The sequence below is a fragment of the Bradyrhizobium sp. T-12 genome, assembly GCF_058314695.1.
In genome coordinates, this window is the sequence record NZ_CM177756.1 from 7,087,117 (window position 1) to 7,144,787 (window position 57,671).

Below are 57,671 nucleotides of genomic sequence, written 5' to 3' on the forward strand. Positions count from 1 at the left end.
CGGCGAGCAATTAGGCTGGCTGGAATCCAATGAGATCCTCGCGGAGTTCATCGTCTCGGCCGTCGCCTTCTACTTCTTCCTGGCGCACTCCTTCACGACCTCGACACCGTTCATCCGCTTCGCGCTGTTCCGGGATCGCAACTTCGTCACCGGCTGCATGTTCATGGTCGTGATGGGGCTCGTGCTGTTCTCGACCATGGCGCTGGCCTCGCCCTACATGCAGAACGTGATCGGCTATCCCATCATCACCGCCGGCCTCTTGCTGGCGAGCCGCGGCTTCGGCACCTTCTTCGCCATGATGCTGGTCGGCCGCATGATGCGCTATTTCGAGGCGCGCACGCTGATCATCTCCGGCCTGACGCTGACCGCGGGCTCGCTGTACCAGATGACGGGCTGGACCGACCTGACCCAGGTGCCGGAGATCGTCACCGTCAGCGTCATCCAGGGTTTTGGCTTCGGCCTCGTCTTCGTGCCGCTCTCGACCGTGGCGTTCCTGACGCTCTCGAACGAGCTGCGCACCGACGGCACCGCGATGCTGACCCTGATGCGCAACGTCGCGAGCTCGGTCGGCATCTCCGTCGTCATCGCGCAGCTGACGCAGGGAACGCGGCGGACCTACGCAATCCTGTCGGAGCACATCAACCCGTTCAACCACGCGCTGCAGATGCCCGACGTCCGTGGCCTGATCAATCTGTCCACCGACGCCGGCCGCGCCATGGCGGACCGGATGGTCAGCGTGCAGGCGCAGATCATCGCCTTCGCGCATGACTACCAGCTGGTGATGCTTTTCATCCTCTGCACCATCCCGCTCGCTCTGCTGATCGGATCGACCAAGGCCACGCTGCGCAAGCAGGCGGCCGGGCCGGAACATGCGGTGATAGAGTAGGCACAGTTTCACGCGATCTCGTGTCCCGGGCGCGGTACAGCGCGGAGCGATGCGCCGCAGAACCGGGACCATTCTGCTGTCGGATCTGGGCCCGGCTCAGCAGCGCATCACACCGGACGATGCTTCGCATCGCCGGGAGTGCTGCGCTGCGTCCGGGGCACGAGAGATCACCCTAGCAACTCCTCGCAGCCCAGATCATCCACCGCCGCGAATATCCGCTCCAGATTATTCCACCAGATCACCGGCGGGATGTTGAAGCTCCACTGCCAGACCGGCCGCGTGATCTGCCAGAGCACCGCCCAGCGGTAGTCGCGATCGAGCGCGCCGCGCGTGTAGCCCGTGATGCCGCTGTCGATCAGCGTGTCGTGATAGAGGTTGAGCAGCGCGCGTTCCAGCGCTTGCCGGCGCTCCGGATACCAATGCATCGCCATCATATAGGCGAGGTCGTGGCTTGGAACGTTGATGCTCCACAGGTCGAAATCGAAGATGCGCGCGGTATCGGCAACGCCTGAGCGCGGCAGCAGGAAATTCCAGACATGGGCATCGCCATGGGTGATGCTGAGGTGACGGCGCGAGTGGTAGCGCTGGGACAGCCGGTCCGACTGATCGATCAGGCGGCGATAGAGGATACGCCGTTCCTCACTGAGGCGGTCACCGAGAGAATCTGCAAAGCGGTCGTAATGGCCCGCGAAGGTCTCGATGCGCTCCGCACTGTCCTCGGGGCTCGCGAAGGTGCCGACGGTGTCGCCGAGGCCCGGATGGTCCCACCAGGCTGCATGCCAACGTGCGAGCGTGGTGATGATGGCGATCGTCTGCTCGCGCGATGGCGGCAGCGGCCAGGCCGCCGCGACGTCGTGGCTGTCGGTGAGGTCCTCGAGCAGAAGATGCCAGGCGAGACTGTCCTCGTCGAAATGTCCGTCGAAGCAGAGTGGCACGAGTCCCGGCGGCATATTCGGCACCAGCTGCGTGTAGTACTCCACCTCGCGCCGGCCGCCATTGGCAAGCTTCTCGGCGAACGCGGAATTCGCGGTCTTCAGGATCAGCGATTGCGGGGCACCCGTGGATTCGCCGACATAGCGCAGGCCAAGCCGGACGATATGGGACACGACGGTGTCGCGCTGGTGCAGCACCTTTACCTCGCGCACCGCGCCGGCATCCAGCACGCCGCCCCGGCGTAGCGCGGCCGTCAGCCGAGCCGGCTCAATGATGTCAGGCAATTGTGGAGGTGTCATAACCACGATGCCCCCGTGCCGCTCCATACTGCACGATCACAACCGCCGGCACCAGCGGCAGGCATCGCGCCCGGCTCAAGCCGCGGCGGTCGATTCGCGCACGGTCCTGACCACGACCGACCGGAGCTGTTCGAGATTGGCCGCCATGCCGGCGATCGCCCGCCTGACCTCCTCGGCGCGCTCGTTCACGGAAGCGGCGTCGCGGCTGACATTTCCGATCTTGGCCGAGACCTCCTTGGCGGCCGACGCCGATTCGGAAATCGAGCGCGTGATCTCCCGCGTCGCGGCGTCCTGCTCTTCCATCGCGGCGGCAACAGAGGTGGCGACGCCGTCGATCTCGACGATGTGCCCTCCCATCGTCTCGACGGCATCGACCGCGGCCTGCGTCGAGGCCTGGATCTCGGCAATCAGCCGCGCGATCTCCTCGGTGGATTTGGCGGTCTGGTCCGACAGGGACTTCACCTCGGCGGCGACCACGGCGAAGCCACGACCGGCCTCGCCGGCGCGCGCCGCCTCGATCGTCGCGTTGAGTGCCAGGAGGTTGGTCTGGCCCGCGATGCCGCCGATCAGGTCGGAGACCTCGGCGATCTTCTTCACCGATCCGGCCAGCGCCTGGATGGTCGAGCGCGCCTGCTCGCGGCCGGCGACCGCCGATTTCGTCACCGTGCTGGTCCGCGCGACCTGGCTTGCGATCTCGCGGATCGAGGCGCTGAGCTCTTCGGCCGCGGCCGAGACGGTCTGCGAGCTGCCGAGGGCCTGGGTGGAGGCCGCCGCGACGGCCTGCGACTGCGCGGAGAGCGAACTTGCGATCTCTGACAGGCTGGACGCAGCCCGCTCCACGCCATGGCTCGCCGCGCTCGCGGTGTCGACCGAACGGCCGGTCTCGCGCTCGACGGTCTCCGCCATCTGATGCAGGGCGCCGCGCTTGGCGAGCGCCGCCTCCTGTTCCTGGCGCAATTGTTCCTCGCGCAGGCGGGAATTCTCGCCCGCCGCCTGCTTGAACACCAGAAGCGCACCCGCCATCGAGCCGACCTCGTCCTGGCGGTGGGCGAACGGAATGTCGGCGGTGAGATCGCCGGTCGCGAGCTTCTGCATCGTCTCCGTCATGCGCACGATCGGGCGCACCACGCCGACGGCGACGCCGAGCAGGCCCGCGGCAACGAAAGCGAGGACGGCGGCGGAGACTCCGAGGAGGATCCAAAGCATCGAGCTGTCGCGCCCCGCGGCCAGCGTTTCCATGGCGGAATTCTGCTTGTTGGCGCTCTCGACGATGCTGTCGATGACGGCGCGATGTGCGGTGTAGGCATCCTTGAGCTGCGCGTAGATGCGCTCGGACGCAGCTGCGTCCTTGGCCTTGAGCGCCGGCAGGAGCTGGTCGGACGCCTTCCAGAATTTCTGCACTTCGGCGTCGGATTTCGACACCAGCGCCGTCTTCAGGTCGGCCGATAGGCTGGAGGAGACCCAGAATGCCTTGCGCTCGTCATAGTCCTTGCGGAGCTGAACCAGGCGTTCGCCGTGGGCCGCCAGCTGATCCGGCTCGCGCATGGCGAGGGTCGCCTCGAGATAGGCCTCGATGACATATTCCGGCGGCGGCAGAATGTCCGCGATGAGGTCGTTGCCCAGCTTGATGTCCGAGTAGAGCGGACCGCCGACCTTGAGCTCTTTCAGGGCGTACAGACTGGTCGAGACCACGGCGGCGAAGCCGATGGCGAGAACGATCCCAAACGCAATGATCGCAGAGGACAACGACAGACGAAATTTCATGAAAACAATCCGGGGCGGCGTCCAAACTGCAGCCACCCTAACCGGATACGGTAAATACGGGATTGCTTCGCGCGGGAATTGCATCGCGCGATCCCCGCATAAGTACGGGAATTTGGCGTCAAGCTATCGGTATTTGAGTCAGTAGAGCTGACGCACAGATCCAAAAGACAGTCGTTCCGGCACGGCGCGACCCGAGGTCGGCTTCGATGCGCTCAATGAGACCTGCGTGCCGAGGAGCGCCCCTCCGCGGCACGCCAAGCCTTCACACGTCGAAGAACACCGTCTCGTTGTCGCCCTGCAGCCGCAGATCGAGCCGATACACGGGCTTGCCGGCCTCCCGCACGGCGGTGATCGTGGCGCGCCGATCGGCGGGCACCAGCGCCAGCACGGGATCGGCGGCATTGCCGGCCTCGTCGCTGAAATAGATGCGGGTGTAGAGATGCCGCAGCATGCCGCGACCGAACACCGCAAGCAGAATGTGCGGCGCCTGCGGCTTGCCGTCGGGATTCGGCACCGCGCCCGGCTTGACGGTCTCGAATGCGTAATTGCCGTCCTTGTCGGTGCCGCAACGGGCAAAGCCGCGGAAGCTCGCATTCGGCAGCGCACGCTTGTCCTGCGGATCGGCAAAGCGGCCCTGCGCGTCCGCCTGCCAGATCTCCAGCATGCAATCCGGCACAGCGACGCCATCGCCGTCGAACACCCGGCCTTCGATACGAATGCGATCGCCCGTGACGTCGGGGGTCAGCGTCGAGTTGATGAACGCGTCGTTCCAGGCGTACTCGCCGGTCGGCGTCAGGCCGTATTTGAAGAACGGGCCGACGGTCTGCGATGGCGTGATCCCATCAGGCTTCCCAGACTCTTGCACTTAATGGTTCTCCATGGGGGTGGCGTTCTTGCCGCGCAGCACGATGTCAAAGCGGTAGCACAGCGCCCATTCGGGCTGGGTATTCTCGAGGTCGAAGGACGAGACCATGCGCGCCCGCGCCTTCTCGTCCGGCACCGAGTTGAAGATCGGGTCGAACGGAAACAGCGGATCGGCCGGGAAGTACATCTGCGTCACCAGGCGCGTGACGAAGGAATGGCCGAACACCGACAGATGGATGTGCGCGGGACGCCAGGCATTGTGGTGATTGCCCCAGGGATAGGCGCCGGGCTTGATCGTCACGAAACGATAATAGCCGGAGGCGTCGCTCACCGTGCGGCCCGCGCCGGTGAAATTCGGATCGAGCGGCGCCGGATGCTGGTCGCGGACATGGACGTAACGCCCGCAGGAATTGGCCTGCCAGATCTCGACCAATGAGCTCGGTACCCCGCGGCCGTCCTCGTCGCGCACATGGCCGTGAACGATGATGCGCTCGCCGATCGGCTCACCGGCATGCTGCGTAGTCAGATCACTGTCGCCCTCGCGCACGGTCTCATGGCCGTAGACCGGTCCGGTCAGCTCCGACAGCGTATGACGCATCGGGATCAAGGGCTTGTTCGGCGCGCGCTTGATCGAGCTCTTGTAGTCGGGCGACAGCGGCAGCGGATGCGCCTTGTTGCTGTCGGTCGGATAGATGAATGTCATTGGCGGACTCCTCCCCGGCCATTCTCGGTCCGGCCGGTCAACACTTCCGCCAATCATTATATGACATAACTAATTTGGGGAAGCCGGTTTCGCGGCCCGCCCGCGCGCCGGATTTGGCCTGGGGTGCCCTATTTGATCGGCGGCCGCGGCAGCGTGGCCTCGCCGGCTTCGAGCCGATAGGTGTGGTCGAGCGAATACCAGGGCGCGGCGACATCAGGCACTGCCGGATGCGGCGATTCATGGCGCTGGAACTTGCCGATCAGGGCCCGCGTCACGCCGAACTGCACGTCACTGTCGATATGCGGGTCGGCGGGGTCGTAGACCTGCGAGATCAGCGTCTTGAATCCGGGCTTGAAGATCAGGGCGTGCAGATGCGCGGGTCGATAGGGATGCCGGCCCTGCGCGGCCAGCAAGCCGCCGACCACGCCATTGGTCGGGATGGGATAGCCGACCATCATCACCGAGCGGAAGGAGAAGCGCCCGTCCTGGTCGGTCGTGAACTTGCCGCGCAGGTTCATGTCGGCCTGCTCAGGATCCTGGTTCTCGTAGAGGCCGACGGGCGAGGCGTGCCAGACATCGACCTCGGCACCGGCAACGGGACGGCCGTCCTTGTCGACGACACGGCCGTTCACGAACAGCCGCGCGCCGGGGGTCTCGGAGCGCACGATCGATCCGCCGTTCTCGACCCGCGGCGAGTTCAGCCGCCAGAACGGCCCGAGCAGCGATTGATCGGTTTCCGTGTTGCCCTGATCGCCATTGTTGAGCAGGCACACCAGGGATGAAACGCCGAGCGAGCCTGCCATCAGCACGACTTCATTGTGCGTGTCGGTCGAGAGCTTGCCGAGCTCGGCGATAACGGCCGTGGCGTCGCGAAACTCCTTCTCGGTCAGGCGGACGTCGCGGACGAAGGCATGCAGATGCTTGACCAGAGAGAGCATGATCTGGCGCATACGCGGATCGGAGGTCCGCTCCATCACCGCCAGTGCAGCAGCCGTGACGTCCTGCTCGCGCTCGATGATCATGGCGCCAATCTCTCCCAGCCATTCCGGGGTGGTCCGAAGGACCAAACCCCAGGTGCGCAATTGCGCACCGGGGAATCTCGAGATCCCGGACTCCGCCTCATCGGGCGGCTCCGGGATGACCGAACGCAAAGCGTTCGGTCAGTTCAGCTTCTCGATCGCGACCGCGACGCCCTGGCCGACGCCGACGCACATGGTGGCGAGCGCCAGCCTGCCGCCGCGCTTTTCCATGCCGTGCACCGCGGTGAGCGCGAGGCGCGCGCCGCTCATGCCGAGGGGGTGGCCGAGCGCGATGGCGCCGCCATGCGGATTGACGAAATCGGCGTCATCGGCGACGCCGAGCTGGCGCATGCAGGCGATGCCTTGCGAGGCGAACGCTTCGTTGAGCTCGATCAGGTCGAAATCGCTGATCTTCTTGCCGAGGCGCTCCATCAGCTTGCGGGTCGCGGGCACCGGGCCGATGCCCATGATGCGCGGCGGCACGCCGGCCGAGGCCAGGCCGAGGATGCGCGCGCGCGGCGTCAGGCCGTGCTTCTTCACCGCAGCCTCTGAGGCCAGGATCATCGCAGCAGCGCCGTCATTGACGCCCGAGGCATTGCCGGCGGTCACCGTGCCGGGATTGCGCACGATCGGCTTCAGTTTTGCCAGACCTTCCAGCGTGGTCTCGGGACGCGGATGCTCGTCCTTGTCGACCGTAACAGGACCGGCTTTGCCGCCAGGAATCGTGATGGGCGTGATTTCCTCCGCGAAATAACCCGCCGCGATCGCCTTGCCGGCGCGCTGCTGCGAGCGGATGGCGAAGGCGTCCTGGTCGGCGCGCGAAACCTGGAATTCCTCGGCGACGTTCTCGCCGGTCTCCGGCATGGCATCGACGCCGTACTGCGCCTTCAGCAGCGGATTGATGAAGCGCCAGCCGATCGTGGTGTCGAAGATCTCGGCCGAGCGCGAGAAGGCCTCCTGCGCCTTGCCCATCACGAAGGGTGCGCGGGTCATCGACTCGACGCCGCCGGCAATGGCGAACTCGATCTCGCCGGAGCGGATGGCGCGGCCCGCGGCGCCGACCGCATCGAGGCCGGAGGCACAGAGGCGGTTCAGGGTCTGGCCGGGAACCGAATCCGGCAGACCCGCGAGCAGCAGCGCCATGCGCGCGACGTTGCGGTTGTCCTCGCCGGCCTGGTTGGCGCAGCCGAAGAAGACTTCGTCCACCTGCGCCCAGTCGAGATTGGGATGCTTGGCCATCAGCGCCTTGATCGGGGCGGCGGCGAGATCGTCGGCGCGCACCTTGGCGAGCGAGCCGCCGAAGCGGCCGATCGGGGTCCGCACGGCATCGCAAATAAAGACGTCACGCATCGTTGTTCTCCCTGAATGCCGCGGTTCGGCCCAATTTCTTCAATGTCGGCGGAGTTTTAGGAGGGTGCCCCCGGCAGGTCAATTGACTGATACACGCGTGTTCCGAGGGGGCTGCACGCCGGCCACGCATGCCGCAATGCGGACAACGTGGAAAACCCGCTCCTAGCGGCCAAAGCGATAGGAGCAGGTGCCGAAATTTTGTAGGTTGCGCCGCCCATGACAGTGCAACAGCCGATACCCCTCCCGCCCGCCGACGAAGCGCCCGCAGCGCCGGTGGAAGCCGCCGCGCGCGTCACGCCGATGATGGAACAGTACCTGGAGATCAAGGCGGCGCACCAGGGCCTCTTGCTGTTCTACCGGATGGGCGATTTCTACGAATTGTTCTTCGAAGACGCCGAGATCGCCTCCCGGACGCTCGGCATCGTCTTGACCAAGCGCGGCAAGCACCAGGGCGCCGACATCCCGATGTGCGGCGTGCCGGTCGAGCGCTCCGAGGATTATCTGCACCGCCTGATCTCGGCCGGCCACCGCGTCGCGGTCTGCGAGCAGACCGAGGATCCCGCCGCTGCGAAAGCGCGCGGCAACAAGAGCGTGGTTCGCCGCGGCGTGGTCCGGCTGGTCACGCCGGGCACGTTGACCGAGGACAATCTGCTCGACGCGCGTGCCAACAATTACCTGCTCGCGATCGCTCGCGCCCGCGCCTCCGGCGGCGGCGATCGCTTCGGCCTTGCCTGGATCGACATCTCGACCGCCGAATTCATGGTCACGGAATGTTCGGGCGGCGAGCTCGCCGCGACGCTGGCGCGCATCAATCCGAACGAGGCGATCGTCACCGACGCACTCTATAACGACAGCGAGCTCGGACAGACCCTGCGCGAATTGCCGGCCGTGACGCCGCTGACCCGCGACGTCTTCGACGGCGCCACCGCCGAGAAGCGCCTGTGCGATTATTTTGCGGTCGCGACCATGGACGGGTTGGCGCAACTGACGCGGCTCGAAGCCACGGCGGCAGCAGCAGCCGTCACCTATGTCGACCGCACCCAGGTCGGCAAGCATCCGCCGCTGTCGCCGCCCGCGCGTGAAGCGTCGGGCGCGACCATGGCGATCGATCCCGCCACCCGCGCCAATCTCGAGCTGACGCGGACGCTTGCCGGCGAACGCCGCGGCTCGCTGCTCGACGCGATCGACTGCACCGTGACCTCGGCCGGCTCGCGCCTGCTGGCGCAGCGGCTGGCGGCACCGCTGACCGACGCGCCCGCGATCGCGCGGCGGTTGGATGCGGTCAGCGCCTTCGTTACAGACCCGGCGGCGCGCGAAGACATCCGCAGCATCTTGCGCGGCGCGCCCGACATGTCGCGATCGCTGGCCCGTCTCTCGGTCGGCCGCGGCGGACCGCGCGATCTCGCCGGCATCCGCGACGGCATCATCGCCGCGGACCAGGTGCTGGCGCGGCTCGGTGAGCTCGACCAGCCGCCGCAGGAGATCGCCGCGGTGATGGCGGCGCTGCAAAGACCGTCGCGCGATCTGGCGGCCGAATTTGCCAGCGCGCTCGACGAGCAGCTACCGCTGATCAAGCGCGACGGCGGCTTCGTCCGACAGGGCTATGAGCCCGCCCTCGACGAGGCACGAAACCTGCGCGACGCCTCGCGCCTGGTGGTGGCCTCGATGCAGGCCCGCTACGCCGACGCGACCGCCGTCAAAGGCCTCAAGATTCGCCACAACAACGTGCTCGGCTATTTCGTCGAGGTCACCGCACAGCACGGCGACAAGCTGATGTCGGCGCCGCTGAACGCGACCTTCATCCACCGCCAGACGCTGGCGGGGCAGGTGCGCTTCACCACGTCGGAACTAGGGGAGATCGAGGCCAAGATCGCCAATGCCGGCGATCGTGCCCTTGGACTGGAGCTCGAGATTTTCGAGCGCCTGTCCGCGAAGGCCATGGCGATCAGCGACGATCTGCGCGCCGCCGCCCATGCGTTCGCCTTGCTCGACGTCGCAACGTCGCTCGCCAAACTCGCGGTCGACGATCACTATGTGCGACCCGACGTCGACGACTCCCTCGGCTTTGCGATCGAAGCCGGCCGCCACCCCGTGGTCGAGCAAGCCCTGAAACGCAATGGCGAGCCGTTCATCGCCAATGCGTGCGATCTGTCACCGGCGCCTGGCCAGAAGTCCGGCCAGCTCTGGCTGCTCACCGGTCCCAACATGGCCGGCAAATCGACGTTCTTGCGCCAGAATGCGCTCATTGCCCTTCTTGCTCAAATCGGCAGCTTCGTGCCGGCGGCGCGCGCGCGGATCGGCATCATCGACCGCCTGTTCTCGCGCGTCGGCGCCGCCGACGATCTCGCGCGCGGCCGCTCCACCTTCATGGTGGAGATGGTCGAGACCGCGGCGATCCTGAACCAGGCCGGCGAGCGTTCGCTCGTGATCCTCGACGAGATCGGTCGCGGCACCGCGACGTTCGACGGCCTCTCGATCGCCTGGGCCGCGATCGAGCATCTGCACGAGAGCAACCGATGCCGCACGCTGTTCGCGACGCATTATCACGAGCTGACCGCGCTCTCGGCCAAGCTGCCGCGGATGTTCAACGCCACCGTGCGGGTGAAGGAGTGGCAGGGCAATGTCGTGTTCCTGCACGAGGTGCTGCCGGGCTCGGCCGACCGCTCCTACGGCATCCAGGTGGCAAAACTCGCCGGCCTGCCGCCCGCGGTGATCACGCGCGCGAAATCCGTGCTCTCCAAGCTGGAGGCGCAGGACCGCGGCCAGACCGCACGCGCGCTGGTGGACGATCTGCCGCTGTTCGCCGTGCCCTCGCGCGCCGCGGCGGAAGCCGCGCCGCCGAGCGAGGCCGAGCTGCTGATGGAAGCGGTGAAGGCGCTGCACCCGGACGAGATGTCGCCGCGCGAGGCGCTCGATGCGCTCTATGCGCTGAAGGCCAGGCTGCCGAAGCAGTGAAGGGAACGGTCATTCCGGGATGGTCCGAAGGACCAGACCCCAGGTGCGCAATTGCGCACCGGGGAATCTCGAGTTTCTTAGGTGCGCAATTGCGCACCATAGTTCGATGCTGCGCATCGCCCCGGAATGACTCGAGGGAAACTACGCCCTCGCCGCGATCGCGGCCGCTTCGGCCGCGGCGCGCTGCATGCTGGTCGACATCTCGTTCGTCACCGTGCTCTGCTCCTCGACGGCGGCCGCGGTCGATGTCACGTATTCGCTGACATTGTTGATCGCCTGCTTGATCGAGCCGAGCGCGCTGACGACATCGCCGGAGATGCCGTTGAGGCTGCCGATCTCCTGGCCGATCTTGTCGGTCGCCTGCTTGGCCTGGTTGGCGAGGCTCTTCACTTCGGAGGCGACCACGGCAAAGCCGCGGCCGGCTTCACCGGCCCGGGCGGATTCGATCGTGGCGTTGAGCGCGAGCAGGTTGATCTGGCCGGTGATGCTGTTGATCATCTCGACGATGCCGCTCATCGACTGCGCAGCTTCGGTGAGGCGCTGCGCCTGCGCGTCGGCGGAGGCGACCTGGTCCACCGCGCTCATCGCGGTCTCGCGGGATTTGGTCATCGCCTCGGAAATCTCGCGCACCGAGGCGTTCAGCTCCTCCGAACCCGCCGCGACGGATTCCATCATGCCGCGCACGCGCTCGTTGCCCATCCGGACCAGCACCTGCTTGGTGACGTCGGTGGCATATTTGACGACCTTGAACGGCTTGGCATTGAGGTCGAGGATCGGATTGTAGGACGCCTGGATGTAGACCTCCTTGCCGACCTTGCCGATGCGCTTGTATTCGGCCGCCTGGTACTGACCGCGGTTGAGCGCGGCCCAGAACTCGCGATAGGCAGAGCCGTCGCGCTCGCTGGGCTCGACGAACATGCTGTGATGCTTGCCCTTGATCTCGGCCAGCGAGTAACCCAGCGCACCGAGGAAATTGCCGTTCGCCGTGATGATCGTGCCGTCCATGTTGAACTCGATCACGGCCTGCGCCTTGTCGATCGCCGCGATCTGACCGGCTAGATCCGCGTTCTTCAGCTTCTCCGCAGTCACGTCGGTCGCGAACTTGACGACGCCGTAGGGCTTGCCCGCCTCGTCGAGCAGCGGATTGTAGGACGCGAGAATCCACACCTCCTTGCCGCCCTTGCCGATGCGCTTGAACTCGCCGGCCTGGTAGTCGCCGCGGTTGAGCGCGGCCCAGAATTCGCGATAGGCCGCGCTGTTGCGGTCGGTCTCGGCCACGAACAGGCTGTGATGCTTGCCCTCGATCTCGGACAACGAATAGCCGAGCGCCTTGCAGAAATTCTCGTTGGCGGTGACGATGGTACCGTCGAGCCTGAACTCGATCACGGCCTGGGCGCGGCCGATGGCGGCGATCTTCGAAGCATCGGTCATGCTCCGCATTTTCTTCGCGGTGATGTCGGTCGCGATCTTGGCGACCATCACCGTCTTGCCATTGCCGTCGAGTACCGGATTGTAGGCTGCTTCGATCCAGACTTCGCGGCCGCCTTTCGCGATCCGCTTGAACTCGCGCGCCTGACTCTCGCCACGGTTCAACGCGGCCCAGAACGCCTTGTACTCGGCGCTGTCGCGCTGGTCGGCCGGCACGAACATGGAGTGATGCTTGCCCTGGATCTCGCCAAGCTGATAGCCGAGGGCGTCGAGGAAGTTCTTGTTGGCCGTGATGATCGTGCCATCCAGATTGAATTCGATGATGGCCTGGGAGCGGCCGATCGCATCGAGCCGCGCTTGCGCATCAATCTGGGACTTGCGACCGAACATCAAAGAATCTCCATCTCGAAATGACGTGGACTGCTCTTGGGGGAAGCGACTCTCGCGGCGAAACAGCCGCACTCAAATTGCAATTAGCGCGAGTCCCTGCACTCGGATGCAGCTCGGGCACGTCCGCGCCGATCACGCCGGAAGCGGGTACGCATTATTGTTCGTAAGGGAAAAGCTCGAACAAAGTTCTAATAGAAGTGTCGGAAATCAGCGGAAGTGGAACGGCCCCCGCCCGTGTAGCAGTCAGTCCCGGCCGGCGTCACGACTTGAAATGACGCATCTCATTCAATGGCTTGCGAAGATGCGGCATCGCCAATCGGGCACGCCGGAACGACTTTTCGCGACGGGGTGTCGCGCATGTCCGTAGTCTCACGGCTGTCGTCGCGCCATGTGCATTGCTCGCCGGCCGATCGCCCACAGCGTCAGGTTCCAGGCGATACAGGTGCCGAGCGCGAGACACAGGCCGACGGCCGAGCCGAATAACACGACCGCAACGTGTAGAACGGCGATCGCCGTGCCGAATCCGAGCAGGCCCCAGGCGGAGTTGGCGAGCACCGCGGCGGTCGGCGGGCCACCGATCCGCGGATGCAGGATCACCATGATGCTGGAGAACACCACGGGATACAGCGCGATGATGCCGCTGATGCGGGGACCGACCCAGCCCGAGGTCGAGACCACGATGGCGACGAGGGTCGCCACCAGCGCAGCTCGCATCGGCACGTCGTACCAGCGGCGCGTCACCAGCGGCATCTTCACGTGGCGGTAGCCGGCCAGCAGGGGAATGCAGATGCCGAAGGCGATCAGGTTCGCGGCGAGCCCCGCGGTGAGCGACCAGTCGAACTGACGGATGATGGAAGCCAGCACGATCCAGACCGCGACCGCACTGCCGCAACTCACCAGAAGGCTGTGCCGCTGCGCCAGCACGACGTAAGTGAGGCACATGAAGATCGTCGCCGCATTGATCGGAAGACTCGCGAGCGAGCCTTGCGCGATGAAGGCGGCGTCGTGGTCGAGCGCGAGAAAGACGTAGGAAGGACCGGCCGAGATCGGCAGGGTCGCGACCAGCGCGCCGATCACCGGCCCCGACCGCTCGGTGATGATCGACGCCGTCACGACGAAGGTCGCCGCGATCGCCATGCGCAGGACAAGGAGGAGGATGAAGTGGAGGTCGGGGGACATTCTATCTGTCATTCCGGGGCGCGCGAAGCGCGCGCCCGGAATCCATAGCCACAGGCCGGCGTAATTTAAGAGCTAAGGCAAACAACCGTCTGAAATCGCGACGGCCTGGGATTATGGGTCCCGGGCTCACGCCAGGCGGCGCGCCCCAGGACGACACCAATGATCGGGTTACGACCCTCGCCTCACATCCGCTGCATCGACACCGAGACCTTCGGGCCGTTCTTGATGGTCTGATAGACCACGCAATAGCGCTCGGTGAGCTTGAGCAGGAGATCGAGCTTGTCCTGCGGCGCGTCGGTGTCCACCTCGAAGCGCAAGCGGATCTCGGCGAAGCCGACAGGCGTCTCCTTGTCGATGCCGAGCGTGCCGCGGAAATCGAGATCGCCCTCGGCATAGACATTTCCGGTCTTCAAGGGCACCTCGATCGCGGTCGCCACCGATTTCAGGGTGACACCGGCACAGGCGACCAGGGCTTCGAGCAGCATGTCGCCGGAGCAGAGCTCGAGGCCGGAGCCGCCAGTGGCCGGATGCAGGCCCGCAAGCGCGATGGCGCGGCCGGTCTCGACCTTGCAGGCGATGCCCTCGCTGTCGGTCGAGCCCTTGGCCTTCAGTGTGATCAGCGCGGTCTTGGGATCGGTCTTGTAGCGCTCCTTGATCGGGGCCTGCATCTGGCGCAGCTCTGCGGCATCCATCTCGTTCTCTCCCGGGAAAAATTGCTCTTCGATGTACCGGCTTAGAGAGAAATTGTCACCACCACATGGCCTGACCGGGACCCTGGGTTGCGTCACGGTCGGGCACGTTGCGGTCGAGCGACCGGTCGAGTGACGTCAGCACACTTCGCTTGAAAGTCTCGAACAGCGGCGAATTGCGGTCGCGCGGGCGGCCGAGATTGATCTCGATCTGGTCGAACAGCCGGCCCGGCCGCGGCCGCATCACCAGCACGCGGTCAGCCAGCACCACGGCCTCGTCGACGTCATGCGTGACGAGGATCAGCGTCGGTCGCGTGTCGGCCCAGAGGTCGAGCAGATGATCCTGAAGGTCGCGGCGGGTGAAGGCGTCGAGCGCCGAGAACGGCTCGTCGAGCAGGAGCACCTCCGGCTGTGGCACCAGCGCGCGTGCGATCGCGACGCGTTGGGCCTGCCCGCCCGACAGCTCGCGCGGCCAGGCCTGCGCCTTCTCGGCGAGGCCGACGCGCTCGAGCGCGCGCGCGACCTTCTGGCGCCGCTCGACCGCAGGCAGGTCGGCAAGGCCAAACCCGATATTGTCGGCCACGCTGAGCCAAGGCAGCAGCCGCGGCTCCTGGAAGATGATGCCGATCTTGGCATGCGGCGAAGAGATCGCCTCGTTGTCGAGGCTCACCGTGCCCGAGCTGGCGCGGTCGAGACCGGCAATGGCGCGGAGCAAAGTGGACTTGCCGCAGCCGGAGCCGCCGATGATGGCGATGATCTCGCCCTGCTTGATCTCTGCGGAGAAGCGCGCCAGCGCATGCACGCCGTTGGGATAGGTCTTGCTGACCCGGTCGAGCGCCAGCATCGCGTTACGCCCCCTTGTCAAGTTTCTTTGGCACGCCCGAAGGCGTCCTGCCAGCGCAGGAACGGCGCTGCGGCAATCTCGATCAGCCAATCCGTGAGCTTGCCGAGGATGGCGAAGATCACGATCGCGGCGAGGATCTGCGCGGGCTTGCCGAGCTGCTGGCCGTCGAGCAGGAGATAGCCGAGGCCCTCGGAGGCGCCGATCAGCTCGGCGGCCACCACGAACATCCAGCCGAGGCCGAGACCGACGCGCAAGGACACGACATAGGCCGGCAGCACCGCAGGCAGCAGGATGCGGCGGATCATGGCCGGCCCGGACAGGCGGAACGTGCGGCCGACCTCGACGATCTTGCGGTCCACCGAGAGGATCGCGCCCATCACGCCGAGATAGACCGGGAAGAACACGCCGACCGCGATCAGCGCGATCTTCGAGGTCTCGAAAATGCCAAGCCAGAGAATGAACAGCGGCACCCAGGCCAGCGACGGGATCGCGCGCAAGGCTTGTACGGTGGGATCAAGAAGCCGCCGCGCCAGCGACCAATAGCCGGAGATGGCGCCGAGCACCGTGCCTGCGACCACGCCGAAGGCGAAGCCTAGCGCGACGCGCCACAGCGTCGCGGTGATGTGGCGGACCAGCTCGCCGGAACGGGCAAGCTCGGTAATGGTGGCAAACACGCGCGAGGGCGGCGGCACCAGCCGGCCGTTGGACCAGCCGAGCCAGACTAGGAGTTCCCAGCCGAGCGCGAGGATCAATGGCAGCAGCAGCCCCAACATCGGCCGCGCATAGCGCGACAGGCGCGAAGGCAAGGCAGCGCTTTCCGCTGGTTCCGAGGTCTGTTGCAGCACTGGCGCGTCGGAGATCATGGCCATTAGCAAGCGCGTCTGGTCGGGGAATGCAACACTACTCTTGCCGCGGCCACCGCTGCCCTTCCTTCTCCCCTTGTGGGAGAAGGTGGCGCGAAGCGCCGGATGAGGGGTTCTCTCCACTCGCAACACTGATCGTGAGGATAGATACCCCTCACCCGGCTTCGCTTTGCGAAGCCACCCTCCCCCACAAGGGGGGAGGGTAAAAGAAGATCAATTCGTCGGCAACGGCACCTAATCGTCGATCAAGGCATCCAGCGTCGCCTTCACGTCGACCTTGGCATCGACGACGCCGGCCTGCTGCAGGGCGAGGCCGGCGGCGAGGATCGACTCGCGCTGGGGTGCGCCGATGCGGCTATGGGTGAGCTCGGTGCGCTCCTTGAGCTGCTTGTCGACGACGGCCTCGGGAAGCTTGGTCACGGCGATGAAGGTCTTCTTCAGATCGTCGTAATTGGCCAGCGAGTACTTTCGCGCCTCCTCGTAAACCGCAAGCACGCGGCGGGCGGCGTCCGGATGATCCTTCAAGAACTGCTCGCGCACATTGAGGATGCCCCAGGTGTTGGCGTCCGCCTTGCGATAGAACAGCTTTGCGCCTTCCTCGACCTCGGCCTGCGCCATCATCGGATCGAGGCCGGCCCAGGCATCGACGTCGCCGCGGATCAGCGCGGTCTTGCCGTCGGCGTGCTGCAGCAGCACCGGCGTGATGTCCTTTTCGGTGAGGCCGGCGCTGAGCAGCGCGCGGACCAGGAAGATGTGCGGATCGGTGCCGCGCGTCACCGCGACGCGCTTGCCCTTGAGATCGGCAACGCCAGCGATCTTGGAATCCTTGCCCGTCACGAGCGCGGTCCACTCAGGGCGCGAATAGACGTAGATCGACTTGATCGGGTTGCCGTTGATCTTGGCCACCAGCGCCGCCGACCCCGCGGTCGAGCCGAAATCGATCGAGCCGGCATTGAGGAATTCGAGTGCCTTGTTGGAGCCGGCCGACTGCACCCAGGTGATGGTGATACCGTCCTTGGCGAACTCCTTCTCCAAGAGGCCCTTCTGCTTCAGGACCATCGATACCGGGTTGTAGGTCGCCCAGTCGATGCGGATTTCCTTGAGCGGATCCGCCGCCTTTGCCGCAGGCGCCACCGCGAGCGCAATCGCGCCTGCCAGCAGAATGCGCCGTGTCATCCCAGTCATGCCCAGCCTCCTCCAAAACTTCATTGTTTTTCAATGAGTTAAATCTAGAAATCAACGAGAAAATCCGCCCCTTGAAAGCCCGCCGGCCGAGAACAGATTTGCCCGAAGCCGCCGCTTTCCAGCATGGAACGACTATTGCCAGAGAATGGCGGGTGACAGCGCCTGTCACCTCTTATATCCGGTGAGGCATGGACAGCGTCGCGACTGAGCACAAGGCCGAGGTGGACGAGCGTTTCGATACTGCGCGGATCACCGCCGCCGTCGATGCGCTTGTCGAAAAGCATGGGGGACGCGAAGACGCGTTCCGCACGGCCATGGCGCAATTGCTCAAGGCCGAGCTGGTCGCGGCGCGCGCCGCGGCGCAGGACATCCTCCTGAAGGACCGCCACGGCCGCCGCTGCGCCGAGCGGCTCTGTCACGTCCAGGACGAGATCATCCGCATCCTGTATTCGGCGGCGACCCGTCATCTCTACCGTTCGCCGATCCCGAGCGGCGCCGAGCGCATGGCGGTGGTCGCGACCGGCGGCTACGGCCGCGGCCTGATGGCGCCCGAATCCGACATCGATCTCTTGTTCATCCTGCCCTACAAGCAGACCGCCTGGGGCGAGCAGGTCGCCGAAGCCATCCTCTACTGCCTGTGGGACATGGGGCTGAAGGTCGGCCACGCCACGCGCTCGGTGGACGAATCGATCCGGCAGGCACGCGGCGACATGACGATCCGCACCGCCATCCTGGAGACCCGCTTCCTGACCGGCGACAAGCCGCTCTACGACGAGTTGGTCGCGCGCTTCGACAAGGAGGTGGTGCAGGGCACCGCGTCGGAATTCGTCACCGCGAAGCTCGCCGAGCGCGAGGAGCGCCATCGGCGCGGCGGCCAGTCGCGCTATCTGGTCGAGCCCAACGTCAAGGACGGCAAGGGCGCCTTGCGCGACCTGCACACGCTGTTCTGGATCGCCAAATACGTCTACCGCGTGCGCGACACCGACGAGTTGGTCGAGCGCGGGGTGTTCGACGCGCAGGAATATCGCAGCTTCCGCCGCTGCGCCGACTTCCTGTGGTCGGTGCGCTGCAATCTGCATTTCTATTCTGGTCGCGCCGAAGAACGCCTCTCCTTCGACCTCCAGCGCGAGATCGCGGTACGGCTCGGCTACACCTCGCATCCCGGCATGCAGGACGTCGAGCGCTTCATGAAGCACTATTTCCTTGTCGCCAAGGAGGTCGGCAACCTCACCGCCATCCTCTGCGCCAAGCTCGAGGACCAGCAGGCCAAGCCCGCGCCGGTGCTGAGCCGGATGATGGCGCGGCTGCGGCCGACCGCGGCGAAGCGGCGCGTCCCCGACAGCGACGACTTCATCGTCGACAACAACCGCATCAACGTCGCAGCCCCGGATGTCTTCAAACACGATCCGGTCAATCTGATCCGGATCTTCCGGCTCGCGCAGAAGAACAACCTCGCCTTCCATCCGGATGCGATGCGCGACGTCACACGCTCGCTCGGCCTGATCAATGCGCAAATGCGCGAAAATCCCGAGGCCAACCGGCTGTTCATGGAGATCCTGACCTCCGACAACGCCGAGATCGTGCTGCGGCGGATGAACGAGACCGGTGTGCTCGGCCACTTCATCCGCGCCTTCGGCAAGATCGTCTCGATGATGCAGTTCAACATGTATCATCACTACACCGTTGACGAGCATCTGATCCGCTGCATCGGCTTCCTCCAGGACATCGAGCGCGGCGGCGTCGAGGAGTTCACGCTCGCCAGCGACCTCATGCGCAAGACGCGGCCCGAGCACCGCGCGGTGATCTATATCGCCACGTTGCTGCATGACGTCGCAAAGGGCCGGCCGGAGGACCACTCGATCGCCGGCGCCAAGGTCGCGCGCCGGCTCTGCCCGCGGCTCGGCTTCAGCCCGGCCGACACCGAGCTCATCGCCTGGCTGATCGAGGAGCATCTGACGATGTCCACGGTCGCGCAGTCGCGCGACCTCTCGGATCGCAAGACCATCGAGAATTTCGCAGCAGTGGTGCAGTCGGTCGAGCAGATGAAGCTCCTGACGATCCTGACCACCGCGGACATTCGCGGCGTCGGTCCGGGCGTGTGGAACGGCTGGAAGGCGCAGCTGCTGCGCTCGCTGTATTATGAGACCGAGCCGGTGCTCACAGGCGGCTTCTCGGAGGTCGACCGGGGCAAACGTCTTGCGTCCGCCCACGCAGAATTCCGCATGGCCTTCGCAGAATGGCCGGCGGAGGAGCTTGACGCCTATATCGGCCGGCACTATCCGGCCTATTGGCTCAAGGTCGAGCTGCCGCGAAAAATCCGCCACGCGCGCTTCGTCCGCTCCAGCGAGCAGGCCGGCCACAAGCTCGCGATCAATGTCGGCTTCGACGAGGTGCGCGGCGTCACCGAGCTCACGATCTTCGCGGCCGACCATCCTTGGCTGCTGTCGATCATCGCGGGCGCCTGCGCCTCGGCCGGCGCCAACATCGTCGACGCCCAGATCTACACCACGACCGACGGCCGCGCGCTCGACACGATCTCGATCTCCCGGGAATACGACCGCGACGAGGACGAGGGACGGCGCGCCACCCGCATCGGCGAGATGATCGAGGACGTGCTGGAAGGCAAGCTGCGCCTGCCCGAGGTGGTGGCCCGCCGCACCGTGCGCAGCAAGGCAAAACCCTTCGTGATCGAGCCGGAAGTGACCATCAACAACCAATGGTCCGACCGCTACACCGTGATCGAGGTCTCGGGCCTCGACCGGCCCGGCCTGCTCTACGAGCTGACCACCGCGATCTCCAAGCTCAACCTCAACATTGCGTCAGCTCACGTCGCGACCTTCGGCGAGCGCGCGCGCGACGTGTTCTACGTCACCGACCTCCTCGGCGCCCAGATCAGCGCACCGACACGCCAGGCCGCGATCAAGAGCGCGCTGACCCATGTGATGGCCGGCGACAAGGCGGTTGCGGCGCCGGCGGCGTGAGTTTTCCTCATGTCCGGACTGGCCGCGGTGCGGCGCCCGGATTGAGAAGGGAAGAGGCCGGCAGGCCACGCCTTCCCCCTCTCCTGATCATCGCACCGACCTTTGTCCGGAAAGTCGTAGAGCGTTCACTAGCGCAGGCAACGCAGCCGGTTGATGCTGACGACTGGGATAGTACATGAAGAAGCCGGGGATTGGCGGCGTCCAGTCCTCCAGCACCCTGATAAGACGGCGCTGCGCAACATACCCGGCGACCTGCTCCTCATAGGCGAGTCCGACACCAACCCCGGCGAGCGCCGCCTGGATCACCAGGTGAGTATCGTCAATGATCAGCGGGCCGTTCACGTTGATCGTGACCGACTTTCGACCCTGCTCGAACTCCCACCGATATGGACCGCTCGCAAGACGCAAGGTAATGCACCGATGATCGTTAAGGTCCTTTGGATTTTCGGGAATGCGTCGTGAAGCGAAATATCGCGGCGAACCTACGACCGCCAGCCGCAGATCGGGCGTGAGACGAACCGCGATCATGTCCTTTTGGATGTACTCGCCAAGCTGAATACCGGCATCGAACTCGCCCGCCACAAGATCCACGGGACCAGTGACGGTGACAATGTCCAGAACGATGTCAGGGTAGGCCTCAGCGAAAGCTCTCAGCCGCGGCAATAAGACCATCACGGCGGCCGATCGTGACATCACGATTCGAAGGCGGCCTTGGGGCCGACGCCGAACGCTTCGGGCCTTGTCGAGGGCCTGACGAATTTGCTCGAGGGCCGGAGACAAGTCTTCCAAAAGGGCTGCCCCGGCGGCGGTCGGCGCAACGCTCTTAGTCGTTCGGGCGAGCAGCTTCAACTCTAGCCGCTGCTCCAGTCTCCGGATTGTATGGCTCAAGGCAGATTGGGATACACCGAGCTTTATCGCAGCGCGTGTAAAGCTTCGTTCGTTGGCTACGACCGCAAACGCGGCGAGTTCGTTCATTTCGTTGGTCATCGTTCATGAATATTGCTCACGAGCCTATGCCAAGCAAGGTATCTAGTTTCATGAGGCACTTTGCCGTAGGTCTTTGCGGGCAACGAGACGACTTGCAGCAGCTTTCCTGAACGCAGGGCAGGTCGAGGCTCAGCACAGCCGACCGAGCCGCATGAATGAGTCCGGCACGACAACTCGAGGAAGACCATGGACACGGACGTTTCTGCCTTGCGCTCCCTGGCGCAGACCTATTTCGATGCTGCCTATGAAATGGATGCCGAGAAATTTGCGTCCATATTCCACCCATCGAGTTCCGTGACGAAGGTCGCCGAGGACGGCAATGTCGGCGTGACGCCGATTGCGGCCTGGCTGGCAATGGTCCGCAACATGAAGGCTCCGAAGCAACAGGGCTGCGAGCGCGATGATCAGATCGTGTCGATAGATGTCGAGAGAGAGCTCGCGCTCTTGAAGGTGAAACTGCAAATTCCGCCGCGTTCCTTCACGGACCTGTTGTCGTGCTTAAAGGTGAATGGAACCTGGAAGATCGTGCAGAAGGTGATGACGTCGGAAATCTGACGAGTTCGGCATAGAGGGAGAACATCCAAGAGATCGCCCGACGATCGCTCGTTCTCAAAGGGACTCCCGGATCTTTACCCCCTCGTGCCGCAGCAGCCAGCGTTTGCGTTCGAGCCCGCCGCCATACTTCACCAGCGAACCATCCACCCCGATCAGCCGATGACATGGCAGCACCACGCTGATCGGATTGGAGCCGTTGGCATGGCCGACGGCGCGAATGGCTTTGGGCAGGTCGATCTTCGCGGCGAGTGCGCCATAGCTCATCGTGGTGCCCGCAGGGATTTGCGCGAGCGCGGTCCAGACCTTCTGCTGGAACGGGGTGCCGGCGATGCGCCATGCGATGCCCGAGAGCTGGCCGAGATCGCCGTCGAAATAGCCTGACAGCGCCGTCCGCATGGAAACGGGCGCAGGCCGGTCACGCAGCTCCACCACGCCGTAGTGCAGGCGCAGGAGCTCTCGCATCCGGTGCTCGTAATCATCCCAATCCAGCGCGCGCAGCGCGCCTTCCGCGTCGGTGACGAGCAGCGCGGTGCCGATCGGCGTCGTCAGGCGATCGAGGCCGAAGCTGACTGAGGATTTGGTTGACCGACTGGCCATTGCGGCACCATTGCATCGAAACACGCCCATCGCACTTGCCATGCCGGCCATGGTAACGTCCACCCGAAAGCTGACGCTTTGGGGGAGCTCACCTTGATTCTGATCGCCAATGTCCTGGTGGCGCTGGTCGCCGCGCTGCACGTCTTCTTCCTGATCCTGGAGATGTTTCTCTGGGACAAGCCACAGGGCCTGAAGGTGTTTCGCAACACGCCTGAGAAGGCCGAGATCACGAAGGTGCTGGCCGCCAATCAAGGTCTCTATAACGGCTTCCTCGCGGCCGGACTGATCTGGGGTCTCGTCCACGGCAACCCGGCCTTCGCGTTCCAGATCAAGGCGTTCTTCCTGCTTTGCGTGATCGTGGCCGGCGGCTATGGCGCCGCGACCGTCAGCAGCCGCATCCTGATGGTGCAGGCGCTGCCGGCGGCGATCGCGCTGGCGGCGCTGTTCCTGGCTTAGCTTCTGGCCTGAGACGCTACGGCGCAGCGCCGCGATCCTTGCGCGGCGGCGAACCTTCCTCCACAATCTTCGGCAGCGATGGCGGCCGTTGCAATCAGCGGAAAAAGACCATCGGCGGAAAATTCCGTCTGGAGGAACACCCACATGAACAATCGCAGAGCCTTTCTAGCTGCCACGGCGGCGCTCGCCGTCGCGTTCGCCGCGAACCAAGCCTTTGTAAGCCAGGCCTTCGCGCAGAAGAAATACGACATCGGGGCGAGCGACACCGAGATCAAGATCGGCCAGACCGTGCCGTTCTCCGGCCCCTATTCCGTCTACGCCAATATCGGCAAGACCCAGGCCGCCTATTTCAAGATGATCAACGATCAGGGCGGCATCAACGGCCGCAAGATCAACCTGATCCAGTATGACGACGCTTATTCGCCGCCGAAAACGGTCGAGCAGGTGCGCAAGCTGGTCGAGGGCGACGAGGTGTTGTTCACCTTCCAGCTGATCGGCACCGCGGCGAACGCGGCCGTGCAGAAATATCTGAACGGCAAGAAGGTCCCGCAGTTGCTGGCCTCGACCGGCGCGGCGCGCTTCAACGATCCGCAGAACTATCCCTGGACCATCGCCTACAATCCCAATTACGTGTCCGAGGGACGGATCTACGCCAAATACATTCTCAAGGAGCATCCGAACGCCAAGATCGGCGTGCTCTACCAGAACGACGACATGGGCCGCGACTATCTCGCGGGCCTCAAGAGCGGCCTCGGCGACAAGGCCAACATGATCGTCGGCGAAGTCTCCTACGAGGTCACCGACCCGACCGTCGACTCCCAGGTGGTCAAGCTGAAGTCGATGGGTGTCGACGTGTTCTTCGATGCCTCGACGCCGAAATTCGCGGCGCAGGCGATCAAGAAGCTGGCCGACCTCGGCTGGACGCCGGTGCACATCCTCGACATCAATGCGAGCCCGATCTCGGCGACGCTGAAGCCGGCCGGCCTCGACATCTCCAAGGGCATCATCTCGACCCAATATGGCAAGGAGCCGAGCGATCCGCAGTGGAAGGACGATCCCGGCGTGAAGGCCTTCTTCGCCTTCATGGACAAGTACTTCCCGGAAGGCGACAAGCTCAACACCGTCAACACCTATGCCTATTCGGTGGCGGAGTTGCTGGTGCAGGTCCTGAAGCAATGCGGCGACGACTTGACGCGTGAGAACATCATGAAGCAGGTCGCCAACATCAAGAACTTCACGCCGAGCTTCGCGCTCCCCGGCATCAAGATCAACACCGGGCCGAACGACTTCCGCGTCAACAAGCAGATGCAGATGATGAAGTTCAACGGCGAACGCTGGGAGCTGTTCGGACCGATCATCGAGGACACGGGACCGTCGGGCTAGCGAGACCCGGATACCTCGCCTCTGCCCGGACAGAGCACGTAACGGACGCTCGCCCTCCCCGGGGTGCGGGCGTCCTGCTTTCCGCGGCCGGCCGCGCCGTCAACCATACCTGAAGGTCCCAGCGTCGGTTCGACTAAAGTCACTTTCGTGACCAGCATGTAATCTTGCGTCGCAGCAGAGCCTCCGCCACACTCCCGCCCAGCGATGACGTCCGCCGCCGACGGGGCGATGGAAAGATCGTCCGCGATAACAAACCGAGGAAATTGCGAATGAGGAACGGATTTTTGCATCTGGTCACTGGCACGGCGCTCGCTTTGGCGCTGTCGGTCTCGGCGGCCAATGCCCAGAAGAAATATGACCCCGGCGCGTCGGACACCGAAATCAAGATCGGTCAGACCAACCCGTTCAGCGGTCCCGCCTCCGCTTATGCCACGATCGGCAAGACCCAGGCCGCTTACTTCAAGATGATCAACGATCAGGGCGGCATCAACGGCCGCAAGATCAACCTGATCCAGTACGACGACGCCTATTCGCCGCCGAAGGCCGTGGAGCAGGTGCGCAAGCTGGTCGAGAGCGATGAGGTGCTGCTGACCTTCCAGCTTCTCGGCACCCCCTCGAACGCGGCCGTGCAGAAATATCTCAACGCCAAGAAGGTGCCGCAACTCTTCGCGGCCACTGGCGCATCGAAGTTCACCGACCCCAAGAACTTCCCCTGGACGATGGGCTTCAATCCCAACTACTTCGTCGAAGGCCGCATCTACGGCCAGTACATCATCAAGAATCATCCGAACGCGAAGGTCGGCGTCCTCTACCAGAACGACGATCTCGGAAAAGACTATCTGAACGGCATCAAGGCCGGGCTTGGAGACAAGGCCTCCAGCATGATCGTCGCGGAAGCTTCCTACGAGGTGTCCGATCCCACCGTCGATTCACAGATCCTCAAGATCAAGTCGGCAGGCGCCGATTTGTTCTTCAGCGCCACGACGCCGAAACAGGCCGCACAGGCGATCAAGAAGATCGCCGAGCTCGACTGGCACCCCGTGCATATTCTCGACATCAACGCCACTTCGGTCGGCGCCGTGATGAAGCCCGCTGGACTTGAAGCATCCAAGGGCGTGATCAGCGTCAACTATGGCAAGGATCCGCTCGATCCGAGCTGGAAGGATGATCCGGGCATGAAGAAATATTTCGAGTTCATGGCCAAGTACTATCCGGACGGCGACAAGGATTCGAGCTTCAACAGCTACGGCTACTCGACCTCGCAGTTGATGGCCTACGTGCTCCAGAAATGCGGCGACAACCTGACCCGCGAGAACGTCATGAAGGTCGCCACCAGCCTGAAGGACGTTGAACTCGACCTGTCGCTGCCCGGCATCAAGGCCAATACGTCGCCGACCGACTACCGCGTCAACAAGCAGCTTCAGATGATGAAGTTCAACGGCGAGCGCTGGGAGCTGTTCGGCCCGATCCTGGAGGATGCGGGTCCGGCGGGTTAGTTCTCAAGAACGCTGCCTCAACGACGTCATGCCCGGGCTTGTCCCGGGCATCCACGTTCTTGGAGGCGCGAAAGGAAGTCGTGGATGGCCGGGTCAAGCCCGGCCATGACGACCACGAGAGATCGGTCCAACGGCATTCACGCCGGGATCTCGCCAAAATTCTTCCCCACGGGCAGCACCGCGTGCCGGATCAGGCGGGAATCCTCCACCGCGGCCTGGCGATGTTTCACGGCTTCGCGATAAACGGGGTCGCGGATCATCTCGACGAAGGCGGCGACGCTCGGATACTCCGCGATGAAGCAATGGTCCCAGCGTTCGTCCTGCGGGCCGATCAGCATCAGCTCGAACCTGCCCTGCCAGACGATGCGGCCGCCGAGGCGTTCGAACACCGGGCCGCTCTCGCGGCCATAGGCCGCGTAGGCTTCCGCGCCGCTCGCCTTGCGTCCGTCCGGATAGGCCGCCTCTTCCCGCAACCGCACCAGGTTGAGCATATGTATCGGGCCGGGACGGTCGTTCTCCCGGAACTGCGCAAAAATCTCCTTGGTCGGATCGATATGGCCCATGAGCGCTCCCTCTTTTTGATGCCGGCGATCTTAGCTTTGCCGCCGAGGATGCGGAACAGCGAGGTGCGAATGCCCCACCTCCTAATCACGCGTTAACGCCGGGGTAACCGGGCCTTAAACAGCGACCGCTAGCGTGCGACGGGGCGGGCTGACCGGGCGTTTTGCGTATGGCGTGGGGAAAGAAAAAGGGTGGGCGGAAGGAGCCGCTGTTCGGCTTGCCCGCGGCGCTCTCCGATCTGCGCCTGACCGCGGCGGATCGCGTTCCCGGCGGCGGCGACGACAAGCCGAAGAAATCAGCGAAATCATCCGCCAAGCGCAAGGCTGAAGAGCTCGGCGGCGAGCCGCCGCGCGAACGCAAGGCGCCGGCCGGCCGGAGCGGCGCCAAGCGGCGCGCGAAGTCGCGTGGGGGTTTCGGCCTCGGCCGTCTCGTCTATTGGGGCGCGGTGCTGAGCCTGTGGGGCGGCATCGCGGTGATCGGCGTCGTGATCTATGTCGGCGCCCATTTGCCGCCGATCCAGTCGCTGGAGATTCCAAAGCGCCCGCCGACGATCCAGATCGTCGGCATCGACGGCAGCATGCTGGCGCAGCGCGGCGAGATGGCCGGCGCCAATGTCGCGCTGAAGGACCTGCCGCCCTATTTGCCGAAGGCGTTCATCGCCATCGAGGATCGCCGCTTCTATTCGCATTTCGGCATCGATCCCGTCGGCATCCTGCGCGCCCTCGTCACCAACGTTCTGCATCGCGGCGTCTCGCAGGGCGGCTCGACGCTGACGCAGCAGCTCGCCAAGAACCTGTTCCTGACCCAGGAGCGCACCATGCAGCGCAAGCTGCAGGAGGCGGAGCTCGCGATCTGGCTGGAACGCAAGCACTCTAAGGACGAGATCCTGGAGCTCTATCTCAATCGCGTCTATTTCGGCTCAGGGGCCTACGGCGTCGAAGCCGCCGCGCAAAAATATTTCGGCAAGTCGGCGAAGAACGTCACCGTGGCCGAGGCGGCGATGCTGGCCGGTCTCGTCAAATCGCCCTCGCGCCTCGCCCCGAACCGCAATCCCGAAGGCGCCGAAGCGCGTGCGCAAATCGTGCTCGCGGCGATGGCGGATGCAAAGTTCATCACCGACGCGCAGGCCAAGGCCTCGATCGGCCATCCCTCCTACAATGTGAAGCCCGCCGGCGCCGGCACCGTCAATTACGTCGCCGACTGGATCGGCGAAGTCCTGGACGATCTGGTCGGCCAGATCGACGAGAGCATCAAGGTCGAGACCACGATCGATCCCAAGCTGCAGAGCGTGGCGGAAGCCGCCATCATCGACGAGCTCGCGGCCAAGAGCGTGAAGTTCAATGTCAGCCAAGGCGCGCTGGTGGCGATGACGCCCGACGGCGCGGTGCGCGCGATGGTCGGCGGACGGAACTATTCCGAGAGCCAGTACAACCGTGCGGTCACCGCCAAACGACAGCCGGGCTCCTCTTTCAAGCCGTTCGTGTACCTCACGGCGCTCGAGCAGGGCCTGACGCCGGACACGATGCGCCAGGACGCGCCGATCGAGGTCAAGGGCTGGAGGCCCGAGAACTACACCCATGAATATTTCGGCGCGGTGACGCTGACCCAGGCGCTGGCGATGTCGCTCAACACCGTCGCCATCCGTCTCGGCCTCGAAGTCGGACCGAAGAACGTGGTGCGCACCGCGCACCGGCTCGGCATCTCCTCAAAGCTCGAGCCCAATGCCTCGATCGCGCTCGGCACGTCGGAAGTCTCGGTCGTCGAGCTGGTCGGCGCCTACGCGCCCTTCGCCAATGGCGGCTTCGCAGTGGCGCCGCATGTCGTGACGCGCATCAGGACGCTCAGCGGCAAGCTGCTCTATATGCGCCAGCCCGAAGAGCGCAACCCGGTGATCGACCCCCGCTATGTCGGCATGATGAACGCGATGATGCGGGAGACGCTTGTTTCAGGGACCGCCAAGAAGGCGGAGATCCCGGGATGGCCCGCGGCCGGCAAGACCGGCACCAGCCAGGATTATCGCGACGCCTGGTTCATCGGCTACACCGCAAACCTCGTCACCGGCGTCTGGCTCGGCAATGACGACAACTCGCCGACCAAGAAGGCTACCGGCGGCGGCCTGCCGGTGGAAGTCTGGTCGCGCTTCATGAAGACGGCGCACGAGGGTGTGGCGGTGGCAAACTTGCCGAGCTCGCCAGGCGGCTGGGGCCTGTCGAACCTTGCGCAGGCGGCTTCGCAAGTGTCACCGCCGACAGCGATCGCGCCCGCACCGGCGCCGGCCAACAATGGCGGCTATCGCCCGCCGCCGACGCGCGCCAATGCACGGCCGGAGGCCGCGGCGGGACTCGATGGCTGGCTGATGGACCGGTTGTTCGGCGGAAACCGATAGGCGCGGCCTGAGGGCTTTGGCGACCTCAACACAAAAACCGCGAAAACAACCCCATGCACAGTAGCCGGCGCTAACCAAATCAACGGCTTGCGGGGGAAGCACTGACGTTCGAAGTGCGGGCTTGGACGTCAGCTGCAACCCATCGGGATTGACGTTCTACACCCGGCGGATCGCGCCCCCATCAACCGGGATCGCAGCGCCATTGATGTAGCGGGCGAGTGGAGAGGCGAGAAACGCGACGAGGTGCCCGATATCCTCAGGCTCCCCGAAATAGCCGGCAGGGATGTTCTGCTTGATGAAGTCCGCCTTCGATTGCTCCGTTGGATGCAATTTCTGAATTTGAGCGGTGTTGATGCGGCCCGGTGCGATCGTGTTGACGGTGACACCATAGGGGCCGAGTTCGGACGATAGCGTTCGGGACCAGCTGACGAGAGCGGCCTTGGCCGGCGCTGCTCCATTGAGTTTAGGCGCAACAAGCGCACCCGAGATGTTGACGATCCGCCCCCAGTTTCGAGCCTTCATTCCCGGCGAGATGAGATCGGTCAAGCGACGTGCCGCAAGGAAGTTGAGCGTCATCGCCTCGTCCCAGAAGGCATCGTCGGCCTCGCCCGTCACGGGCCTCGCCCCACCGGCGTTGTTGACGAGGATATCGACGTGCCCGCCGAGCGCGGCCGACGCTTCGGCTGCAATTTGCGCCGGGCCGCCTTGCGCGCACACGTCTCCCACCACCATCACTGGACGACCGCCGGCGCGCGAGGCGAGGGCTCCGGCTACCTTCTCCAGCGCGGCCGCCGTCCGCGCACTGATTGCGACCCGCACCCCCGCGTCTGCCAGTGAGCCGGCGATGCCGCTGCCAATTCCGCCACTGGCCGCCGTTATGAGGGCGGTCTTGCCTTCCAGTCCGAGGTTCATCCGTTGATCTCCTCACAAATCAGGGGGATGCCCGTGGATTGACGATCAATGGAGAGGCTGTCGACTTGAGCGAAAGGGCTGGTCGGACACCGAGGCCGCTGAGAACAAAGTCCCATCAATCCATCGGCGCGCGCGGCTGCAAGCCCTCGCGCACAAGGCGGGCGATGACAGCGTCAGATGAGGCAAAAGCGAGCCCTAATCCTCGACGCCGTAGCGGTGCAGGTCGTTGCCGTAGGTATCGAGCCACTTCTTGGCGCGCTCCATCGAGGGGCAGACTTTTCCGCAGACGCGCCAGAACCGCGCCGAGTGGTTCATCTCGACGAGATGGGCGACCTCGTGGGCGGCGAGATAGTCCAGCACGAAGGGCGGCGCGAGGATCAGGCGCCAGGAGAACGACAGCGAGCCCGCGGAGGTGCACGAACCCCAGCGGCTGGACTGATCGCGGATCGACAGGCGCTTGACCCTGACACCGAGCTCGGCGGCGTAGGCCTCCGCCGAACGCTGCAGATCGCGGCGCGCCTCGCGCTTGAGGAAGTCGCTGACGCGGCGATCGACATGTTCGAGCCCGCCGGCGATGCAGAGAATCTTCTCTCCGCTATCGCGAGTCTCGGTCCACACCGTGCCGCGCGTGCCGGCGCGATGAACGATGCGATGTGGCGTGCCGCGGAGCGGTATCACCGTGCCCGGCTGGAACGGCGCCGCCTTCGGCAAGCGACCGAGACGCGCGGCGATCCACGCGCCATGACGCTGCGCGAAGTCTTTGGCTTCGGCCAGCGTGCCGCGCGGCGGCATCGTGAGGATGGCTTCGCGATCGCTCGGATGAATTCTGAGCGTATAACGGCGCGCGCGGCGGTGCCGGCGCAATCGGATGGCAAAAAATTGCGATCCGTGGGTGATCAGGACGGTCTTTGGTTCGTGGGGCCGACGATAAAGGAGTGCGCGGGTGGCCATGTCTGTCAGTCCGGGGGGCAGGAGGGCGCCCGGATTCTGCCATAACCGCCGCCATGGGAAGCGCTCGGCGCAAAAACAAATCATTTGCCCAATATACAGCGGTCAGGCTTCCGGGAGACCCTACAGACTGGGGTTGGAACCGGCTTTTTTCGCCCTCGCTGGATGCATGCGGCACCCCCAAGAGGTGAGTGCTGACTCACTCCTATAAAGCTACCTAAATACCGCGAATCTGGCGGGTATTCACCCCATCCGGAACGTCCGGCCGGGACCGGATTTTCGACGGGAAAGCCGAAAAAGCAGGTTATTCGGCCGCGCGCGCCTGCAACGAGCTCGGATTCGCCGCCGAAACCATGAAGTCGTGAATTCGCGGCACGATTTCCGACCTGAAGCGCGAGCCGTTGAACACGCCGTAATGCCCGACACCCTTCTGGACGTAATGAATGCGGCGATGATCCGGGATCGAGCTGCACAATGTGTGCGTTGCTTCGGTCTGGCCGAGACCGGAGATGTCGTCGTTCTCGCCTTCGACCGTCATCAACGCCACGCGCGTGACCTTGGAGGGATCGACGCGTGTTCCGCGATGGGTCATCTCGCCCTTCGGCAGCGAGTGCTTCACGAACACGGTGTCGACCGTCTGCAGGTAATATTCTGCGGAGAGATCCATCACCGCGAGATATTCGTCATAGAACTCGCGATGCTTGTCGACGAGGTCGCCGTCGCCCTTCACCAGATGGGCAAAGAGCTGCTTGTGGGCGTCCATATGCCTATCGAGATTCATGCTGATGAAACCGTTGAGCTGCAGGAATCCCGGATAAACGTCGCGCATCATGCCCGGATGCGGGAACGGCACCTTGGTGATGACGTGGTTGCGGAACCAGTCGATGCCGCGCTCCTGGGCGAGGTTGTTCACCGCGGTCGGATTGCGGCGAGTGTCGATCGGCCCGCCCATCAGCGTCATCGAGGTCGGCACAAAGGGATCTCGCCGCGCTTCCATGATCGAGACGGCGGCGACGACGGGCACGGAGGGCTGGCACACGGCCAGCACATGCGTGTTGCCGCCGAGGACATGCAGCATCTCGATGACGTAATCGATGTAGTCGTCGAGATCGAAGCGGCCGTCGCTGAGCGGCACCATGCGGGCATCGGCCCAGTCGGTGATGTAGACCTCATGCGCGGGCAGGAAGGCTTCGACAGTGCCACGCAGCAGCGTCGCATAATGGCCGGACATCGGCGCGACGATCAGCACGCGCGGCTGCGGGCTGCGCAAGGGCCGCGCGAATTTGCGATCGAAATAGAGCAGCCGGCAGAACGGCTTTTCCCAGACCGAGCGGACCTCGACGGGAACGCGGATGCCGTTGACCTCGGTATCGTTGAGACCCCATTCCGGCTTGCCGTAACGGCGCGTGGTGCGCTCGAACAATTCGCAGGCTGCGGCGACCGACTTGCCGATCTCGGTGCGCGCCCAGGGATTGAGCGGATTTTGAAACAGCAACTTGGTGGCGTCAGTGACCGCACGTGCCGGATTGAGAGAGGCGTGCGCCATCTCGTACATCCAGTACATCGGCGTCGTCAGGACCGGACTGCCTTCGGCCGCCAGGGGCGGCGCGCCGCCAAACTCACCAATAGGCATCGCTATATTCCTCTTCGCATCGCAGCATACTGCCGAATGCGTAATATTGCGTCAATGCATGGTTCCGTACATCTACGTGGCCGAAACGGCTCAACCGGCCTGAATCCACGAGAAAGTGTCGCTATTCGCCGCCCGCCAGCAGCGAGCCGTGCTTCCTAGCGCTGCGTAAAAGGGCAAGAAATGCCCCAAAAGATGCAACCAGAAGCACCACATTGATGGCCAGTGCATCCAGCATCAGGTCGGTGCGGAAGGTGTTCTCGATCAGGAGCGCGCGCATTCCTTCGAACACGTAGGTCGGCGGCAGCGTCCAGGCGACATATTGCAGCCAAACCGGCAGCACGCTGACGGGATAGTAGATGCAGGCGAGCGGCAAGATCACGAACATCAAGGTCCAGACGATGCTCTCGGCGCCAAGGCCGTTTCGCAGCACCAGGCCCGAGACGAAGATGCCGACCGACCAGCTCGTGAAGATCAGATTGCAGAAGAACGCGATCAACGGCAGGCCGAGCGCATAGACGTTGAAGTGAAACAGGAACAGCGCCAGCAGCGTCATCGGAATGATTCCGATCGCGAGCCGGATCAGGCTCATGACCATCAGCGAGAGCAGAAACTCGATCGGCTTGAGCGGACTCATCATGAGGTTGCCGAGATTGCGCGCCCACATCTCTTCAAGGAACGAGATGGAGAAGCCGAGCTGGCCGCGGAACAGGATGTCCCAGAGGATGACGGCGCCGATCAGCGTGCCGCCGGCGCGCGCGAAGAAGCTGGCATTCTCCGCGATGTAATATTGGATGAAGCCCCAGGTGATGACCTGCAGCGCCGGCCAGTACAACAGCTCGAGCAACCGCGGCCAGGACGACAGCAGGAGATACCAATAGCGCAGGATCATCGCGCCGATGCGATGGGCGGAGATGCCGTGATGGTGGGAGATGTCGGTCATGAGGACACCCCGTAGCCCGGATGGGGCGCAGCGCAATCCGGGAATCGTGCCACAAGCGACAGGCGTCCCGGATTACGCTTCGCTCCATCCGGGCTACGGCTGCGTCTGCTCATCGCACCGCCTCCTTCCGGCCGCGCGCGACGTCGAGAAACACCTCTTCCAGAGTGGTGCGGTTGTAGCGCGCCATGATCGCCTCGGGCGTGTCGTCGTCCTCGATGCGGCCGCGCTTCATGATGATGACGCGGTCGCAGAGCCGCTCGACCTCGAGCATGTTGTGCGAAGCCAGCAGAATGGTGGCGTTGTTCGCCTTGCGATAGCGCTCCAGATGCGCCCGCACCCAGTCGGCCGTGTCGGGGTCGAGCGAAGCGGTCGGCTCGTCCAGCAGCAGGAGCTCGGGCTGGTTGATCAGCGCTTTGGCCAGCGCGACGCGGGTCTTCTGCCCGGCGGAGAGCTTGCCGTTGGCGCGATCGATGAAGTCGGTGAGATCGAGATCGCCCGCAAGCTCTGCGATGCGGCCCGCGAGGTTCTTCACCGCATAGAGCTTGCCGAAGATTGTGAGGTTCTGCCGTACCGTGAGCCGCATCGGCATGTCGACATAGGGGCTCTCGAAGTTCATCCGCCCCAGCACGGCAGCGCTCTCCTCGGGCATCCGATGCCCGAGCACCTGCACGCGGCCGGAGGTCGGCAGCACCAGCCCCATGATCATCGCGATGGTCGTGGTCTTGCCGGCGCCGTTGCCGCCCAGAAGGCCGGTGATGCTGCCGCGCGGCAGGACAAAGGAGATGTCGTCGACGGCGCGAGTCTGCTTGTAGACCTTGACGAGATGCTCGACCGCGATCGCCGCGGACGAGCTGCGCTCCGCGACAGTCGGCCGACTTGAAGCCTCGTCATTCTCCGTCATGCTGACCGTTCTTCTGCTATTGCGGCAGGGAGCGCAAGGCTTGTAATCCGGTAGTTCCGCGAGCCCAGCGTTTGTGACCTTGGAAGGCGCCGCCACATTGGCCGATATGACCGAAATTGCTGCTTCCGACTTCCGCCCCTCGCAGCGGCATATCCGCCTGGATACGATCCTGCGGCTGCGCTGGCTTGCGGTGCTGGGGCAGCTCGCCGCGATCTTCATCGTGGCGCAGGGGCTGGAGTTCAACGTCGAGATCGTCCCCTGCGTCAGCATCATCGCTCTGTCGGCGGCCCTGAACCTGGCGCTGCAGACCGCGGCCAATCCGATGCAGCGGCTGGAGCCGATCCAGGCGGCCGGCCTGCTCGCGCTGAACATCGTGGAATTGGCCGGTCTGCTGTACTTTACCGGCGGCTTGCAGAACCCGTTCTCGTTCCTGTTCCTCGCGCCGGTGCTGATCTCGGCCACGGCGCTGCCGGCGCGCCTCACCTTCGGCCTCGGCCTGCTCGCGGTCGCCTGCGCCTCGGTGCTGTTTTTCTTCCATCTGCCGCTGCCCTGGGATTCCGACGATCCCTTGGTGCTGCCGCCGATCTACCTGGTCGGCGTCTGGCTCTCGATCGTGCTCGCGATCGGCGTCACCAGCCTCTATTCCTTCCAGGTGACTGAAGAGGCGCGCAAGCTCGCGGACGCGCTGGCCGCGACCGAGCTGGTGCTGACGCGCGAGCAGCATCTGACCCAGCTCGACGGCCTTGCCGCTGCCGCCGCGCACGAGCTCGGCACGCCGCTCGCCACGATCTTCCTGATCTCGCGCGAGCTGGAGAAGACGGTGAAGGACGCCAGTTTTGCCGCCGACCTGAAGACGCTGCGCGAGCAGACCCAGCGCTGCCGCGACATATTGAGCAAGATCACCCAGCTCTCCTCCACCGGCGCGCCGTTCGACCGCATGAAGCTGTCGGAGCTGATCGAGGAGGTGGTGGCCCCGCACCGCGATTTCGGCGTCGAGATCAAGGTGCGGATCGCGGTCGCCGCCGTGGCCGAGCCGGTCGGCTCGCGCAATCCGGCGATCCTCTACGGCGTCGGCAACATCGTCGAGAACGCGGTCGATTTCGCCCGCACCACGGTCGAGGTGAATGCGTGGTGGAACAAGGATACGATCGAGCTCGTGATCTCCGACGACGGCCCCGGCATTCCCCCTGATATCCTGAACCGGATCGGCGAGCCCTATCTGTCGCGGCGGCGAACCGTGGACGAGGGCGGCGGTGAACGGCGCGGCCTCGGATTGGGCGTGTTCATCGCCCGGACACTGCTCGAGCGCACCGGCGCCAAGGTCTCGTTTACCAACCGGACCTTTCCGGAACACGGTGCCGTGGTCCACATCAGTTGGCCGCGAGAGCGCTTTGAGGCTATCGAGACGCTCGAAGAAACAATAGGATAGCCGCGACCTTGCGTCGCACAACAGGGCCGATCGACTATCGGCGGCCTTGGCACCGCCCGATTGCGAGGCCATATGTAGACGCGTTGGAGAGAGGACAAAACCTTGAACGCCATCGCCGAACTGAACGAACAGACCGACCGCTCGCTGCTCATCGTGGAGGACGACAAGCCGTTCCTGGAGCGGTTGTCGCGCGCCATGGAGACGCGCGGCTTTGCGGTGACGTCATGTGACACCGTGTCGGACGGTCTTGCACAGATCGGCAAGGCGGCGCCCGCATTCGCCGTGGTCGATTTGCGGCTCGGCGACGGCAACGGCCTCGACGTCGTCTCGGCGCTGAAGAAGAAGCGCCCGGATGCGCGCGCGATCGTGCTGACCGGCTATGGCAACATCGCCACCGCCGTCACCGCGGTGAAGATGGGCGCGATCGATTATCTCTCCAAGCCCGCGGATGCCGACGACGTCGTCGCGGCGCTGCTGTCGACCAGCGCGGAGAAGTCCGAGCTGCCGACCAACCCGATGTCCGCCGATCGCGTGCGCTGGGAGCACATCCAGCGCATCTACGAGATGTGCAACCGCAACGTCTCGGAAACGGCGCGCCGGCTCAACATGCACCGGCGGACCCTGCAGCGCATTCTGGCCAAGCGCGCGCCGCGGTAAGCTTCGACGGCTCTCGCGCCCCGGACGCAGCGCAGCACGAAGTGATGCGCTGCAGAGCCGGGGCCCATTTCTCAGAATCCATTGCCGCCTTCCAGGTCGCGGCTCTGCGCAGCAACGCTACGCGCTGCAGCGCGTCCGGGACACGAGACCGTCCTACTCCCAAAACTCCGCGTGCCCCTGCGGATCGACCAGGCGGTTGATCCGTAACGCTGCTGCCATTGCAAACCGCACCGTCATCTGCTTGCGCGTGGCGGCCGCGAGCTTGTGCTCGGGCGCTTCGCAATGCAGGTGCGCGCCGTAGGCGTCGGCGACGATCAGGCCGGTCTCTTCAGGAAAGATCTCGCAAGGCAGATCCTGCGTGAAGGCGAAGAACAGCCGGTCGCAATGGGCGCGGTATTCGTGCCATTTCTGATCGGCGCGCAGATCCTCCACCGACGATTTGATCTCGACGATCCAGATCTCGCCGCGCTCGTTCAGCGCGACCAGATCCGCGCGCCGCCCCGAGGGCAGCGGCAATTCGCTGATGCAGGAGAAGCCGAGCGAACGTAACAGCCGCGAGGTGCCGCGCGCGATCGCAAGCGCCGTCTCGGATTGGCGGCGATCCGGTGGCGGAACGAGGGAGAGGTTGCGGGCGGGGTTGTCCATGGCGAGGAGGATAGCCGATTCCGTGTGGGGCGGACACTGTCCGATAGGGGCGGGCTGTTACCGCACAACCGGTGAGGATGCGGAACCTCCCCCTCTCCCACGCACTTATCACGCAGCCGCCGGTCCTCGGCGGAACCACCGAGGCGGCGCGCGCATGATCGACGATCTCTGGTACAAGAACGGCGTGATCTATTGCCTCTCCGTCGGCTCCTATATGGACGCCAACGGCGACGGCATCGGCGACTTCAAGGGCCTGCTGCGCCGGCTCGATTATCTGCACGGCCTCGGCATCACCACGATCTGGCTGATGCCGTTCCAGAGCTCGCCGGGCCGCGACGACGGCTACGACATCGCCGATTTTTACAGCGTCGATCCCCGCTACGGCACGCTCGGCGATTTCGTCGAGTTCACCCATGGCTGCAAGCAGCGCGGCATCCGTATCATCATCGACCTCGTCGTCAACCACACCTCGGACCAGCATCAATGGTTCAAGGAGGCGCGGCGCGACAAGAACTCGCCTTATCGCGACTGGTATGTGTGGTCCGACAAGAAGCCCGCCAATGCCAACAAGGGCATGGTGTTTCCCGGCGTGCAGAAATCGACATGGACGCGCGACAAGGAAGCGGGCGCCTATTACTTCCATCGCTTCTACGATTTCCAGCCCGACCTCAACACGTCGAATCCTTACGTGCAGGCGGAAATTCTCAAGATCATGGGCTTCTGGATCCAGCTCGGCGTCTCCGGCTTCCGCATGGACGCCGTGCCCTTCGTGATCGCAACCAAGGGCGCGAAGGTGAAGAAGCCGGTCGAGCAGTACGACATGCTGCGCGCGTTCCGCGAATTCCTGCAATGGCGGCAGGGCGACGCCATCATTCTCGCCGAGGCCAACGTGCTGCCGGAAACCGACATGGAATATTTCGGCCGCGACGCCGACCGCATGCACATGATGTTCAATTTCCACGTCAACCAGCATCTGTTCTATGCGCTGGCCTCGGCGGACTCGCGCCCTCTGGCCAAGGCGCTGAAAGCAACAAAACCGCGGCCGGCCACGGCGCAATGGGGCCTGTTCCTGCGCAATCACGACGAGCTCGATCTCGGACGCCTGACCAAGGCGCAGCGCGATGCGGTGTTCAAATCGTTCGGCCCCGACAAGGACATGCAGCTCTACGACCGCGGCATTCGCCGCCGCCTCGCGCCGATGCTGGGCGGCGACCGCAGGCGGCTGGAGCTCGCCTACAGCCTGATGTGCACGCTGCCGGGAACGCCCGTGATCCGCTATGGCGACGAGATCGCGATGGGCGACGACCTTTCGCTGCCCGAGCGCAATTGCGCGCGCACGCCGATGCAATGGTCGACCGAGCCGCATGGCGGCTTCACCAAGAGCGACAAGCCGGCCTGCCCCGTCATCGACAAGGGACCGTACGGCTATCCGCACGTCAACGTGGCAAAGCAGCGGCGCGACCCCAACTCCATGCTGAACTGGACCGAGCGCATCGTCCGCATGCGGAAGGAAGTGCCGGAGGTCGGCTGGGGCGATTTCGCCATCGTCCCGACGCGCGATCCCGCCGTGTTCATCATGCGCTACGACTGGCGCAACAATTCGGTGCTGTTCGTGCATAATCTCGACGAGAAGCCGCGCGAGATCGCGTTCTCGGTGGGGCTATCGGGCGAGGCCGGCGCGCATTTGATCAATCTGCTCGCGGAGGACCACAGCCATGCCGACAAGCGCGGCCAGCACCGCATCGTGCTGGAGCCCTATGGCTATCGCTGGTACCGCGTCGGCGGGCTGGATTATCTGTTGAAGCGGAGCGACATCGACGGGAATACGGTGCGCGGGAATAAGCATCCGGGGTGACGTATCGACATGCCTCGCTGTATCCATAGACTCCAATGAATGTCCCGGACAAGCGCGCCCTAAGCGCGCGCAGATCCGAGACAACAGCTAGGGTGGAGCGACGATCACTCCCTCATTGCCACGCAGCTCCAGCACGCCTTCGATTCCTTCCCCCTCACGATCCAGGAACGTCGACAGCAAAATCCTGCTGCCGAAGCGGACGGCGCTCGTCGTCGCGGTGACCGGGTCCGCACCGAGATTGAGCGCCACGATCACCGCCCGGCCCTCGGCCTCGCGGCGATAGATCAGGAGATCGCCTTGCGCGGCGACCGGATGATAGTCGCCCGCGATCAGTTGTGGGCAACTCTGCCGCAAGCCGATCAGGCGCTTGTAGAGGTTGAGGATCGAGCGTGGATCGGCTTCGAGACTGGCGACATTGTCGCGCACACAGTGCTCGGGCAGCGGCAGCCACGGCCGCACCGATGAGAAGCCGGCGAATTTCGACGCATCCCACTGCATCGGCGTGCGGCAGCCGTCGCGGCCGACACCGATGCCGGGCACGTTCTTCTCGAAGGGATCGCGGACATCCTCCGGCGCGATCGCGACCTGGTGCATGCCGATCTCGTCGCCGTAATAGAGCGTCGGCGTGCCGCGCAACGTCAGCAGCAGCATGGCGGCGACCCGGGCCTGCTCCGTGCCGACGCGGCTCGCCACGCGCGGGCGATCGTGATTGCCGAGCACCCAGTTCGGCCAGGCGCCGCGCGGCAGCGCCTTCTCGTAATCCTCGACGATCTTCTCGATCGAGCGCGCGCTCCAGAATGTCGAGAGCAGCGCGAAGTTGAACGGCATCTGCGCGCCGGTGAGATCGTTGCCGTAATAGGCCATGAGCCGGTGCAGCGGCAGATAGATCTCGCCGATCAGGACGCGCGCGGAATATGCATCGGTGACGCGGCGCATCTCGGCGATCACGTCGTGCACCTCGGGCTGGTCGGTGGAGTATTGCGTCAGGATGCGCTCGTTCGGCGGCCGGCCCTCGACGTAACGCGGGTTCGGCGGATTGTCGCGGAATTCGGCATCCTTGACGAGGTGCCAGATCACGTCGACGCGGAAGCCGTCGACGCCCTTCTCCAGCCAGAACCGCATCACGTCGTAGATGGCGCTGCGGACATCCGGATTGCGCCAGTTCAAATCGGGCTGCTGGGCGAGGAAGGCGTGGTAATAATACTGGCCCGTGGCCTCGTCGAGCTGCCACGCACTGCCGCCGAACTCGGACAACCAATTGTTCGGCACACCGCCGTCGCCGGCCGGATCGCGCCAGATGTACCAATCGCGTTTGGGATTGTCGCGCGAGGATCGGCTCTCGACGAACCAGGGATGCTGGTCCGAGGTGTGGTTGGGCACGAGATCGAGGATCAGCTTCAGGCCGTTGTCATGGACGGCCGCGATCAGCGCGTCGAAATCTTCCATCGTGCCGAACAGCGGCTCGATGCCGGTATAGTCGGAAATGTCGTAGCCGAAATCGGCCATCGGCGAGGGGAAGATCGGCGACAGCCAGATCGCGTCGACACCGAGCGATTTCACATAAGGCAGCCGGCGCAAGATGCCGGCGAGATCGCCAACGCCGTCACCGTCGGCGTCCTGAAACGAGCGCGGGTAGATCTGATAGAAAATGCCGTCACGCCACCAGTTCTTGTCGTTCCGAGCCAAGATCATCCCCCGAATGCGCTTCGCGGACAGCAACGCGGAACCGCGCCAAGGGTTCACACAGGGGTGACGGCCGCCGCTGAGAGGGCGTCGCCAGGGACCGCATGGCGCGGATTTCGCCGGGAATCGCCGTAATTTCGCACCAGTCCGGCCTTTGTTCCGGCCTCAGCCCACCGCGATGCCAGTGGAACCTCGGTTCCGAGGGACGAAACCCACTGGAGGGACCCCATGAGGTCACGCATCACACTGTGCTCGCTCGCTTTCGCGCTCGCTGCCCTGCCGCTGTCGGCCGGATTGTCCCCGGCCCTGGCACGGCCCACCGTCGAAGTCGCTTTCGTGCTGGATACCACGGGCTCGATGGCGCGATTGATCGAGGGCGCCAAGCGCAAGATCTGGTCGATCGCCACCGCGATCGTCGATTCCAACCCGGATGCCGATATCCGCATGGGCCTCGTCGCCTATCGCGACATCGGCGACGATTACGTGACATCGAAAATCGAGCTGACCCGCGACATCCAGGATCTCTATGCCAACCTGTTAGAGCTGAAGGCGCGCGGCGGCGGCGACTGGCCCGAAAGCGTCAACGAGGCGCTCGACATCGCCGTCAACAAGCTGCAATGGACTGATGGCAGCGACGCCAGGCACATCGTCTTCCTGGTCGGCGATGCGCCGCCGCACATGGACTACGCGCAGGACACGAAATATCCGACGACACTCGCGGCCGCCAGGCAAAAGGACATCATCGTCAACGCCGTGCTCGCCGGCGATGCCCGCGATACCGAGCGGGTGTGGCGCGACATCGCGCAGATCGGCCAAGGCCGCTTCATCCCGATTCCGCAGGATGGCGGCCAAATCGTGGTGATCGAGACGCCGTACGACCAGGACATCATCATCCTGCAGCAGCAGCTCAACGGCACGGTGATCCCCTATGGGCCGCGCGAGATGCAGAAGCGCACGGAGATGAAGATGCAGCAGACGGCGAGCGTGGCGGCGGCCGCACCGTCAGTCGCGGCCGACATGACGAGCTATATCGGCAAGCGGGCCCGCGCGACCGCGGAAGCGGTCACCGGCGGCGGCGACCTCGTTGCCGATGCGGCCAAGGGCACGACCAGCGTCGCCGCCGTCAAGGACGCGGACCTGCCGGAGAACCTGCGCGCGATGAAGCCCGAGCAGCGCGAGGCCGAAGTCGCCAAGCAGGTCGGACAGCGCAAGACCCTGAACGAGAAGCTCGCCGCGCTGGTCGCCAAGCGCGACAAATACATCGCCGATCAGGCCGTGAAGTCGCCGAAAACCTCGTCCTTCGACGGGGTCGTCCAGGAGACGCTGAAGGCGCAGATCAAGCGGTAATCGCGGCGATCCGGGGAACACCCGTTCCCCGGATCCCTCGCGCGAATCTTTTGCTTGGCGGCATGGCAAAAATCGGCATTGTGGCGCCATGACCGAGCAAAACGACACCAAAGCCAAGGCGGGCGCGATCATCGTCCCCGTGACGCTGTTCGAGCAGAACTGCACCATCATCTGGGACGAGCCCTCCAAGAAGGCCGTGGTGATCGATCCCGGCGGGGACGTGCCGAAGATCCTGGACGCGATCAAGCAGACTGGCGTCACCGTCGAGAAGATCTGGCTGACCCACGGCCATATCGACCATGTCGGCGGCGCAGCCGATCTGCGCGATGCGCTGAAAGTGCCGATCGAGGGGCCGCATGAAGCGGACAAATTCCTGCTCGACAATGTGGTCGAAAGCGGCGCGCGCTTCGGCATGACCGGCGTGCGCAACTTTGCGCCGGACCGCTGGCTCAACGAGGGCGACACCGTGTCGATCGGCGATCTCACGTTCGACATCTTCCACTGCCCCGGCCACTCGCCGGGCAGCGTGGTGTTCTTCAACAAGGAATTGCGGTTCGCCCATGTCGGCGACGTCCTGTTCGCGGGCTCGGTCGGGCGTACCGATCTGCCCGGCGGCAGTCACGCGACGCTGATCAACTCGATCCTGACGAAGCTGCTGCCGCTCGGCGACGACGTCGGCTTCATCTGCGGCCACGGCGCCGGCTCGAGCATCGGCCAGGAGCGGATGACCAATCCGTTCATCACCGGCGAGATGTGAGAGTCTATTCGGCGGCGTCCACAAGCGCCGTCTCACCAAGGTTGCGCTCGCCCCATTCGCGGATCGCCGCGACGACGGGCACGAAGCTCTTGCCCTTGCGGGTGAGGCGATACTCGACCTTCGGCGGCACCTCGCCAAAGTCCTTGCGATCGATCAGGCCGCTCGCCGTGAGCGCCTTCAGCTCGCGGCTGAGCACGCGCGGGGTGATCTCGGCGCTGCCGGTGGTACCGCGCAACAGGCCGCTTCGGATCTCACCATAGCGGCGCGGACCGTCCTTCAAATCCCAGACGATGCGGAGCTTGTACTTGCCGCTGATCATCTTCTGAAAGGCCGCGACCGGACAGCTGCGCGCCGGAATTGCCTTTGCCATGTCGTCTTCTCCATGCGCATCCAGCTTGGGAGAGGATAGGAGCGACGGCGAAAAAGTCCATACTATCAATTTTGTCCATACTTGCAGCGGCGCCCACAAGGCGCAGATGAAGACGCACATGACGAACAGGGAGCGTCACATGAAGCACTTCACGATCAAGTACGAATTCAGGAACGGTACGACGGAAGCCTGGCATCAGGAGATCGCGCGCTTCATCAAGGCGATCGACGGCGATCCGGAACTGAAAGGGCGGGTCGGCTATCGCGTCCTCAAGAACCGCGACGATGGCCACTACTTCCATCTCGCCAGCGTCGCCGACGAGGATGCGCAGAAAACGCTGCAATCGCGCGATTTCTTCAAGGCCTATTCGGCGATGACACGGCAAGTGTCCGGCGGCGAGGTGACGGCAACGCCGATCGAGTGGATCGATCAGACGGGGTAGCCGCAAACTCCTCTGTCGTCCCTGCGCACGCAGGGACCCATAACCCCAGGGAGGAGTGAGTACGGGCGCTCGGAGTTCGGTACGTCTACCGGCCACGATCGATAGATCACGCGGTATGGGTCCCTGCGTGCGCAGGGACGACACCAGTTTTGCCGCTACTTCATCAATCCCGCTGCGGTCAGCGCGCGGGTGATGATCTGGCCGAGATCGAAGCTGCGGGCCTGCTCGCGCTTCGGCTCGGCCGGCTGTTCGGCGATCGCCGCGCGGATCGAACGGGCGAGATGCGGCGCGGGCGAGAGCCCAGGCTTGGTTGCCGGCTTGCTTACAGGCTTGGCTGCCGGCTTGGTTGCCGATTTGGCTTCCGCCTTGGCAGCGTCTGCAATCCAGTCGGTGAGGCCGAAGAACTTAGCGATGTGATAGGATGAGGAGATCCCGGCTTCGATCAGGAAGGCGCCTTCGACGCCATAGCGCTGATCGTTGTCGGCAAGGCCGAGCGGCGTGCCGTGCGCCATGTCGGTGATGGCAAAGGATTCGACCAGCGTCTCGCCGTCCTTGCCCCACCAAGCCTGGCGCGGATAGCCGTCGACGATGGTCTCCGCCATCGGCGTTTCAGGCAGATCGTGCAGATCGAGCCATTGCTTGACGATCTCGTTGGCATTGCCCGGATTGACGGTGCGGTCGGCACTGCCGTGCCACACCGAGATTTTCGGCCAGGGGCCGCTATGATCGGACGCGTTGCGCACGAGATCGCCGAGCTCGCGCGCCGGGCGCATTGGGGAATGAAACATCCCGTCGAGCGCCTCGCGCAGGTTCATGGCGATGCCGTAGGGCAATCCGGCAATGACCGCGCCGGCCGCGAAGATCTCCGGATAGGTCGCGAGCATCACCGACGTCATGCCACCGCCGGCGGAGAGACCGGTGATGAAGATTCGCCTGGGATCGATGCGATGCGCGCCGACCATGTGCGCGATCATCTCGCGGATCGAATGCGCTTCGCCGCTGCCCCGCGCAATGTCTTCGGGATTGAACCAGTTGAAGCAGGTGTTGCCGTTGTTGATGCGCTGCTGCTCGGGCATCAGAAGCGCGAAGCCATAGTGCTCGGCCAGCGTCGACCAGCCGGCGCCGAGATCGTAGGCTGCTGCGGTCTGGCCACAGCCATGCAGCACGACGACGAGCGCGCGCGGCTTCTGCAACTGCTCCGGCACGAACGCGAACATGCGCAACGCTCCGGGATTGCCGCCGAAATCCGCGACCTCCTGCAACGGACTGGGTGCGTCCGCGCCGCGGCCGAGCTCGGCGAAGCGCAGACCGTCCAGCCTGGGCAGACGTCTCAACAGATCGATATTTTTGGCGAGTGACACGGCAACTTCCTGGTGGGCGACATTCAACGTCCAGCCAGACCAGATAGTTGCTGCATTGCAAAATAAAAAGACCGTGCGCTGTCAATCCGGCGAAAATCCCCGGAAATCCCGCGGAAACTCGCACGCATTAACCGCATTGCCTCAACTTCATGCAGGCGCACGACGCTGGCACGACAAAAATGCGGCGCAGATCATGATTAATGTCACAAACAGCACAAGCGAGACCAGGAATCCTGCGCGCGTTGATTGCAACGCTTCGACCGCGAAGAACACCGCGCCGATTGCGGCCACTCCGGCCGCATTTCCGATCTGCGCAATGGTGCCGTACATGCCGGAGGCCGAGCCTGCAGCGACGGGCTTCACGGTCGAGAGCACCGCGCCGGAAAGCGGGGCCATCACCAATCCCTGTCCATAGCCGAAGATGATCATGGTGAGCGCGAGCAGGAGCGCCGACGGTGCGTCGACGCAGCCTGCGACGAGCGCGAGCGCGGCGAGGCCCGCGACCTGAATCGCGCATCCCTCGATCAAGACCTTGCTGCCGCGATGCCGCGCCCGCACGCCGCTATGACGCGACGCTACGACGAAAGCGAGCGCCAGCGGGAGGAACGCCATGCCGGCCGCGAGTGGCGGGATCTTCAGGCCCCGCTGCATGAACAGGGTCATGACGAGGTAAAAGGAGAGATTGGCGAAGAAGAAAAAGAAGGCGGCGCCGAGCCCGCGCAGGAAAGCGGCGTCCGCCAGCAGCGCCAGGTCGATCAGCGGCATGCCCGCGCGCGCGACGGCGCGCTCCAGCCGTGGGAATGCGGCCAGGATGACCCCGCCGAGCGCCATCACCGCCCACAGCCAGGGCGCCCAGCTGACATCGTGACCGAACAGCAGCGGGCCGATCAGGCACAGCAGCCCTGCGAACAGGACCACGCTGCCTTTGATGTCGAGCCGTGTCCCTGACCGCCGCGGCGCCGACGGCATGATGCGCCAGGCGGCAACTGCAATGACGAGGCCGCAGGGCACGTTGACGAAGAACACCGAACGCCAGCCGGTGCCGGCCAGATCAACCGTGATCAAGAGGCCGCCGAGCAGGAAGCCCGCAGCGCCGGCAAGCCCGAGCACGATGCCGTAGACGGCGAAGGCGCGGCTGCGCTGGCCGTCCGTGAACAACAGATGCAGCGTCGCCAGCACCTGAGGCACCATCAGCGCGGCGGTCGCGCCCTGCGCCAGCCGGGCGATGATCAGCTCCGCGCCGGATTGCGCGAGGCCGCACCACAGCGATGTCAGGGTGAAGCCGAGCACACCGGTGAGGAATATTTTTTTGGTGCCATGGATGTCGCCGAGCCGGCCGCCGGTGACGACCAGCGTGGCATAGGCGATCAGATAGATGGCAATGACGGATTCGATCTGCGCCGGAGTCGCCTTCAGCTCCGCCGCAATGGTGGGAATGGCAACGTTCACAATGAAGGCATCGACGCCGAACATGAACTGGGCGGCGACCACGATCGCCAGCACCCACCAGCGGCGGGTCGAATCGATCGGCCTTGTGACGATTTGATGCATCGGTCCAGGTCCCTGAAGACGCGGCCGATGATTTCAGATCGTTTGCAGCGCCGCGATTACCTCCGAGGTAGGACTCCGCGCTTCCTTCATTCGAAGGCGCGACCCTTCGCCTCTCCCCGGAAGCGGGGAGAGGGAAAAAACACGCATGCCTGCATTCCGTCGCGCGGGACACCGCGCGATTGCGTTCGTGCCATCAGGCACGTAGCCTTGTCGCCTCAACAAACAGAAAATCAAAGCCGGAGAAAACGTCATGGCACGCCTGAAGTTCGGAGCCTTCCTTGCCCCGCATCACCCGATCGGGGAGCATCCGATGCTCCAGTTCCGGCGCGATCTCGACCTGGTCGAGCAGCTCGATGCGCTCGGTTATGACGAGTTCTGGTGCGGCGAGCACCATTCATCCGGCTGGGAGATGATCGCCTCTCCGGAGATGTTCCTGGCCGCGGCCGGCGAGCGCACCAAGCGGATCAAGCTCGGCACCGGCGTGGTGTCACTGCCCTATCACCATCCCTACAACGTCGCCCAGCGCATGGTGCAGCTCGACCACATGACCGGCGGCCGCGCCATCTTCGGCTCAGGCCCCGGCGCGCTCGCCTCCGACGCGCATACGCTCGGCATCGACCCGATGACGCAGCGCGACCGCCAGGACGAGGCGATCGGCGTGATCCGGCGCCTGTTCAACGGCGAGCGCGTCACGGCGAAGAGCGACTGGTTCACCATGAACGACGCCGCGCTGCAGATCCTCCCCTTGCAGGAAGAGATGCCGTTCGTCGTGGCCTCGCAGATTTCGCCCTCTGGCATGACGCTCGCGGGCAAATACGGCATCGGCATCATCTCGCTGGGATCGATGACGACGCAGGGCCTGATGTCGCTGCAGCAGCAATGGCAGTTCGCCGAGGACGCCGCCAAGAAGCACGGCACGAAGGTCGACCGTGCCGACTGGCGCGTGCTCCTGACCTTCCACATCGCCGAGACCCGCGAGCAGGCGCGCCGCGAGGCCGGTGCCGGGCTGATGCGCTGGCACAACGAATATAATGTCGGCACGCTGCAGCGGCCGGGCCTCACCGCATTCTCCTCCCCGGATGAGGCCGTGGACAAGACCGCCTTCGTCGAGGGCGCGGCCTCCACCATCGGCACGCCCGACGATCTCGTCAAAACCATCAAGAACGTGATGCAGGTGTCGGGCGGGGTCGGCGCCATCATCGGCTTCGTGCACGACTGGGCCAATCCGGAAGCGACGCGCCGTAGCTGGGACATGGTGGCGCGCTACGTCGTGCCTGAAATCAACGGTTATATCGACGCCCTGCGCCGCTCGCAAAAATTCGTGATCGAGAACCGCGCGATCTTCGAGCGCGCGGGTCAGGCGGTGATGGCCAAGATCATGGAGAACGAGAAGGCCGCCGAGGCGCTGAAGGTGACCGGCCCGGGCCGTGTCGCCATTCCCGCCGTCAACGCCCCGGATCTGCAGAAGGAAGCGGCGAAGCGGTAGGACGGATCCACTCGTCGCCCCCGGGCGCGCGCAGCGCGAGCCCGGGGGAGACGATGTCGCCTGCGGTCATTTGCGCCAGCAAGCGTCGCATCACCGGGCCTGGATTGTGCTACGCTGGAAGCGCCCGCCAACCGGAGCAATCGTCATGTCGATGCAGAATGTGGCCGCAACGGCGCCCGACTACACCGCGCCCAAGCGTAACGCGCTGACGCACATTCCCGGCGACGAAGGCTGGCCGATCATCGGCAAGACCTTGCAGGTGCTGGCTGATCCCAAGGGCCATATCGAGGCGAACGGCGCCAAATACGGTCCGGTCTACCGCACCCATGTGTTCGGCGAGACCAATGTCGTGCTGCTCGGGCCGGAGGCCAACGAGCTCGTGATGTTCGATCAGCAGAAACTGTTCTCCTCGACCCACGGCTGGAACAAGGTGCTCGGCCTGTTGTTTCCGCGCGGCTTGATGCTGCTCGATTTCGACGAGCACCGGCTGCACCGCAAGACGCTGTCGGTCGCGTTCAAGTCCGGGCCGATGAAATCCTACCTCGCCGATCTCGACCGCGGCATCGCCGCGCGGGTCGCGCAGTGGAAGGCCAAACCCGGGGAGATGCAGCTCTACCCGGCGATGAAGCAGCTCACGCTCGATCTCGCCGCGGCCTCGTTCCTCGGCGCCGACATCGGGCCTGAGGTCGACGAGATCAACCGCGCCTTCGTCGACATGGTCGCGGCCGCCGTCGCCCCGATCCGGCGCCCCCTGCCCGGCACCCAGATGGCTGCCGGCGTCAGGGGCCGCAAGCGCATCGTCGCCTATTTCCGCGAGCAGATCCCGCTGCGACGCGGCAATCACGGCGGCGACGATCTGTTCTCGCAGCTCTGCCGCGCCACCCATGAGGACGGCGCGCTGCTGTCCGAGCAGGACATCATCGACCATATGAGCTTCCTGATGATGGCGGCGCACGACACCCTGACCTCGTCGCTGACCTCCTTCATCGGCGAGCTCGCCGCCAATCCGGACTGGCAGGACCGGCTGCGCGCGGAAGTTCTCGCGCTCGGGCTTGCGCCGGGCGCGCCGAGCAGCTTCGACGATCTCGAGAAGATGCCGCTGTCGGAGATGGCGTTCAAGGAAGCGTTGCGGATCAAGCCGCCGGTGCCCTCGATGCCGCGCCGCGCGATGCGCGATTTCACCTTCAAGGGCTTCACGATTCCCGCCGGCACCGCGGTCGGCGTCAATCCGCTCTATACCCATCACATGAAGGACATCTGGCCGGAGCCGGACCGCTTCGATCCCATGCGTTTCACCGACGAGGCCCAGCGCGGCCGCCACCGCTTCGCCTGGGTCCCGTTCGGCGGCGGCGCGCATATGTGCCTCGGCCTGCACTTCGCCTACATGCAGGCGAAATGCTTCGCGCGGCACTTTTTGCAGAACATCGAGGTGTCGCTGGAGCCGGGCTACAAGCCGGACTGGCAGATGTGGCCGATCCCGAAACCGCGGGACGGGTTGAGGGTGCGGGTGAAGGCGGTGTGACTTTCTCGTGCCCCGGACGCGGTGCGGCGCGAAGTGCCGCTCCGCAGAGCCGGGGCCCATCTCCCCAAGCGCAATGTGCCCCAAGATCCCCGGGTCCCGGCTTTGCGCAGCAGCGCAAGCGCTGCAGCGCGTCCGGGACACGAGACCTATCGGCTACCCCTGATCGAACGCCTTGCGCAGGGCCACATAGCCCTGCTGCTGCTGGCTCCAGTTGCGGCCGCCGGTCATGGCGCCGTCGACGACGAGATCGTGGCCGTTGATGAAGCTGGATTCGTCGCTGGCGAGGAACACGGCAGCCTGGGCGATGTCGTCGGGCAGGCCGGCACGTGGGATCGGCTGCGCGGTCTTGTAGACCTCGCGCATCACCGCCGGCGTCTTCTCCGCGGCGTCGGTCGACAGCCCAAGTGCCTTGCCGAAAATGCCGGTCGCGATCGCGCCGGGCGAGATCGCGTTGACGCGCACATTGGACTCGCCGAGCTCCATTGCCACGCATTTGGTGAGATGGATCACCGCCGCCTTGGCCGCGCTGTAGACCATCGAGGAGGAGAAGCCGGCGAGGCGGCCGGCGATGCTGCCATTGTTGATGATGCTGCCGCTGCCCTGCTTCTTCATGACGGGCGCGGCGTGCTTCATGCCGAGCATGACGCTGCGCACCAGCGTCGCCATCGCCGCATCGAAACGCTCGACTTCGAGGCCCTCGATGCCGCCGGTCTGCGCCGGGCCGCCGGCATTGTTGAACAGGCAATCGATCCGGCCGAACTTGTCCACGGCGAGCGCGATCAGAGCCTGCATCTGCGCCTCGACCGTCACGTCGGTCTGGCGGAAGATGCAAGTCTGCCCGAGCCGCGATGCCAACGCCTCGCCTTCCGGTATACGCCGGCCCGCGATCACAATTTTGGCACCTTCGGCAACGAAGACTTCCGCGGTGCGCAATCCGATCCCGCTCGTCGCTCCCGTAATCACCGCAACCTTGCCGTCCAGCCTGCCCATGGAATGTTCCTGTTTTCGAACGATTTGATGCCAAATGGCGAACATCGGCCGCTGCCATCGCCGCGCCGGCTAGTATCCCTGCCCGTCTCCGGCAAGGCAAGCTATGCTTGTGCGGACGGTTTGCGTAACATCCTGATGGGCCGCTCGATTTTCGAACGCATATCGCAACTGGGCTGCGCATGGGGAAGCTGATCGAGGAATTCCGCAGGGGTTGGCAGGGTGCGGCGCCACCCTCGCTCGGTCTGAGCATTGCCTTTGCGGTGGCCTGCCTATTGGTTGCGACGCTGGCGCGCTGGGCGCTCGCCCATGTGCGGCCCGACGTCTACTTCACCCCTTACTTTCCGGCCGTGTTCTTTGCCGCGGCGTTCGGAGGCTTCCGGATCGGGATCGTGACCGCGCTGGTCGGCGGCGTGCTCGGCGTCATCGTGAATTTCGGCGATGCCTTTGCCGATCGCGCGCGGTTTGCCCTGCTCGCGCTCTATTGGGCGGTCTGCGCGCTCACCATCTGGGGCGTCGAGCACTATCGCACCATGCTGGCGGAGCAGCGCCGGATCTCCAAGAGCCTGATCGAGGAAGAAGAGTATCGCAAGCTGCTGGTCGACGAGCTGCAGCACCGGCTGAAGAACAAGCTGTCGACCGTGCACGCCGTGCTGCACCAGGTGCTGCATGACCAGCCGCTGGTCTGGGCCCGCGTCGATCCGCGGCTGCGCTCGCTGGCCGCGACCGACGATCTGATCTCACGGATCGACAAAGCCGGCTGCGACATCCGCGATCTCCTGATCTCGGAGCTCGGCCCTTACGGGCATGTCCGCTTCACTCTCAATGGCGAGCGGCTGTTCCTGCCGCCGAAGCTCGCGGTCACGCTGTCATTGATGTTTCACGAGCTCGCCACCAATGCCGGCAAGTACGGCGCATTCTCCTCACCGCGCGGCCTGCTGCAGGTGTCGTGGACCGTCAGCGACGATCGCCTGACCATCACCTGGGACGAAACCGAGGGACCGAGCGTGGACAAGGTCTCCGAGCCCGGCTTCGGCACCAAGCTGCTGAAATCGGCGCTGTCGGCCTTCGACGGCAGAACCGAGATCTCGTATTTGAAGACCGGGCTGCATTGCATCATGCAGTGCCGGATCCCGCGAAGCGAATAGCATCGCGCTCCAAGCGAAAGCGCACCCGCGTCGTCGCCGCCCTTTCTCGTGCGCTGTTGACCCTCTGTTAATGACGATCGTCAGCACGCGCCGCCTTGTCCCAGGTTTCCTTCAAAACACCCCCGTATTTCTCCGGAGCCCTTAACCAAACTTAAGAGGGAACCGCGCAAGATCGCGTCCATTGCAAAGGCGCGCTGAAACAACAAGATTCATGACTTCTATGAACGACAACAGATATTCCGGCGCGAGCGAAGCCGAGCTCGGGTTTCTCAAGGAAATCGTTAGAATGCTGCCGGCCGGCCTGACCGTGCAGGACGCCCATGGCGAGCTTTTGCTGGTTAACGACGCCGCGGCCGCGCAGCTCGGCATGGACGGCAGCCGTCCCTCACCGGATCTCGCGCCGCGCCGCGAGGCCTGTCGCCGGGCCCTGAGCGCCGGCCAGGCCGTCGTCACAGAGGAAGCGCTTCACGGCGGCGCCACGCGCCAGGTGCTGCTCACGACCCATCGTCCCGTTCGCCTCGCCGGACGCGAGCTCCTGATCTCGGCATCCTCCGACATCACCGAGCAAAAGAATTTCGAGGACCAGCTGTTCCGCTCGGCCTATTTCGACGAGCTGACCGGATTGCCCTCGCGGCGCGTGATCGAACATCGTGCCAACAATTTGCTTGCGGAGAACAGCGGCGGCGAGCGTTTCGCACTGGCCTTCCTCGACGTCGACAATTTCAAGCACATCAACGACTATTACGGCCACGCCGTCGGCGATGCGCTGCTGGTCGAGCTGTCGAAGCGGCTCGGACGCGACTTGCGCGATTCCGACATGCTGTCGCGCATTTCCGGCGACGAATTCCTGCTGCTGCTGTCGCCGATCCAGAGCCTGGAAGAGGTCGCCGAATTCATGCAGTCGACGCTCGAGCGGCTGACGGCGCCGTTCTTCATCGAAAATTCGGAAGTCTTCGTCTCGACCTCGGTCGGCGTCAGCATGTATCCCGATCACGGCAGCAGCTTCGAGACGCTGCGACAGAACGCCGACATCGCGATGTACCGCGTCAAGAACGACGGCAAGGGATCGGCGGCCTTCTTCGACTCCAGCATGGAGCGAGAGGCATTGGCGCGGACGAAGATCGAGCAATCGCTGCGGCTCGCCATCCTGGAGAAGCGCTTCTGCTGCGCCTTCCAGTCCAAGGTCGACATCCGCACCCAGGCCGTGAAGGGCATCGAAGCCTTGGTGCGCCTGCGCGACGACGAAGGCGTGATCCAGGCACCCGGCTCGTTCATCAATCTCGCCGGCGAGCTCGGCTTGATCGACGAGCTCACTCACCTCGTGCTCGCCGAAATCGTCAGATCGATCGATCCGATCAACGACACGTTCGGCGCCGACGCGACCATCAGCATCAACGTCGCCGCCAAGCAGGCGGGCAACCCCGAATTCATGCGCAGCTTCGCGCGCGCGCTGGAGGAGACCGGTTTCCCCCAGCGCTTCATGATCGAGGTGACGGAAGACGCCTTCGTCGCCAAGAGCCACTTCCAGGCCGAGATCCTGCCGATGTTCCGCAAGCTCGGCGTCGGCATCTCGATCGACGATTTCGGCACCGGTTACTCCTCGCTCTCGGCGCTGGCCGACATCACCGCGGACGAGATCAAGATCGACCGCTCCTTCATCACCGACATTCATAAGCGCCCGCGCAGCCAGGGCATTTTGCGCGCGATCGAATCCTTGAGCGAAGCGCTCGGCATGACCGTGATCGCCGAAGGCCTCGAATCCTACGAGGAGCTCGCCTATCTCCAGGCCGCGACCAAGATCCGCTACGCGCAGGGCTATTACTTCTCCCGTCCGATCTTCCTGGAAGAGCTGAAGCTGGCAACGCCTGCGTCCAGCGAGTCGCGCGCCAGCGTCGCGACCCGACCGATGCAGCAGAACCGCCAGGGCTATTCGCGCGCGAGCGGGTATCGAAGGTAGGGCGAGAGCGGCGCTGCAATCTCGATGGACTGGATGCCCCGGTCAAGCCGGGGCATGACAGCGGGGAATGGAGCGGCGCCTCAATGCCCATTTCCCGCTTTGAAATCGCTGCCCTTTTGCTAATACACGAGCGGACTTCCCGTGGGATATGTCATGTCCGCTTCCGCCTCGATCAGTGATCCAGCCTATCTCCGTGCGCGCGCGATGGAGACGCTGTTCGAACGGCTGGAACAGCTGTGCGAGGGCGCCATTGCGATCGACCGCGGCGGGCGGGTCGTCTACGTCAATGAAAAATATCTCGCGGCACTCGGCCTCAAGCATACCTTCGAGGCGATCGGCCGCCCGATCGAGGAGGTCATCCCGAACAGCCTGATGCGGAAGGTGGCCGAGACCGGCGAGCCGATCCTGCTCGACATCATGGAGCTCGGCGGCGAGCAGCTCGTCGTCACCCGCATGCCGATCGAGGACGAGAACGGGACGGTGATCGGCGCGATCGGCTTCGTGCTCTATGACCACCTCGAAAGCCTGAAGCCGCTGCTCGCCCGCGTCGCCCAGCTCGAGAGCGATTTGCGGCTGGCGCGGCGGCAATTGTCCAACGCCCGCGCCGCGCGCTTCACCTTCGCCGACTTCGTCGGCACCACGCCCGGCATCGCGCAGGCCAAGCAGCTCGCCAGCCGCGCCGCGCGGCAGAGCGTCACCGTGCTGCTCACCGGCGAGACCGGAACGGGCAAAGAGATGCTGGCGCAGGCGATTCACAATGCCTCCTCGCGCGCCGAGAAGCCGTTCGTCAGCGTCAATGTCGCCGCGGTTCCGGAGACGCTGATCGAGTCGGAATTTTTCGGCACCGCGCCCGGCGCCTATACCGGCGCCGACCGCAAAGGGCGCGAGGGAAAATTCCGGATCGCCGACGGCGGCACGCTGTTTCTCGACGAGATCGGCGAGATGCCGCTGCAATTGCAGGCCAAGCTGCTGCGCGTGCTGCAGGAGCGCGAGATCGAGCCGCTCGGCTCGGACAAGATCTCCAAGGTCGATGTGCGCGTGGTCGCGGCGACCAATGTGGACTTGCGCAAGCGGGTCAGCGACGGCGCGTTCCGCGCCGATCTCTATTATCGGCTGAACGTGCTCTCGATCGACCTGCCGCCGCTGCGCCAGTGCCTGGACGATCTCCCGGAGATCAGCGCCCGGCTGCTGGAGGAGATCAGCGCATCCGGCGACTACGTCAAGGCCAAGATCACGCCGAGCGCGCTCGCCGCGCTCGCGCGCTATGACTGGCCGGGCAACGTTCGCGAGCTCCGCAACATCCTGGAGCGGGCGCTGATCCTCAGCGATTCCGGCCGGCTGACCGGTGACGATTTCGCGCGGATTCTTCCCGTCGGCACCGAGGTCAGGTCCGCAACATCCGAGCGCCCGGCCGGCCTCGTCGTGCCCTACGCCGAGGCCGAGGCCGAATTCGAGAAGCACACGCTCGAACAGGCGCTCGCCGCCAGCAACGGGCAGATCACCGAGGCCGCCAAGATGCTGCGGATCTCGCGCGCGACCTTCTACAAGAAGCTCGCCAAATTCGGCCTCGCCACAGGGCCGGCCTCCGTCTGAGTTTCGAGACACGGGATTGTCCGGAGTCTCGGATTCCTGACACGGCGTCGCGCCCCTCTCGCTGTCCGCAAATGCGGAAATTGCCGTGTTTTCAGCCAAATTGCGCAAACCATCCGCATCTGGCGCGGACCTTGCTCTTCGCTTTGCACAATGACGCATGCTGCACATGCGCATTCGCAAACAGGGAGGACGCAAGATGAGTGAAGCGATCTCGGTCCATCAGCTTCAGGCGAGACAGCCCTCGCACGTCACGGTCGCCACCGCGAGCCTGATCGGCACCGCCATCGAGTGGTACGATTTCTTCCTCTACGGCACTGCCGCGGCGCTGATCTTCAACAAGCTGTTCTTTCCGACCTTCGACCCCATGATGGGAACGTTGCTGGCGTTCGCCACCTACGCGCTCGGCTTCATCGCGCGCCCGCTCGGCGGCATCGTTTTCGGCCATTACGGCGACAAGATCGGCCGCAAGACCATGCTGTACCTGACGCTGCTGATCATGGGCGTGGCGACCGCGGCCATCGGCTTCCTGCCGACCTACGAGACCGCCGGCATCTGGGCCGCGATCCTGCTCGTCGCCTGCCGGCTGATCCAGGGCTTTGGCCTCGGCGGCGAATGGGGCGGCGCGGTGCTGATGGCGGTCGAGCATGCGCCTGCGGACAAGAAGGGTTTTTACGGCAGCTGGCCGCAGCTGGGGGCACCGCTCGGCCTCGTCCTCGGCACGCTGGTCTTCTCCGTGGTCTCCGCCACGCTGACCGACGCGCAGCTCTATGCCTGGGGCTGGCGCATCCCGTTCCTGTTCTCGATCGCGCTGGTGCTGGTCGGGCTGTGGATCCGCTTCACCATCGCGGAATCACCGGAATTCCAGAAGGTCAAGGACACCAAGCAGGAAGTGAAGATGCCGATCCTCGAGGCCATCAGGATGTATCCCAAGAACATCCTGCTGGCGATGGGCGCGCGCTTCGCCGAGAACGGCTTCTTCTACATCTACGCCACCTTCGTGCTCGCTTATGCCACGCAATCGCTCGGCATGAACAAGCAGGACATGCTCAACGGCGTCTTGATCGGCGCCGCCGTCGAAACTTTCACCATCCCGGCGTTCGGCGCGCTGTCCGATCGCGTCGGGCGGCGGCCGATCTACATCTTCGGCGCGGTGTTCTCGGCGCTGATGTCGTTCCCGCTGTTCATGCTGCTTTCGACCAGGAACCCGCAATATGCCTGGATCGCGATCGTGCTCGGTCTCGCCATCGGGCACGCCGCGATGTACGGGCCGCAGGCGAGCTTCCTGTCGGAGCTGTTCGGCACCAAGGTGCGCTATAGCGGCGTCTCGCTCGGCTACAACCTCGCCTCGATCTTCGCCGGCGCGCTGTCGCCGCTGATCGCGACGGGGTTGATGACGGCCTATGCGCCGGCAACCTGGCCGATCTCGCTCTACATGATCGCGCTCGCGCTCATCACCGTGGTGTCGGTCTATTTCGCCACCGAAACACGCAAGATAGTTCAGGGCTGAACGGCCTGATCGTGTCGTCCGTCGAGAGGAGCACGCTGTTCCAGCGCTGCTCCTCGCGATAGGATCAAGCAACAACGGCATACGGTCGAAAGGATCGGGAGGACCACCGTGAGCCATCATCCAGCTCTGCCCTACCTACGCAATTCCGAGAAAGGCAAGGTCGTCACGGCCGCCGAAGCGGTCATGCTGATCCGCGATGGCGACACGGTGGCGACCGGCGGCTTCGTCGGCATCGGCTTTGCCGAGGAGATCGCGATCGCGCTGGAGGAGCTCTATCTCTCGCACGAGGGCGACGCGCCCTATACGCAGGGCAAGCCGCGCAATCTGACGCTGGTCTATGCGGCCGGCCAGGGCGACGGCAAGGATCGCGGCCTCAATCATTTCGCGCATGAAGGCCTGGTCCGCCGCGTGATCGGCGGACATTGGGGGCTTGCGCCGAAATTGCAGCAGCTCGCGATCTCAGGCCAGATCGAGGCCTACAATTTGCCGCAGGGCGTCATCACGCATCTGTTCCGGGACATCGCCGCGCACCGGCCCGGCCATGTCACCCGCGTCGGCATGGGCACGTTCGTCGACCCCCGGCAGGGCGGCGGCAAGCTCAATGCACGCACCACCGAGGATCTGGTCGAGCTGATCACGATCGGCGGCGAGGAGTGCCTGCTCTACAAGACCTTTCCGATCAACGTCGGCATCATCCGGGCCACCACCGGCGACCCCGACGGCAACCTCACGATGGAGAAGGAGGCGCTGACGCTGGAAGCGCTCGCCATCGCCATGGCGGCGCATAATTCCGGCGGCATCGTCATTGCCCAGGTCGAACGCGTCGCCGAGGCCGGCAGCCTCAATCCGCGCCAGGTCAAGATTCCCGGCATCCTCGTCGACTGCGTCGTGGTGGCGAAGCCCGAGAATCACTGGCAGACCTTCGGCACCCAATACAATCCGGCTTTCTCGAGCGAGATCCGGGTCCGCGCCGCCTCGCTGCCGGTGATGCCGGTCAGCGAGCGCAAGATCATCGCGCGGCGTGCCGCCCTCGAACTCAAGGCCAACAGCGTCGTCAATCTCGGCATCGGCATGCCCGAGGGGATCGCCTCAATTGCCAATGAGGAGCGGATCATCGATCTCATCACGCTGACGGCGGAGCCCGGCGTGATCGGCGGCATCCCCGCGAGCGGCATCGATTTCGGCGCGGCGATCAACACGCAGGCGGTGATCGACCAGCCCTATCAGTTCGACTTCTATGACGGCGGCGGGCTCGATGCCGCCTTCCTCGGACTCGCCCAGGTCGAT

At 64.6% G+C, this 57,671-nt stretch carries 47 protein-coding genes (2 of these 47 only partly in view); 21 read left to right on the forward strand and 26 right to left on the reverse strand.

Annotated elements, in window-relative coordinates:
• A protein-coding gene (locus AC0WRY_RS33805; RefSeq protein ID WP_194405029.1) for an MDR family MFS transporter crosses the window boundary here: on the forward strand, nucleotides 1-886 show its 3' portion. 671 nt of this gene lie to the left of the window's left edge; only the last 886 of its 1,557 coding nucleotides appear in the window; the start codon falls outside the window, past its left edge; it ends in the stop codon at nucleotides 884-886.
• A gap of 167 nt (nucleotides 887-1,053) precedes the next feature.
• Here AC0WRY_RS33805 and AC0WRY_RS33810 read toward each other — a convergent pair whose 3' ends face one another.
• The 6 genes from AC0WRY_RS33810 to pcaF form a co-directional block, all read right to left on the reverse strand.
• Entirely contained in the window at nucleotides 1,054-2,145 is a 1,092-nt protein-coding gene (locus tag AC0WRY_RS33810) for a phosphotransferase (protein WP_194405030.1), read from the reverse strand.
• A 48-nt stretch (nucleotides 2,146-2,193) separates the two neighbouring features.
• Nucleotides 2,194-3,882 carry a methyl-accepting chemotaxis protein gene (locus tag AC0WRY_RS33815; RefSeq protein ID WP_194405031.1) on the reverse strand — a complete coding sequence of 563 codons (1,689 nt, stop codon included), beginning with the start codon at nucleotides 3,880-3,882 and terminating at the stop codon, nucleotides 2,194-2,196.
• Between the two features lie 262 nt (nucleotides 3,883-4,144).
• Nucleotides 4,145-4,747, reverse strand: a complete 603-nt coding sequence (gene pcaG / locus AC0WRY_RS33820; protein ID WP_194405032.1) for a protocatechuate 3,4-dioxygenase subunit alpha — start codon at nucleotides 4,745-4,747, stop codon at nucleotides 4,145-4,147.
• Nucleotides 4,748-5,449: a protocatechuate 3,4-dioxygenase subunit beta gene (gene pcaH, locus AC0WRY_RS33825; protein WP_194405033.1), complete on the reverse strand. Its 702-nt coding sequence runs from the start codon at nucleotides 5,447-5,449 to the stop codon at nucleotides 4,748-4,750.
• A gap of 128 nt (nucleotides 5,450-5,577) precedes the next feature.
• Complete coding sequence (locus tag AC0WRY_RS33830) at nucleotides 5,578-6,471, reverse strand: dioxygenase family protein (RefSeq protein WP_491122486.1); 894 nt, start codon at nucleotides 6,469-6,471, stop codon at nucleotides 5,578-5,580.
• A gap of 138 nt (nucleotides 6,472-6,609) precedes the next feature.
• Nucleotides 6,610-7,818, reverse strand: coding sequence for a 3-oxoadipyl-CoA thiolase (gene pcaF, locus AC0WRY_RS33835; RefSeq protein WP_194405035.1), 1,209 nt, complete (start codon nucleotides 7,816-7,818; stop codon nucleotides 6,610-6,612).
• A gap of 216 nt (nucleotides 7,819-8,034) precedes the next feature.
• Here pcaF and mutS point away from each other — a divergent pair, with 216 nt between their 5' ends.
• Nucleotides 8,035-10,773, forward strand: coding sequence for a DNA mismatch repair protein MutS (gene mutS / locus AC0WRY_RS33840; protein ID WP_194405036.1), 2,739 nt, complete (start codon nucleotides 8,035-8,037; stop codon nucleotides 10,771-10,773).
• 141 nt (nucleotides 10,774-10,914) lie between these two features.
• On the opposite strand, the gene AC0WRY_RS33845 is transcribed toward mutS, so the two are convergent.
• The 6 genes from AC0WRY_RS33845 to AC0WRY_RS33870 all read right to left on the reverse strand — a co-directional run bounded on the left by AC0WRY_RS33845 (nucleotide 10,915) and on the right by AC0WRY_RS33870 (nucleotide 17,351).
• Nucleotides 10,915-12,591, reverse strand: a complete 1,677-nt coding sequence (locus AC0WRY_RS33845) for a methyl-accepting chemotaxis protein (RefSeq protein WP_491122487.1) — start codon at nucleotides 12,589-12,591, stop codon at nucleotides 10,915-10,917.
• Nucleotides 12,592-12,960: 369 nt separating this feature from the next.
• Complete coding sequence (locus AC0WRY_RS33850) at nucleotides 12,961-13,770, reverse strand: hypothetical protein (protein WP_194405038.1); 810 nt, start codon at nucleotides 13,768-13,770, stop codon at nucleotides 12,961-12,963.
• Between the two features lie 182 nt (nucleotides 13,771-13,952).
• Complete coding sequence (locus AC0WRY_RS33855) at nucleotides 13,953-14,462, reverse strand: OsmC family protein (RefSeq protein WP_194405039.1); 510 nt, start codon at nucleotides 14,460-14,462, stop codon at nucleotides 13,953-13,955.
• A gap of 55 nt (nucleotides 14,463-14,517) precedes the next feature.
• Entirely contained in the window at nucleotides 14,518-15,303 is a 786-nt protein-coding gene (locus AC0WRY_RS33860; protein ID WP_194405040.1) for an ABC transporter ATP-binding protein, read from the reverse strand.
• Between the two features lie 17 nt (nucleotides 15,304-15,320).
• Nucleotides 15,321-16,166: an ABC transporter permease gene (locus AC0WRY_RS33865; protein WP_491123529.1), complete on the reverse strand. Its 846-nt coding sequence runs from the start codon at nucleotides 16,164-16,166 to the stop codon at nucleotides 15,321-15,323.
• Between the two features lie 234 nt (nucleotides 16,167-16,400).
• Nucleotides 16,401-17,351, reverse strand: a complete 951-nt coding sequence (locus AC0WRY_RS33870; protein WP_491122488.1) for an aliphatic sulfonate ABC transporter substrate-binding protein — start codon at nucleotides 17,349-17,351, stop codon at nucleotides 16,401-16,403.
• 188 nt (nucleotides 17,352-17,539) lie between these two features.
• Between AC0WRY_RS33870 and AC0WRY_RS33875 the strand changes: the two genes are divergently transcribed.
• A complete protein-coding gene (locus AC0WRY_RS33875) occupies nucleotides 17,540-20,332 on the forward strand; it encodes a [protein-PII] uridylyltransferase (RefSeq protein ID WP_194405042.1) in 2,793 nt (930 codons plus the stop codon).
• 87 nt (nucleotides 20,333-20,419) lie between these two features.
• On the opposite strand, the gene AC0WRY_RS33880 is transcribed toward AC0WRY_RS33875, so the two are convergent.
• On the reverse strand, nucleotides 20,420-21,319 hold the full coding sequence (locus AC0WRY_RS33880; protein ID WP_491122489.1) for a LysR substrate-binding domain-containing protein: 900 nt from the start codon (nucleotides 21,317-21,319) through the stop codon (nucleotides 20,420-20,422).
• Nucleotides 21,320-21,505: 186 nt separating this feature from the next.
• On the opposite strand from AC0WRY_RS33880, the gene AC0WRY_RS33885 reads away from it, so the two are divergent.
• Nucleotides 21,506-21,874 carry a nuclear transport factor 2 family protein gene (locus tag AC0WRY_RS33885; RefSeq protein WP_491122490.1) on the forward strand — a complete coding sequence of 123 codons (369 nt, stop codon included), beginning with the start codon at nucleotides 21,506-21,508 and terminating at the stop codon, nucleotides 21,872-21,874.
• Nucleotides 21,875-21,928: 54 nt separating this feature from the next.
• Here AC0WRY_RS33885 and AC0WRY_RS33890 read toward each other — a convergent pair whose 3' ends face one another.
• Entirely contained in the window at nucleotides 21,929-22,471 is a 543-nt protein-coding gene (locus AC0WRY_RS33890) for a methylated-DNA--[protein]-cysteine S-methyltransferase (RefSeq protein ID WP_491122491.1), read from the reverse strand.
• A 99-nt stretch (nucleotides 22,472-22,570) separates the two neighbouring features.
• On the opposite strand from AC0WRY_RS33890, the gene AC0WRY_RS33895 reads away from it, so the two are divergent.
• From AC0WRY_RS33895 to AC0WRY_RS33905, 3 genes are all read left to right on the forward strand, one after another.
• Nucleotides 22,571-22,927, forward strand: a complete 357-nt coding sequence (locus tag AC0WRY_RS33895) for a DUF1304 domain-containing protein (RefSeq protein WP_491123530.1) — start codon at nucleotides 22,571-22,573, stop codon at nucleotides 22,925-22,927.
• 144 nt (nucleotides 22,928-23,071) lie between these two features.
• The gene (locus tag AC0WRY_RS33900; RefSeq protein WP_491122492.1) at nucleotides 23,072-24,310 is read left to right on the forward strand and encodes an ABC transporter substrate-binding protein; all 1,239 of its coding nucleotides are present in this window, start codon (nucleotides 23,072-23,074) and stop codon (nucleotides 24,308-24,310) included.
• 269 nt (nucleotides 24,311-24,579) lie between these two features.
• The gene (locus AC0WRY_RS33905) at nucleotides 24,580-25,806 is read left to right on the forward strand and encodes an ABC transporter substrate-binding protein (protein ID WP_194405046.1); all 1,227 of its coding nucleotides are present in this window, start codon (nucleotides 24,580-24,582) and stop codon (nucleotides 25,804-25,806) included.
• Between the two features lie 137 nt (nucleotides 25,807-25,943).
• Here the strand turns inward: AC0WRY_RS33905 and AC0WRY_RS33910 are convergent, their stop codons facing one another.
• Nucleotides 25,944-26,369, reverse strand: a complete 426-nt coding sequence (locus AC0WRY_RS33910) for a DUF1330 domain-containing protein (RefSeq protein WP_491122493.1) — start codon at nucleotides 26,367-26,369, stop codon at nucleotides 25,944-25,946.
• A gap of 167 nt (nucleotides 26,370-26,536) precedes the next feature.
• Here AC0WRY_RS33910 and AC0WRY_RS33915 point away from each other — a divergent pair, with 167 nt between their 5' ends.
• Nucleotides 26,537-28,753, forward strand: a complete 2,217-nt coding sequence (locus AC0WRY_RS33915; RefSeq protein ID WP_491122494.1) for a transglycosylase domain-containing protein — start codon at nucleotides 26,537-26,539, stop codon at nucleotides 28,751-28,753.
• 156 nt (nucleotides 28,754-28,909) lie between these two features.
• Here AC0WRY_RS33915 and AC0WRY_RS33920 read toward each other — a convergent pair whose 3' ends face one another.
• The 5 genes from AC0WRY_RS33920 to AC0WRY_RS33940 all read right to left on the reverse strand — a co-directional run bounded on the left by AC0WRY_RS33920 (nucleotide 28,910) and on the right by AC0WRY_RS33940 (nucleotide 34,087).
• Nucleotides 28,910-29,665 (reverse strand): SDR family oxidoreductase, encoded by a 756-nt coding sequence (locus AC0WRY_RS33920; RefSeq protein WP_194405048.1) that lies wholly within the window; start codon nucleotides 29,663-29,665, stop codon nucleotides 28,910-28,912.
• Between the two features lie 195 nt (nucleotides 29,666-29,860).
• Nucleotides 29,861-30,700: a M48 family metallopeptidase gene (locus AC0WRY_RS33925; protein ID WP_194405049.1), complete on the reverse strand. Its 840-nt coding sequence runs from the start codon at nucleotides 30,698-30,700 to the stop codon at nucleotides 29,861-29,863.
• 217 nt (nucleotides 30,701-30,917) lie between these two features.
• Entirely contained in the window at nucleotides 30,918-32,246 is a 1,329-nt protein-coding gene (locus AC0WRY_RS33930; RefSeq protein ID WP_194405050.1) for a polyhydroxyalkanoate depolymerase, read from the reverse strand.
• A gap of 121 nt (nucleotides 32,247-32,367) precedes the next feature.
• Nucleotides 32,368-33,186 carry an ABC transporter permease gene (locus AC0WRY_RS33935; RefSeq protein ID WP_194405051.1) on the reverse strand — a complete coding sequence of 273 codons (819 nt, stop codon included), beginning with the start codon at nucleotides 33,184-33,186 and terminating at the stop codon, nucleotides 32,368-32,370.
• Between the two features lie 109 nt (nucleotides 33,187-33,295).
• The gene (locus AC0WRY_RS33940; protein WP_491122495.1) at nucleotides 33,296-34,087 is read right to left on the reverse strand and encodes an ABC transporter ATP-binding protein; all 792 of its coding nucleotides are present in this window, start codon (nucleotides 34,085-34,087) and stop codon (nucleotides 33,296-33,298) included.
• 106 nt (nucleotides 34,088-34,193) lie between these two features.
• Between AC0WRY_RS33940 and AC0WRY_RS33945 the strand changes: the two genes are divergently transcribed.
• Both AC0WRY_RS33945 and AC0WRY_RS33950 read left to right on the forward strand, forming a co-directional pair.
• Nucleotides 34,194-35,516 carry an ActS/PrrB/RegB family redox-sensitive histidine kinase gene (locus AC0WRY_RS33945; RefSeq protein WP_194408498.1) on the forward strand — a complete coding sequence of 441 codons (1,323 nt, stop codon included), beginning with the start codon at nucleotides 34,194-34,196 and terminating at the stop codon, nucleotides 35,514-35,516.
• A gap of 102 nt (nucleotides 35,517-35,618) precedes the next feature.
• The gene (locus tag AC0WRY_RS33950) at nucleotides 35,619-36,173 is read left to right on the forward strand and encodes an ActR/PrrA/RegA family redox response regulator transcription factor (RefSeq protein ID WP_008141807.1); all 555 of its coding nucleotides are present in this window, start codon (nucleotides 35,619-35,621) and stop codon (nucleotides 36,171-36,173) included.
• A gap of 153 nt (nucleotides 36,174-36,326) precedes the next feature.
• Here AC0WRY_RS33950 and AC0WRY_RS33955 read toward each other — a convergent pair whose 3' ends face one another.
• A complete protein-coding gene (locus AC0WRY_RS33955) occupies nucleotides 36,327-36,818 on the reverse strand; it encodes an MmcB family DNA repair protein (protein WP_194405053.1) in 492 nt (163 codons plus the stop codon).
• A gap of 154 nt (nucleotides 36,819-36,972) precedes the next feature.
• Between AC0WRY_RS33955 and AC0WRY_RS33960 the strand changes: the two genes are divergently transcribed.
• The gene (locus tag AC0WRY_RS33960) at nucleotides 36,973-38,673 is read left to right on the forward strand and encodes an alpha-amylase family protein (RefSeq protein WP_194405054.1); all 1,701 of its coding nucleotides are present in this window, start codon (nucleotides 36,973-36,975) and stop codon (nucleotides 38,671-38,673) included.
• Nucleotides 38,674-38,760: 87 nt separating this feature from the next.
• Here the strand turns inward: AC0WRY_RS33960 and AC0WRY_RS33965 are convergent, their stop codons facing one another.
• Nucleotides 38,761-40,359 (reverse strand): alpha-amylase family glycosyl hydrolase, encoded by a 1,599-nt coding sequence (locus AC0WRY_RS33965; RefSeq protein ID WP_194405055.1) that lies wholly within the window; start codon nucleotides 40,357-40,359, stop codon nucleotides 38,761-38,763.
• A gap of 225 nt (nucleotides 40,360-40,584) precedes the next feature.
• Here AC0WRY_RS33965 and AC0WRY_RS33970 point away from each other — a divergent pair, with 225 nt between their 5' ends.
• Nucleotides 40,585-41,703, forward strand: coding sequence for a vWA domain-containing protein (locus tag AC0WRY_RS33970; protein ID WP_194405056.1), 1,119 nt, complete (start codon nucleotides 40,585-40,587; stop codon nucleotides 41,701-41,703).
• An 88-nt stretch (nucleotides 41,704-41,791) separates the two neighbouring features.
• Nucleotides 41,792-42,460 carry an MBL fold metallo-hydrolase gene (locus AC0WRY_RS33975; protein ID WP_212064949.1) on the forward strand — a complete coding sequence of 223 codons (669 nt, stop codon included), beginning with the start codon at nucleotides 41,792-41,794 and terminating at the stop codon, nucleotides 42,458-42,460.
• Nucleotides 42,461-42,464: 4 nt separating this feature from the next.
• Here the strand turns inward: AC0WRY_RS33975 and AC0WRY_RS33980 are convergent, their stop codons facing one another.
• A complete protein-coding gene (locus AC0WRY_RS33980) occupies nucleotides 42,465-42,830 on the reverse strand; it encodes a winged helix-turn-helix transcriptional regulator (RefSeq protein ID WP_194405058.1) in 366 nt (121 codons plus the stop codon).
• Between the two features lie 139 nt (nucleotides 42,831-42,969).
• Here AC0WRY_RS33980 and AC0WRY_RS33985 point away from each other — a divergent pair, with 139 nt between their 5' ends.
• A complete protein-coding gene (locus AC0WRY_RS33985) occupies nucleotides 42,970-43,272 on the forward strand; it encodes a hypothetical protein (RefSeq protein WP_491122496.1) in 303 nt (100 codons plus the stop codon).
• Nucleotides 43,273-43,427: 155 nt separating this feature from the next.
• On the opposite strand, the gene AC0WRY_RS33990 is transcribed toward AC0WRY_RS33985, so the two are convergent.
• A complete protein-coding gene (locus AC0WRY_RS33990) occupies nucleotides 43,428-44,633 on the reverse strand; it encodes an extracellular catalytic domain type 1 short-chain-length polyhydroxyalkanoate depolymerase (protein ID WP_194405060.1) in 1,206 nt (401 codons plus the stop codon).
• Nucleotides 44,634-44,780: 147 nt separating this feature from the next.
• Entirely contained in the window at nucleotides 44,781-46,184 is a 1,404-nt protein-coding gene (locus tag AC0WRY_RS33995; protein WP_194405061.1) for an MFS transporter, read from the reverse strand.
• A gap of 250 nt (nucleotides 46,185-46,434) precedes the next feature.
• On the opposite strand from AC0WRY_RS33995, the gene AC0WRY_RS34000 reads away from it, so the two are divergent.
• A complete protein-coding gene (locus tag AC0WRY_RS34000; protein WP_194405062.1) occupies nucleotides 46,435-47,670 on the forward strand; it encodes an LLM class flavin-dependent oxidoreductase in 1,236 nt (411 codons plus the stop codon).
• 145 nt (nucleotides 47,671-47,815) lie between these two features.
• Entirely contained in the window at nucleotides 47,816-49,192 is a 1,377-nt protein-coding gene (locus AC0WRY_RS34005) for a cytochrome P450 (protein ID WP_194405063.1), read from the forward strand.
• Between the two features lie 153 nt (nucleotides 49,193-49,345).
• On the opposite strand, the gene AC0WRY_RS34010 is transcribed toward AC0WRY_RS34005, so the two are convergent.
• A complete protein-coding gene (locus AC0WRY_RS34010) occupies nucleotides 49,346-50,182 on the reverse strand; it encodes an SDR family NAD(P)-dependent oxidoreductase (protein WP_194405064.1) in 837 nt (278 codons plus the stop codon).
• A 179-nt stretch (nucleotides 50,183-50,361) separates the two neighbouring features.
• Here AC0WRY_RS34010 and AC0WRY_RS34015 point away from each other — a divergent pair, with 179 nt between their 5' ends.
• The 5 genes from AC0WRY_RS34015 to AC0WRY_RS34035 all read left to right on the forward strand — a co-directional run.
• The gene (locus tag AC0WRY_RS34015; protein ID WP_491122497.1) at nucleotides 50,362-51,327 is read left to right on the forward strand and encodes a sensor histidine kinase; all 966 of its coding nucleotides are present in this window, start codon (nucleotides 50,362-50,364) and stop codon (nucleotides 51,325-51,327) included.
• A 220-nt stretch (nucleotides 51,328-51,547) separates the two neighbouring features.
• The gene (locus tag AC0WRY_RS34020; RefSeq protein ID WP_194405066.1) at nucleotides 51,548-53,284 is read left to right on the forward strand and encodes a putative bifunctional diguanylate cyclase/phosphodiesterase; all 1,737 of its coding nucleotides are present in this window, start codon (nucleotides 51,548-51,550) and stop codon (nucleotides 53,282-53,284) included.
• Between the two features lie 153 nt (nucleotides 53,285-53,437).
• Entirely contained in the window at nucleotides 53,438-54,877 is a 1,440-nt protein-coding gene (locus AC0WRY_RS34025; RefSeq protein WP_194405067.1) for a sigma-54 interaction domain-containing protein, read from the forward strand.
• 196 nt (nucleotides 54,878-55,073) lie between these two features.
• A complete protein-coding gene (locus AC0WRY_RS34030) occupies nucleotides 55,074-56,384 on the forward strand; it encodes an MFS transporter (protein ID WP_246776382.1) in 1,311 nt (436 codons plus the stop codon).
• A gap of 108 nt (nucleotides 56,385-56,492) precedes the next feature.
• Nucleotides 56,493-57,671 carry the 5' portion of an acyl CoA:acetate/3-ketoacid CoA transferase gene (locus AC0WRY_RS34035; protein ID WP_194405069.1) on the forward strand. 849 nt of this gene lie beyond the right edge of the window, so only the first 1,179 of its 2,028 coding nucleotides appear in the window; the start codon lies at nucleotides 56,493-56,495; its stop codon lies beyond the right edge, outside the window.

Coding starts and splice junctions, on each gene's coding strand:
- AC0WRY_RS33810 (WP_194405030.1), bottom strand. CDS start 2,145: ATGGAGCGGCACGGGGGCATCGTGGTTATGACACCTCCACAATTGCCT.
- AC0WRY_RS33815 (WP_194405031.1), bottom strand. CDS start 3,882: ATGAAATTTCGTCTGTCGTTGTCCTCTGCGATCATTGCGTTTGGGATC.
- pcaH (WP_194405033.1), bottom strand. CDS start 5,449: ATGACATTCATCTATCCGACCGACAGCAACAAGGCGCATCCGCTGCCG.
- AC0WRY_RS33830 (WP_491122486.1), bottom strand. CDS start 6,471: ATGATCATCGAGCGCGAGCAGGACGTCACGGCTGCTGCACTGGCGGTG.
- pcaF (WP_194405035.1), bottom strand. CDS start 7,818: ATGCGTGACGTCTTTATTTGCGATGCCGTGCGGACCCCGATCGGCCGC.
- mutS (WP_194405036.1), top strand. CDS start 8,035: ATGACAGTGCAACAGCCGATACCCCTCCCGCCCGCCGACGAAGCGCCC.
- AC0WRY_RS33845 (WP_491122487.1), bottom strand. CDS start 12,591: ATGTTCGGTCGCAAGTCCCAGATTGATGCGCAAGCGCGGCTCGATGCG.
- AC0WRY_RS33850 (WP_194405038.1), bottom strand. CDS start 13,770: ATGTCCCCCGACCTCCACTTCATCCTCCTCCTTGTCCTGCGCATGGCG.
- AC0WRY_RS33855 (WP_194405039.1), bottom strand. CDS start 14,462: ATGGATGCCGCAGAGCTGCGCCAGATGCAGGCCCCGATCAAGGAGCGC.
- AC0WRY_RS33860 (WP_194405040.1), bottom strand. CDS start 15,303: ATGCTGGCGCTCGACCGGGTCAGCAAGACCTATCCCAACGGCGTGCAT.
- AC0WRY_RS33865 (WP_491123529.1), bottom strand. CDS start 16,166: ATGATCTCCGACGCGCCAGTGCTGCAACAGACCTCGGAACCAGCGGAA.
- AC0WRY_RS33870 (WP_491122488.1), bottom strand. CDS start 17,351: ATGACTGGGATGACACGGCGCATTCTGCTGGCAGGCGCGATTGCGCTC.
- AC0WRY_RS33875 (WP_194405042.1), top strand. CDS start 17,540: ATGGACAGCGTCGCGACTGAGCACAAGGCCGAGGTGGACGAGCGTTTC.
- AC0WRY_RS33880 (WP_491122489.1), bottom strand. CDS start 21,319: ATGACCAACGAAATGAACGAACTCGCCGCGTTTGCGGTCGTAGCCAAC.
- AC0WRY_RS33885 (WP_491122490.1), top strand. CDS start 21,506: ATGGACACGGACGTTTCTGCCTTGCGCTCCCTGGCGCAGACCTATTTC.
- AC0WRY_RS33890 (WP_491122491.1), bottom strand. CDS start 22,471: ATGGCCAGTCGGTCAACCAAATCCTCAGTCAGCTTCGGCCTCGATCGC.
- AC0WRY_RS33900 (WP_491122492.1), top strand. CDS start 23,072: ATGAACAATCGCAGAGCCTTTCTAGCTGCCACGGCGGCGCTCGCCGTC.
- AC0WRY_RS33905 (WP_194405046.1), top strand. CDS start 24,580: ATGAGGAACGGATTTTTGCATCTGGTCACTGGCACGGCGCTCGCTTTG.
- AC0WRY_RS33910 (WP_491122493.1), bottom strand. CDS start 26,369: ATGGGCCATATCGATCCGACCAAGGAGATTTTTGCGCAGTTCCGGGAG.
- AC0WRY_RS33915 (WP_491122494.1), top strand. CDS start 26,537: ATGGCGTGGGGAAAGAAAAAGGGTGGGCGGAAGGAGCCGCTGTTCGGC.
- AC0WRY_RS33920 (WP_194405048.1), bottom strand. CDS start 29,665: ATGAACCTCGGACTGGAAGGCAAGACCGCCCTCATAACGGCGGCCAGT.
- AC0WRY_RS33925 (WP_194405049.1), bottom strand. CDS start 30,700: ATGATTTGTTTTTGCGCCGAGCGCTTCCCATGGCGGCGGTTATGGCAG.
- AC0WRY_RS33930 (WP_194405050.1), bottom strand. CDS start 32,246: ATGCCTATTGGTGAGTTTGGCGGCGCGCCGCCCCTGGCGGCCGAAGGC.
- AC0WRY_RS33935 (WP_194405051.1), bottom strand. CDS start 33,186: ATGACCGACATCTCCCACCATCACGGCATCTCCGCCCATCGCATCGGC.
- AC0WRY_RS33940 (WP_491122495.1), bottom strand. CDS start 34,087: ATGACGGAGAATGACGAGGCTTCAAGTCGGCCGACTGTCGCGGAGCGC.
- AC0WRY_RS33945 (WP_194408498.1), top strand. CDS start 34,194: ATGACCGAAATTGCTGCTTCCGACTTCCGCCCCTCGCAGCGGCATATC.
- AC0WRY_RS33955 (WP_194405053.1), bottom strand. CDS start 36,818: ATGGACAACCCCGCCCGCAACCTCTCCCTCGTTCCGCCACCGGATCGC.
- AC0WRY_RS33960 (WP_194405054.1), top strand. CDS start 36,973: ATGATCGACGATCTCTGGTACAAGAACGGCGTGATCTATTGCCTCTCC.
- AC0WRY_RS33970 (WP_194405056.1), top strand. CDS start 40,585: ATGAGGTCACGCATCACACTGTGCTCGCTCGCTTTCGCGCTCGCTGCC.
- AC0WRY_RS33975 (WP_212064949.1), top strand. CDS start 41,792: ATGACCGAGCAAAACGACACCAAAGCCAAGGCGGGCGCGATCATCGTC.
- AC0WRY_RS33980 (WP_194405058.1), bottom strand. CDS start 42,830: ATGGCAAAGGCAATTCCGGCGCGCAGCTGTCCGGTCGCGGCCTTTCAG.
- AC0WRY_RS33985 (WP_491122496.1), top strand. CDS start 42,970: ATGAAGCACTTCACGATCAAGTACGAATTCAGGAACGGTACGACGGAA.
- AC0WRY_RS33995 (WP_194405061.1), bottom strand. CDS start 46,184: ATGCATCAAATCGTCACAAGGCCGATCGATTCGACCCGCCGCTGGTGG.
- AC0WRY_RS34000 (WP_194405062.1), top strand. CDS start 46,435: ATGGCACGCCTGAAGTTCGGAGCCTTCCTTGCCCCGCATCACCCGATC.
- AC0WRY_RS34005 (WP_194405063.1), top strand. CDS start 47,816: ATGTCGATGCAGAATGTGGCCGCAACGGCGCCCGACTACACCGCGCCC.
- AC0WRY_RS34010 (WP_194405064.1), bottom strand. CDS start 50,182: ATGGGCAGGCTGGACGGCAAGGTTGCGGTGATTACGGGAGCGACGAGC.
- AC0WRY_RS34015 (WP_491122497.1), top strand. CDS start 50,362: ATGGGGAAGCTGATCGAGGAATTCCGCAGGGGTTGGCAGGGTGCGGCG.
- AC0WRY_RS34020 (WP_194405066.1), top strand. CDS start 51,548: ATGAACGACAACAGATATTCCGGCGCGAGCGAAGCCGAGCTCGGGTTT.
- AC0WRY_RS34025 (WP_194405067.1), top strand. CDS start 53,438: ATGTCCGCTTCCGCCTCGATCAGTGATCCAGCCTATCTCCGTGCGCGC.
- AC0WRY_RS34030 (WP_246776382.1), top strand. CDS start 55,074: ATGAGTGAAGCGATCTCGGTCCATCAGCTTCAGGCGAGACAGCCCTCG.